The sequence below is a fragment of the Bartonella sp. AU16XJBT genome, from assembly GCF_028618665.1.
Lineage (GTDB): Bacteria > Pseudomonadota > Alphaproteobacteria > Rhizobiales > Rhizobiaceae > Bartonella.
On the sequence record NZ_JAQITF010000007.1, the window covers coordinates 57,672 to 115,342 of the forward strand.

General features: G+C 38.3%; 50 protein-coding genes and 1 other RNA gene (2 of these 51 cut by a window edge). 15 read left to right on the forward strand and 36 right to left on the reverse strand.

The genetic code is table 11. The features are described 5' to 3' along the window. The 3 genes from prfA to secA all read right to left on the reverse strand — a co-directional run. Positions 1–405, reverse strand: the 5' portion of a protein-coding gene (prfA, locus tag PVV66_RS05530) for a peptide chain release factor 1 (protein ID WP_273718185.1). Its footprint begins 672 nt before the window's first position; the window shows 405 of its 1,077 coding nt (coding positions 1–405); it begins with the start codon at positions 403–405; the stop codon falls past the left edge of the window. 223 nt (positions 406–628) lie between these two features. Continuing rightward, entirely contained in the window at positions 629–1,120 is a 492-nt protein-coding gene (locus PVV66_RS05535; RefSeq protein ID WP_273718187.1) for a Fur family transcriptional regulator, read from the reverse strand. Continuing rightward, positions 1,059–3,776, reverse strand: a complete 2,718-nt coding sequence (gene secA, locus PVV66_RS05540; RefSeq protein WP_273718188.1) for a preprotein translocase subunit SecA — start codon at positions 3,774–3,776, stop codon at positions 1,059–1,061. Before secA ends, PVV66_RS05535 begins: the two co-directional genes overlap by 62 nt. A 422-nt stretch (positions 3,777–4,198) precedes the next feature. On the opposite strand from secA, the gene PVV66_RS05545 reads away from it, so the two are divergent. The 3 genes from PVV66_RS05545 (at position 4,199) to mutT (ending at position 7,052) form a co-directional block, all read left to right on the forward strand. Next, on the forward strand, positions 4,199–5,152 hold the full coding sequence (locus PVV66_RS05545) for a peptidylprolyl isomerase (RefSeq protein ID WP_273718190.1): 954 nt from the start codon (positions 4,199–4,201) through the stop codon (positions 5,150–5,152). A 132-nt stretch (positions 5,153–5,284) separates the two neighbouring features. Next, positions 5,285–6,517, forward strand: coding sequence for a bifunctional glutamate N-acetyltransferase/amino-acid acetyltransferase ArgJ (gene argJ / locus PVV66_RS05550; protein WP_273718191.1), 1,233 nt, complete (start codon positions 5,285–5,287; stop codon positions 6,515–6,517). A 121-nt stretch (positions 6,518–6,638) separates the two neighbouring features. Continuing rightward, positions 6,639–7,052 (forward strand): 8-oxo-dGTP diphosphatase MutT, encoded by a 414-nt coding sequence (mutT, locus tag PVV66_RS05555; protein ID WP_273718192.1) that lies wholly within the window; start codon positions 6,639–6,641, stop codon positions 7,050–7,052. A 1,265-nt stretch (positions 7,053–8,317) separates the two neighbouring features. Here mutT and PVV66_RS05560 read toward each other — a convergent pair. The 4 genes from PVV66_RS05560 to PVV66_RS05575 all read right to left on the reverse strand — a co-directional run bounded on the left by PVV66_RS05560 (position 8,318) and on the right by PVV66_RS05575 (position 12,815). Next, a complete protein-coding gene (locus PVV66_RS05560) occupies positions 8,318–9,187 on the reverse strand; it encodes an NlpC/P60 family protein (protein ID WP_273718193.1) in 870 nt (289 codons plus the stop codon). Positions 9,188–9,324: 137 nt separating this feature from the next. Continuing rightward, positions 9,325–10,692 carry a M17 family metallopeptidase gene (locus PVV66_RS05565; RefSeq protein ID WP_273718195.1) on the reverse strand — a complete coding sequence of 456 codons (1,368 nt, stop codon included), beginning with the start codon at positions 10,690–10,692 and terminating at the stop codon, positions 9,325–9,327. Positions 10,693–10,705: 13 nt separating this feature from the next. Next, on the reverse strand, positions 10,706–11,650 hold the full coding sequence (coaA, locus tag PVV66_RS05570) for a type I pantothenate kinase (protein ID WP_273718288.1): 945 nt from the start codon (positions 11,648–11,650) through the stop codon (positions 10,706–10,708). Between the two features lie 175 nt (positions 11,651–11,825). Beyond that, positions 11,826–12,815 (reverse strand): asparaginase, encoded by a 990-nt coding sequence (locus PVV66_RS05575; protein ID WP_273718196.1) that lies wholly within the window; start codon positions 12,813–12,815, stop codon positions 11,826–11,828. Between the two features lie 214 nt (positions 12,816–13,029). On the opposite strand from PVV66_RS05575, the gene hslV reads away from it, so the two are divergent. Both hslV and hslU read left to right on the forward strand, forming a co-directional pair. Then, positions 13,030–13,611, forward strand: a complete 582-nt coding sequence (gene hslV, locus PVV66_RS05580; RefSeq protein WP_273718198.1) for an ATP-dependent protease subunit HslV — start codon at positions 13,030–13,032, stop codon at positions 13,609–13,611. Beyond that, on the forward strand, positions 13,612–14,922 hold the full coding sequence (gene hslU / locus PVV66_RS05585) for an ATP-dependent protease ATPase subunit HslU (RefSeq protein WP_273718201.1): 1,311 nt from the start codon (positions 13,612–13,614) through the stop codon (positions 14,920–14,922). An 18-nt stretch (positions 14,923–14,940) separates the two neighbouring features. Here hslU and PVV66_RS05590 read toward each other — a convergent pair whose 3' ends face one another. The 3 genes from PVV66_RS05590 to rpsO form a co-directional block, all read right to left on the reverse strand. Then, the gene (locus PVV66_RS05590) at positions 14,941–15,936 is read right to left on the reverse strand and encodes a class I SAM-dependent methyltransferase (protein WP_273718290.1); all 996 of its coding nucleotides are present in this window, start codon (positions 15,934–15,936) and stop codon (positions 14,941–14,943) included. Positions 15,937–16,009: 73 nt separating this feature from the next. Next, complete coding sequence (gene pnp, locus PVV66_RS05595; protein ID WP_273718203.1) at positions 16,010–18,205, reverse strand: polyribonucleotide nucleotidyltransferase; 2,196 nt, start codon at positions 18,203–18,205, stop codon at positions 16,010–16,012. Between the two features lie 250 nt (positions 18,206–18,455). After that, a complete protein-coding gene (gene rpsO / locus PVV66_RS05600) occupies positions 18,456–18,725 on the reverse strand; it encodes a 30S ribosomal protein S15 (protein ID WP_005774142.1) in 270 nt (89 codons plus the stop codon). 314 nt (positions 18,726–19,039) lie between these two features. Between rpsO and PVV66_RS05605 the strand changes: the two genes are divergently transcribed. Further along, positions 19,040–20,668 (forward strand): MFS transporter, encoded by a 1,629-nt coding sequence (locus PVV66_RS05605; RefSeq protein ID WP_273718208.1) that lies wholly within the window; start codon positions 19,040–19,042, stop codon positions 20,666–20,668. 459 nt (positions 20,669–21,127) lie between these two features. Here the strand turns inward: PVV66_RS05605 and truB are convergent, their stop codons facing one another. From truB to PVV66_RS05730, 25 genes are all read right to left on the reverse strand, one after another. Next, positions 21,128–22,090: a tRNA pseudouridine(55) synthase TruB gene (gene truB, locus PVV66_RS05610; protein ID WP_273718210.1), complete on the reverse strand. Its 963-nt coding sequence runs from the start codon at positions 22,088–22,090 to the stop codon at positions 21,128–21,130. A gap of 4 nt (positions 22,091–22,094) precedes the next feature. Continuing rightward, complete coding sequence (gene rbfA, locus PVV66_RS05615) at positions 22,095–22,499, reverse strand: 30S ribosome-binding factor RbfA (RefSeq protein WP_273718212.1); 405 nt, start codon at positions 22,497–22,499, stop codon at positions 22,095–22,097. A gap of 125 nt (positions 22,500–22,624) precedes the next feature. Continuing rightward, entirely contained in the window at positions 22,625–25,153 is a 2,529-nt protein-coding gene (infB, locus tag PVV66_RS05620) for a translation initiation factor IF-2 (RefSeq protein WP_273718214.1), read from the reverse strand. Then, a complete protein-coding gene (locus tag PVV66_RS05625; protein WP_273718215.1) occupies positions 25,150–25,785 on the reverse strand; it encodes an RNA-binding protein in 636 nt (211 codons plus the stop codon). The genes infB and PVV66_RS05625 overlap by 4 nt, the downstream gene beginning before the upstream one ends. Further along, positions 25,786–27,417, reverse strand: a complete 1,632-nt coding sequence (gene nusA / locus PVV66_RS05630; RefSeq protein ID WP_273718218.1) for a transcription termination factor NusA — start codon at positions 27,415–27,417, stop codon at positions 25,786–25,788. Positions 27,418–27,464: 47 nt separating this feature from the next. After that, complete coding sequence (rimP, locus tag PVV66_RS05635) at positions 27,465–28,091, reverse strand: ribosome maturation factor RimP (protein ID WP_273718219.1); 627 nt, start codon at positions 28,089–28,091, stop codon at positions 27,465–27,467. A gap of 151 nt (positions 28,092–28,242) precedes the next feature. Continuing rightward, positions 28,243–28,944: a tRNA (guanine(46)-N(7))-methyltransferase TrmB gene (locus PVV66_RS05640; protein ID WP_273718221.1), complete on the reverse strand. Its 702-nt coding sequence runs from the start codon at positions 28,942–28,944 to the stop codon at positions 28,243–28,245. Further along, positions 28,941–30,209 (reverse strand): methionine adenosyltransferase, encoded by a 1,269-nt coding sequence (gene metK / locus PVV66_RS05645; protein ID WP_273718223.1) that lies wholly within the window; start codon positions 30,207–30,209, stop codon positions 28,941–28,943. Before metK ends, PVV66_RS05640 begins: the two co-directional genes overlap by 4 nt. A gap of 125 nt (positions 30,210–30,334) precedes the next feature. Next, complete coding sequence (locus PVV66_RS05650) at positions 30,335–30,754, reverse strand: helix-turn-helix domain-containing protein (protein WP_012230643.1); 420 nt, start codon at positions 30,752–30,754, stop codon at positions 30,335–30,337. Between the two features lie 149 nt (positions 30,755–30,903). Beyond that, positions 30,904–32,538 (reverse strand): apolipoprotein N-acyltransferase, encoded by a 1,635-nt coding sequence (gene lnt, locus PVV66_RS05655; protein WP_273718225.1) that lies wholly within the window; start codon positions 32,536–32,538, stop codon positions 30,904–30,906. Further along, entirely contained in the window at positions 32,501–33,526 is a 1,026-nt protein-coding gene (locus tag PVV66_RS05660) for a hemolysin family protein (RefSeq protein WP_273718228.1), read from the reverse strand. The genes lnt and PVV66_RS05660 overlap by 38 nt, the downstream gene beginning before the upstream one ends. Before the next feature lie 84 nt (positions 33,527–33,610). Further along, positions 33,611–34,102 carry an rRNA maturation RNase YbeY gene (gene ybeY / locus PVV66_RS05665; protein WP_273718230.1) on the reverse strand — a complete coding sequence of 164 codons (492 nt, stop codon included), beginning with the start codon at positions 34,100–34,102 and terminating at the stop codon, positions 33,611–33,613. Positions 34,103–34,121: 19 nt separating this feature from the next. Continuing rightward, complete coding sequence (locus PVV66_RS05670) at positions 34,122–35,201, reverse strand: PhoH family protein (protein WP_404977272.1); 1,080 nt, start codon at positions 35,199–35,201, stop codon at positions 34,122–34,124. 163 nt (positions 35,202–35,364) lie between these two features. Beyond that, positions 35,365–36,741: a tRNA (N6-isopentenyl adenosine(37)-C2)-methylthiotransferase MiaB gene (gene miaB / locus PVV66_RS05675; protein ID WP_273718233.1), complete on the reverse strand. Its 1,377-nt coding sequence runs from the start codon at positions 36,739–36,741 to the stop codon at positions 35,365–35,367. A gap of 31 nt (positions 36,742–36,772) precedes the next feature. Then, a complete protein-coding gene (gene rimI, locus PVV66_RS05680) occupies positions 36,773–37,264 on the reverse strand; it encodes a ribosomal protein S18-alanine N-acetyltransferase (RefSeq protein WP_273718235.1) in 492 nt (163 codons plus the stop codon). Continuing rightward, positions 37,264–37,950, reverse strand: coding sequence for a tRNA (adenosine(37)-N6)-threonylcarbamoyltransferase complex dimerization subunit type 1 TsaB (tsaB, locus tag PVV66_RS05685; protein ID WP_273718236.1), 687 nt, complete (start codon positions 37,948–37,950; stop codon positions 37,264–37,266). Before tsaB ends, rimI begins: the two co-directional genes overlap by 1 nt. A gap of 891 nt (positions 37,951–38,841) precedes the next feature. After that, positions 38,842–39,870, reverse strand: coding sequence for a YeiH family protein (locus PVV66_RS05690; protein WP_273718238.1), 1,029 nt, complete (start codon positions 39,868–39,870; stop codon positions 38,842–38,844). A 49-nt stretch (positions 39,871–39,919) separates the two neighbouring features. Beyond that, a complete protein-coding gene (gene recR / locus PVV66_RS05695; protein ID WP_273718240.1) occupies positions 39,920–40,525 on the reverse strand; it encodes a recombination mediator RecR in 606 nt (201 codons plus the stop codon). A 17-nt stretch (positions 40,526–40,542) separates the two neighbouring features. Continuing rightward, complete coding sequence (locus PVV66_RS05700) at positions 40,543–40,866, reverse strand: YbaB/EbfC family nucleoid-associated protein (protein ID WP_273718242.1); 324 nt, start codon at positions 40,864–40,866, stop codon at positions 40,543–40,545. Between the two features lie 14 nt (positions 40,867–40,880). Next, entirely contained in the window at positions 40,881–42,821 is a 1,941-nt protein-coding gene (locus PVV66_RS05705) for a DNA polymerase III subunit gamma/tau (RefSeq protein WP_273718243.1), read from the reverse strand. Between the two features lie 223 nt (positions 42,822–43,044). Continuing rightward, positions 43,045–43,142, reverse strand: an RNA gene (ffs, locus tag PVV66_RS05710) — signal recognition particle sRNA small type. 193 nt (positions 43,143–43,335) lie between these two features. Then, positions 43,336–43,479, reverse strand: coding sequence for a hypothetical protein (locus PVV66_RS05715; protein ID WP_273718246.1), 144 nt, complete (start codon positions 43,477–43,479; stop codon positions 43,336–43,338). Positions 43,480–44,054: 575 nt separating this feature from the next. Next, positions 44,055–44,459, reverse strand: coding sequence for a hypothetical protein (locus tag PVV66_RS05720; RefSeq protein WP_273718247.1), 405 nt, complete (start codon positions 44,457–44,459; stop codon positions 44,055–44,057). Between the two features lie 463 nt (positions 44,460–44,922). Beyond that, positions 44,923–45,786, reverse strand: a complete 864-nt coding sequence (locus PVV66_RS05725; protein WP_273718249.1) for a prephenate dehydratase — start codon at positions 45,784–45,786, stop codon at positions 44,923–44,925. Then, on the reverse strand, positions 45,783–46,514 hold the full coding sequence (locus PVV66_RS05730; RefSeq protein ID WP_273718250.1) for a 3-deoxy-manno-octulosonate cytidylyltransferase: 732 nt from the start codon (positions 46,512–46,514) through the stop codon (positions 45,783–45,785). The genes PVV66_RS05725 and PVV66_RS05730 overlap by 4 nt, the downstream gene beginning before the upstream one ends. 104 nt (positions 46,515–46,618) lie before the next feature. On the opposite strand from PVV66_RS05730, the gene PVV66_RS05735 reads away from it, so the two are divergent. Further along, entirely contained in the window at positions 46,619–47,182 is a 564-nt protein-coding gene (locus tag PVV66_RS05735; RefSeq protein WP_273718252.1) for a cytochrome c family protein, read from the forward strand. An 862-nt stretch (positions 47,183–48,044) separates the two neighbouring features. Here PVV66_RS05735 and PVV66_RS05740 read toward each other — a convergent pair. Beyond that, the gene (locus tag PVV66_RS05740; RefSeq protein ID WP_273718253.1) at positions 48,045–48,839 is read right to left on the reverse strand and encodes a molybdopterin-synthase adenylyltransferase MoeB; all 795 of its coding nucleotides are present in this window, start codon (positions 48,837–48,839) and stop codon (positions 48,045–48,047) included. A gap of 87 nt (positions 48,840–48,926) precedes the next feature. Here PVV66_RS05740 and gshB point away from each other — a divergent pair, with 87 nt between their 5' ends. The 8 genes from gshB to PVV66_RS05780 all read left to right on the forward strand — a co-directional run. Further along, positions 48,927–49,865 carry a glutathione synthase gene (gene gshB / locus PVV66_RS05745; RefSeq protein ID WP_273718254.1) on the forward strand — a complete coding sequence of 313 codons (939 nt, stop codon included), beginning with the start codon at positions 48,927–48,929 and terminating at the stop codon, positions 49,863–49,865. Between the two features lie 140 nt (positions 49,866–50,005). Then, positions 50,006–51,052, forward strand: coding sequence for a substrate-binding domain-containing protein (locus PVV66_RS05750; protein WP_273718256.1), 1,047 nt, complete (start codon positions 50,006–50,008; stop codon positions 51,050–51,052). A gap of 77 nt (positions 51,053–51,129) precedes the next feature. Further along, positions 51,130–52,590 carry a phosphate ABC transporter permease subunit PstC gene (pstC, locus tag PVV66_RS05755; RefSeq protein WP_273718258.1) on the forward strand — a complete coding sequence of 487 codons (1,461 nt, stop codon included), beginning with the start codon at positions 51,130–51,132 and terminating at the stop codon, positions 52,588–52,590. Continuing rightward, positions 52,587–53,876 carry a phosphate ABC transporter permease PstA gene (pstA, locus tag PVV66_RS05760; protein WP_273718260.1) on the forward strand — a complete coding sequence of 430 codons (1,290 nt, stop codon included), beginning with the start codon at positions 52,587–52,589 and terminating at the stop codon, positions 53,874–53,876. Before pstC ends, pstA begins: the two co-directional genes overlap by 4 nt. A 50-nt stretch (positions 53,877–53,926) precedes the next feature. Then, a complete protein-coding gene (pstB, locus tag PVV66_RS05765) occupies positions 53,927–54,685 on the forward strand; it encodes a phosphate ABC transporter ATP-binding protein PstB (RefSeq protein WP_273718262.1) in 759 nt (252 codons plus the stop codon). Between the two features lie 21 nt (positions 54,686–54,706). Beyond that, on the forward strand, positions 54,707–55,429 hold the full coding sequence (gene phoU / locus PVV66_RS05770; protein ID WP_273718263.1) for a phosphate signaling complex protein PhoU: 723 nt from the start codon (positions 54,707–54,709) through the stop codon (positions 55,427–55,429). Between the two features lie 619 nt (positions 55,430–56,048). After that, positions 56,049–56,885 carry a cell wall hydrolase gene (locus tag PVV66_RS05775; protein ID WP_273718265.1) on the forward strand — a complete coding sequence of 279 codons (837 nt, stop codon included), beginning with the start codon at positions 56,049–56,051 and terminating at the stop codon, positions 56,883–56,885. A 176-nt stretch (positions 56,886–57,061) separates the two neighbouring features. Then, a protein-coding gene (locus PVV66_RS05780; RefSeq protein WP_273718267.1) for an aminopeptidase crosses the window boundary here: on the forward strand, positions 57,062–57,671 show its 5' end (the start). 638 nt of this gene lie beyond the right edge of the window; 610 of the gene's 1,248 nt are visible here — the first part of the coding sequence; its start codon is at positions 57,062–57,064; its stop codon lies off the right edge, out of view.

Below are 57,671 nucleotides of genomic sequence, written 5' to 3' on the forward strand. Positions count from 1 at the left end.
CATGCGAAAAAGATCACCGGAAAAAAGTGCCGCTTCTGATCCACCCGTTCCTGCTCGAATTTCAATAATAGCGCTTTTTTCATCAGCGACATCTTTAGGCAAAAGCAGAATCTGGAGTTCTTTTTCAAGTTGCTCTACTTTTTTATATAACGATGGTAGCTCTTCTTGGGCAAGACTACGCATCTCTATATCTGTTTGTTTATCGTTGATAATCGTTTCTAATTCTGTAATCTCTCCATAAAGAGCATTTAATGCACGTATAGAGGCAATAACGGGTTGTAGTTCTGCGTATTCAGAAGCTAATTTGACATATGTTTCAGCATTTGGATTGGTCGTCATTTGGCTTTCAATTATTTCAAAGCGCTTTTCAAGCTGTTTTATGCGATCTTGTGGCAAAGAAACCATGATAATATTAGCCTAATTTTTCATAATACAATTTTTATAATATTTTATTGCAATGTTTTTTTGTTACAACACTGGCAATGAATTACCGTACAGCATCATACAAAAAGGGGTAATAAAGCAGAAAAACTTTTTTGCCAATGAAAACTATTCTATTTTTAAGGTAAATTTTTATAAAATTCGATTTGTCTGAAATATCTTCATCTCATGGTATATAATCATCTCTTTAAAAGTTTTTTTTTCCATAAAGTTCAAGACGATGATGAATAATATCATAGCCAAGAGATTTTGCAATTTCTTCTTGCAATTTTTCAATAACATCAGAATGAAATTCGATAACTTGTCCTGTTTCTATATCAATGAGATGATCATGATGTTGGCCATCGGCTTGCTCAAAACGAGATGGACCACCACTAAAGGTATGACGGTGAATTGTTCCATTTCCTTCTAATGTTTTCATGGTTCGATAAACCGTTGAGAGCGAAATACTCGAATCTATTTTGTTTGCACGTTGAAAAATTTCAAATGCATTGGGATGATCATTTGTATCAGCTAAAATATCAAGAATAACACGCCGTTGGCGCGTTACTCTTAAACCAGCTGCGCGCAATTCTTGCTCATAGTTTCGCTTTTTATTCATTTTCATTGTTTGCTTTTCAAACAAAGGATCCATGACAATGTTTGTATTTTTTCTCTGAACCGCAAGGACAGCGTTCATTGCGTCCAACTTTTCCCCATGTGGTTACATCGTTGGGGTCACGGTCTTGTGGATTAACAAACCTATTTTCTTGTGATCGTGCCCATAAGGTGGGATCATTTTCTTGGTTCTGATCATTAAAGACAGAAGAATCAGAACTAGTTTGCTCAGGCATAGTCGGTTCGGTAGGTTGTTGAATAATTTCAAAGCGCATAAGTTTAGAAGTGACAATTCGGCGCAAATTTTTCAACATACTTTGAAAGAGTTCAAAAGATTCTGTTTTATACTCATTGAGTGGATCTCGCTGCGCATAACCACGAAAACCAACAACAGAACGCAAATGGTCTAAACTCACAAGATGTTCACGCCATAACGTGTCAATAGTTTCGAGCAACACTGCTTTGTGAAAATAAGCCATAACCTCTGGAGAGTAGCGTTCAGTGCGCTCATTTTCAAGTTTTGTAACAGCATCCAAGATACGCTCTAAAATTTGTTCTTCGGCAATTCCATCTTCTTTTGCCCATTCTTCCACAGGCAGCTCAAGATTAAAGAGTTGTTGAAGCTCTTCTTCGAGAGCTTTTACATCCCATTTTTCAGAATATGTCCCAGAAGGAATATAAGTCTCTACAAGATCTTCCACGACTTCATTGCGCATTTCATGAATCATTTCTGATAAATCATCTGAGTTCATGACCTCCATACGCTGTTCAAAAATAACCTTGCGTTGGTCATTCATGACATCATCATATTTTAGCAGATTTTTACGAATTTCAAAGTTCCGTGCTTCGACCTTTTTTTGTGCTTTCTCAAGGGCTTTATTAATCCACGGATGGATAATAGCTTCATTTTCTTTCAATCCAAGTTTTTGCAGCATGCTATCCATACGGTCGGAGCCGAAGATACGCATAAGATCATCTTGAAGAGAAAGAAAGAATTTTGAGCGACCAGGATCGCCTTGGCGACCAGAACGCCCACGAAGCTGGTTATCAATACGACGGCTTTCATGACGTTCAGTTGCGATAACGTAAAGTCCCCCAGCCGCTAAAGCTTTTTCTTTAAGTTGTTTGACATCTTTTTTGATTTCTTCAATTTTAGCCGTCCGCTCTGGTCCATCAGTGGTATCCTGTAATTCTTGTCGGATGCGCATTTCAACATTACCACCAAGCTGTATATCCGTACCGCGTCCTGCCATGTTGGTTGCAATGGTGAGAGCTCCAGGAACGCCTGCTTGCGCAATGATGTATGCTTCTTGCTCGTGATAGCGAGCATTTAAGACTCTAAAATCGGTAATGCCCTCTTTTCGCAAACGCTCTGCCAATTGTTCTGACTTTTCAATAGAGGTTGTTCCAACAAGAATAGGCTGTTTTTTTTCGTGTGCTTGACGGATATCACGCACAATTGCCCGATATTTCTCTTCTGCTGTTCGGTAAATTTCATCATCTTCGTCAAGACGTTGTACTGGCAAATTGGTAGGAACTTCGACAACGTCAAGACCATAAATATTTCTGAATTCTTCGGCCTCTGTTGTTGCAGTTCCAGTCATTCCAGATAATTTCCTATACATACGGAAATAATTTTGGAAAGTGATGGAAGCAAGTGTTTGATTTTCTGGTTGAATAGCAACATGCTCTTTAGCTTCTAACGCTTGATGAAGTCCTTCAGAATAACGCCGTCCAGGCATCATTCGGCCTGTAAATTCGTCAATGATAACAATTTCATCATTGCGAACAATGTAATCTTTGTCGCGAACGAACAGTTTATGGGCTTTTAGAGCATTATTAACATGATGAACGATAGCGACATTTTCTATGTCATAAAGACTTTCACCTTTAAGATACCCAGCTTGTTCGAGCATTTTTTCAATTTTTTCAGTACCAACTTCGGTAAAGGTCGTTGTTTTTTGTTTTTCATCTATTTCATAGTCTTCTGGAATTAAGGTAGGAATAAATGTATCAATAAGGTTATAAAAGTCAGTACGATCTTCTAGAGGACCAGAAATAATAAGGGGCGTACGCGCTTCATCAATGAGGATAGAATCCACTTCATCGACAATTGCGTAATGATGTCCTCGTTGAACCATTTGACTATGATCGAAAGCCATATTATCACGCAAATAATCAAAACCTAGTTCATTATTTGTCGCATAGGTGATATCACATGCATAGGCTGCTCTGCGGGCATCGCTATCAAGATCATGAAGAATCACACCCGTTGTAAGCCCTAGAAAACTAAAAATTTTTCCCATTGTTTCAGCATCACGACTGGCGAGATAATCGTTTACTGTCACAACATGAACGCCTTTACCTTCCAATGCATTGAGATAAATTGGTAGAGTTGCCATTAATGTTTTACCTTCACCGGTACGCATTTCAGCTATGCCACAGTCATGAAGAACCATCCCACCAATAAGTTGTACGTCAAAAGGACGCATATCATAAACACGTTTTGCGGCTTCACGAACCGTTGCGAATGCTTCCAGTAAGAGTAAATCAACACTTTCACCTTCACTAAGACGTTTACGAAAAGCATCTGTTTTTTGGCAAAGCTGCTCATCGCTTAATTTTACGAATTGTTCTTCTAAAGCATTAATTTGTGCAACTTTTTGGCGGAGTGCTTTGAGACGTCGCTCATGAGCTGAACCAAAAAATTTACGTGCAAAAACACCTAAATTGACCATCTCTGGTCCTTTCTTTTAATTGTTGTCACTCTTGTTGGGAAATTCATATGCTCTCCCCATGCTCCACATTTTCTTTAAGTTTTCTGATATCATGTAATGCAGATAGTACCATTATACTTGCTGGTGTGCAATTTTTCACTTTAATTGTAAAGTAGAGATAAGAGGCTAAGGTCGCTATGTCAACTTTAGGTATGCTGTTTAGATGATACAATACAAAGTAATTTAAGATACAATATGTCATTTTTCTCTATTATTATGTTTTTCATGTGCATTAGATAGGGTTGGAAAAACTGAGATAAAAGGACGATTTTATACTTTTTAAAATAAAATAACTAATTTATTTCTCTATGTTTAAAGATTAAAGTGTTATGGTAAAGAAAATTGGAATCTTGAACCTGCCTTCATTTTTAAGGAGTATATTTATGAAATTTAACTTTATCACGCTGCTTTTAGCATCAACTTTATTGGCAAGTACAAGTTTAGGGGTGAGAGCCCAAGAAAATTTGAATTCATCACCGAATGATTTAAAGACTTTGGAGAAAGCTTCTGAAAAAGCCGTTTCTCCTTCTCATGTTATGGCTGTTATTGATGGGAAAAATATTACAGCAGGCCAATTGGATGAGTTAGCGCTTGAAATAAATCCTAATTTAGCACGTTTTCCTGATGAACAACGCCGTATTATGGTCTTAAAAGCTTATTTGGATATGCAGGCACTTTCAAAAGAAGCAAAAAGCAAAGGACTTGATAAGACAGAAGCTTACGATAAACGTATGGCAGTTATGCGTGACAATGTGCTTCAACAGCTTTATTTTAAACAGGCGATTATTGACAAAATATCGGATACGGATTTGGAAGCTCTTTATAAACAAGAAATTGCTGCTTTACCTAAAGAGGATGAAGTTAAAGCCCGTCATATTTTGGTCAAAACCAGAAAAGAAGCAGAAGCTATCATTAAGCATTTAAATAAAGGCGAAAATTTTGAAGAGATTGCAAAGAAAAGTTCAACAGATGGTTCCGCTGCTGTTGGGGGTGATCTTGGTTATTTTAGCCATGGTCAAATGGTCAAGCCTTTTGAAGATGCAGCATTTGGTTTGAAAGTTGGTGAATACACGAAACAACCCGTTGAAAGTCCTTTTGGTTGGCATATTATTAAATTAGAAGATCGTCGTGTAAAACAACCTCCTGCATTTGATGATGTTAAAGAGATGTTGCGTACACAGTTGATAAAAAAGCGCTATCAAGAACTAATTGTTGATTTGCGTAGCAAGATAGATGTGAAATATCCTGATCCTAATGTTACAAAAATCATGGAATCGCTTAATCAAAATGGGACACTACTTCCCAATGAGACATCCGATGAAGAAGATACGGAATAGCGAGGAAAAATAAGTAGATAGCCTTTTTAATAGAGAGTTGCTAGGTTTGTTTTTTTCAAAAAAAACCTAGCAGTTTTCTATAAGAGGTTGTTAATCTGCAATCATTTTATTTGTTTTTAGAGAAAGCATATTGTGGTTTTTAAAATATCTCCTTTGCACCCCCAAAACATTCAAGAGCTTTCCCCATTATCTGGTGTACGGATAGCAACAGCTAAGGCTGGAATTAAATATAAAGATCGTACAGATCTCCTTTTTATTGTATTCGATAAGCCAGTGAGTGTGGCAGGTGTTTTTACACGTTCAAAATGTCCATCTGCCCCTGTAGAGCATTGTCGTGCATCGCTTCCCCATGGGGTGGCAAGGGGTGTTGTTGTGAATTCTGGAAATGCCAATGCTTTTACAGGAAGAAAAGGAAAGAACACAACCAATGAAATCATCTTTGCAGCAGCGAACACTTTAAAGGTTAGAGAAAATGAAGTTTTTATAGCTTCTACAGGTGTTATTGGTGAGCCAATGGATGCATCGGGTATTGTAAATCTTTTACCAAGTATGGCAGAAACAGCAGAAGAGGGAAATTGGTTGGAAGCTGCAAAAGCCATAATGACAACGGACACATTTCCAAAACTTGCTACGCGTACTTTTGATTGTGGGGGGATAAATGTTACCATTCATGGAATTGCAAAAGGTGCTGGTATGATTGCACCTGATATGGCGACAATGCTTTCGTTTGTGGTCAGTGATGCGACTATTTCTTCGGATATGCTTCAATCCATGTTATCAGAGGCTGTTGAGGGGTCTTTCAATTCGATTACTGTCGATAGCGATACCTCAACTTCAGATACGCTTATGTTGTTTGCGACAGGAAAAGAACATTTTCCATGCCTTACAAGTCAATCTGATCCACGTTATAGCGTTTTTGTGAAACAATTGGGTGCGCTTCTGCATGAACTTGCACTCCAAGTTGTGTGTGATGGAGAAGGTGCTCGCCATTTAATTGAAGTGAATGTGACTGGTGCAACAACAGACAATGCTGCGAAAACGATTGCTTTATCAATTGCAAATTCACCGCTTGTAAAAACGGCTATTGCCGGTGAAGATGCAAATTGGGGACGAGTCGTTATGGCGGTTGGGAAGGCCGGCGTTGAAGTTGATCGTGATCTGTTGACGATTTGGTTTGGTGAACATCGTGTGGCAGTGAATGGTGAACGAGATCCTGCGTATTGTGAAGAAACAATAGGTTCTTATATGCAAGGTAAACACATCACAATTCGCGTTGATATTGGTTTGGGTAAGAGCACAGCGACGGTTTGGTCTTGCGACTTAACAAAAGAGTACGTTATGATCAATAGCGATTACAGAAGTTAACGAATGCACTCTCTATATTTAACGGCCTATTATTTAAAAAAAAAGAGAATGAGATATGTGAATTCTTTTTGAGGTAAGGGAATATGATACAGAGACAATTATATTCTCATTGGAGAGCGATATGTGTATAAAAAGTCCCCTTCTTCTTGTTGTTGCTTGTGCATTGTTAGATCAAAATAATCGTATTTTGCTTACCAAGCGTCCTGAAGGAAAATCGCTGGCTGGTTTATGGGAGTTTCCTGGTGGAAAGGTTGAGCAAGGTGAAATTCCAGAAGCATCATTAATTCGTGAACTAGAAGAAGAGCTTGGTGTGTATGTTCAGGCAAATAATTTACACCCTTTAACATTTGCAAGCCATAGCTATGCAACATTTCACCTCTTAATGCCGTTGTATCTTTGTGACCATTATGAGGGAGTTGCGCAAGGACGGGAGGGGCAAAATTTAGAATGGGTTTTTATTAATGATCTTGATAAATATCCTATGCCTGATGCTGATAAACCATTGGTTCAGGTGTTAAAAAATCATCTTCTTTAATGGGTTTGTGAGAGAAAATACTGTGTACAGAGTAGTGTGTACTTGGTAAAACACCAATGATGGGGACGATCCAAAAGGATTTTTTTGCATAATAAATTGCTTACTCATTATGATGATGTATTTAAAATCAACGCATTCATTTATAATCATAAATTATCCTTTTCGTGTTAGACTATTTCCCTTAATACTGTACTGTTTCATTGTTTTAAACGCTCTTTCTCTAAATCAGAAAAAACTTTTCAATAACAAATTAATAGAGAAAGCAGTATATTCGTTTTGGAAAAAGCTAAAACCATAAAAGTAGAAGGTATTGCGTGGTTTATCCATTTCTTTTTTGTACAGCATTAAAGTTTTCAAAAGTATGCAAAGAAGTATTTTTTAATAATAAATATTATGCAGTACCTTATGGTTTTGTTTTTCGTATTTTATAATGGAAAATAATAATTTATAAATATATTCACACCACTATATTATTTATTCACGTATTTATTGAGAGAATTTTACTTTATAATTATTTTATTTATTAGTATTATCTATGAATGTATAATACAAAATAAAATGAGAATTGATATTTTTATATTTGTAAACTTATAAGTTAAATTTATCATAATTCCCTAAAATTAAAATTATAAATACCATTATAGTTTAACAGTTTATGAGTTGTTTATTTAATCTGTATTTCAACTACTTTTCAAATGATATGCAAATCCATTTACTAAGCTGTTATTGGACAATTTTTTAATTCAAAGTGAAGGATATGTGGAACAGTGAAAAATACGAATGGCAAGAGATCTCATTCGAGTTGCATAATGCTCCTTTATTTTTAAAATCATTACATTATATGCAAAAAACGATGGTTTTAAAAAAATTTATTCAAGAAGTTAGGTGACGAATTTTTGCAATATCCAAAAGACAGTGAATATTGATAAAAATTTTTGAAAAAATGCTCAATATTTTTCACAATATAACTTAGCAAAATTCAAAACATTCATAAAGAAAATTGGCAAAAGGAAATGTGCTTTGTAGAGCGCATGTTGGAAAATCTTGTCCCCTAACCTCTATTCACACATCCACCACTTTAAAAAAATACACAACAATCAATTTTATGTATAAAAAAGTACAATCCTCTTAAATATCGAAGTTTAGGAAATAACTAAGCAATGCATCCCATTTGATATAAATTCAATTTATAAAAGCCTTCTTACATCGATATGAAGCAAACTGCCGATAATGGCCCCATTATCATATTCATGTAAAAGAACGTACTATATTCCCAGTGTTGGACGGCGTTTTTCTACAGGATATCGTTGGCATTTTTGAGCAATACGTGTAACTGCCTTTTCCAGTGGTTCGACCGTAACATCCATAGAAGAACCATTTGCATGAATAATATTCTCATGATCAGTCATAATAGCGACATGACCTTTCCAAAAAATCAAATCACCTCGTTGAAGTTTATCACCATCTGATAATGACTTTCCTATAGTTTTTTGTTGCATGTCAGTATCACGTAAAACCACTTGACCAGTCATTGCCATAGAAATCTGGACCAATCCTGAGCAATCAACTCCAAAGCCACTGGCTCCACCCCAACGGTAAGGTGTGTGGACTAACTTTTCAGCAGCATCAACATAATTTTTATACACAACGCTGCCAATCGGACTGAGGTGATCGCTAACGATTGCGCCCCCATTTTCAAGTATAGAATATTTGGTTCCACGAACTTCAACTTCATTAAAAACGCTTACCTTACTTCCTATAGATAAAGGATATTCTACTGGTCCACGCAAATCAGCTTGCGAATATTGAAAAGTACGTGGCGCTGTAACAACATGCGTTTGTTCTACGGTTGATGCACAAAGCGCTTTTGTCTCAATATAGCCAACATAACCATCTTTGAGAGATTGTGCCCACGACATCTCTTCTCCATGCTCAAAGATGAGAAGTTCTTCTCCGAATAAGCACTCTGTCTGCATTTCACTTTTGTTATTATTCTCTTTAAACAATCCAGCAACAGGCGCATTAACACGTCTTTTTTCACCTTGCACAAAGCGCTGAGCTGTAATTTCGCCTTTAAGACGTTCGTCTGCTAGATCTTCTCTGAATGCATGTAATCTCGGATCTTTAGGAAACATTTATTTACCTTTCATCTGATAATTGGTAGTGGTAGGATTTTTATCCTCAAATAAATTACAGAACACAATTAAAAGTGAAGAACGATTGCTCTTAAGGTTCTAAAGTTGTCCGTTTTTATGTTTATTTTATGTCAAAATTAATTTTTAAGGAGATTATAAAGAGCACGAATAGTTTGTGCTGATCCCCCAATAGGGTATCCTGGTTTTTCTTTTGGGACCCATCCATAAAGGTCGAAATGTGCAAAATGTTCAGCTTTTTCAACAAAAGAATTAAGAAATAAAGCAGCCGTTATAGAGCCAGCAAAGCTATTTCCAGTTACATTGTTAAGGTCAGCAATTGGTGATGATAACATCTCTTGGTAAGGTTTCCAAAGGGGCATTTGCCAAAGAGGGTCGAAAACAGCGTGAGCAGATTCAGAAACTTGTTGTGCCCATATTGAATCATTACAATAAAATGCGGGAAGATCTGGTCCTAATGCTATCCGTGCTGCCCCCGTTAAAGTAGCCATGCAAAGCATGAATTTTGGACTTTCTTCATCACCATAGGCGAGTGCATCAGCAAGGACAAGTCGCCCTTCAGCATCTGTATTACCCACTTCAACGCTTAAACCTTTACGACTTTTGAGAATATCACCTGGTCGATAAGCATTCGCAGAAATTGCATTTTCTACAGCTGGAATTAAAACACGTAGACGGAAAGGCAATTTTGCATCCATGATAAGCTTAGCCAATCCCAAAACGTTTGCTCCACCTCCCATGTCTTTTTTCATAAGCAACATGTTATTGGCTGATTTAATATCCAGTCCCCCTGTATCAAAAGTTACGCCTTTGCCTACTAACGTTATTTTAGGGTGATGTTCTTGCCCCCAGTGTAACTCAATCAGTCGTGGTGCAGTGCTGCCTGCTCGCCCTACGGCATGAATCATCGGAAAGTTATTGGTTAAGAGATCATCTCCACAAATAGTTTGGACATGAGCACCGTATGTTTTCCCTAGTTGTCGTGCTTCTACTTCGAGAGTAGTAGGGGTCATATCATTGGCTGGGATATTGATGAGATCACGGACGAAGAAGACAGCTTCATAAATGCGTTGGAGTTCATTAAGATCAACAGCCTCATTGACATGGATGGATAATGATTTGAAAGAAGAATTTTGACGATAGCTATTAAATTGATAGCTTCCCAGTGCCAATCCAAGATAGACATTTATTTCATCAGAGGTCTCACCTTCTAAATGCCATTGACCAGAAGGAAGTTTTTGAGCAAGCAGTCCTGTGATAAAGGGATCGTTACCATTGCCAATTCCAAATAAAACTTTTTTTAAATGCCCCGTTTCATGAGGAACAAAGAGTATTTGTCCTGCTTTTCCAGTAAAATCATTAACTTTTATCCATGCTGTTGTTGAAGCATCAAGTGATAAGTTGGCAAGATTTCTTTGGTTTACCAAGATGATAGGGAAACTGTTATCGATAGGTGTTGAGGTAAAATGAATGGGGTGCTGCTGCATAGTTATGAGATCCTTATAATCGTCTAAGTGCGACATACTCGACCAAATGATTTTTTCCCTTTCGTAGAACGAGATTGGACCGTGGTCGTGTTGGCAATATATTTTCTTGTAAATTTTTTAAATTAATTGTTTGCCAAATATCCTCAGCGATTTTTGAGGCTTCTTTTTCATTCAGTAGGGCATAGCGATGAAAATAGGATTCAGGATTTTGAAAAGCTGTTTTACGTAAACGTTTAAAGCGCTCTAAATACCAGTGACGAATGACTTCTGTTTCGGCATCTACATAGATTGAAAAATCAAAAAAATCTGATACGAAAGGAATGGCCTTTCCATCTTTAGGAAGATCACTAACCTGTAATACATTAATCCCTTCAACAATTAAAATATCAGGACGGTCAATAGTAATTGTCTGATTTTCTAGAACATCATAGGTCATATGCGAATAAAGCGGAGCAGGGACATTCCCAACACCTGCTTTTATAGCCGAAAGAAAGCATAGCAATTTTTTAATGTCATAGGAATCAGGAAATCCTTTACGATTCAGACGATTTTTTTGCTGTAAGATTGCGTTAGGATAGAGAAAACCATCCGTTGTGATCAGATCAACTTTAAGATTAGATGTCCAACGTTTCAACAGTTCTTGAAGGATGCGAGCGGTGGTTGATTTTCCTACTGCTACAGAACCAGCAATTCCAATAATAAAGGGTGTTTTTTTAGTCTCTTCTTGATGGAGAAACTGCTGACGTTTGTGAAAAAGCTCCTGTACTGCTTCAACATGGCATGAGAGCAGACGCGATAAAGAAAGATAAATGCGTTGGACTTCTTCAAGATCGATAGGATCATCAATAGAGCGTAAACGTTTAATTTCATCAAAAGTCAAAGTGAGAGGTGTGTCCGCACGAAACTCTGACCATTCTTGTGCCGTAAAGACGCGATAGGGTGAATATCGGTCAGAAATGGATTTGACCAAATTATCTTTCTGATTAATTTTTTGTACAGTTGTATCAATCATTTGTATTTGTCGAGATTTTTTTTGCCACAGTAATCGATTAAGAGCGGACAGATGAGCTGCTTTATATTCAAATAAATTTTGTTTTGCATGCTCTCTTCCTTAAGATAATAGATCATTTTTATTAACTTATCGTCCAATCATTCCAATGAGCACGGATCTGTGCCAATGAGTGTCCTTGTGCCAAAAAAGCCCATAAAAGCAAACGCGCTTTTACGGCTGATAAATAACCGGACATGAGAACACCCGAAGCAATCATATCGATTTCTGAGCCTTTATAGCCATAAGTTATACGAGTTGTTGAGCCATTACAACAACGACTAGCAATAATAATGGGTATTTTTTGTGCATATTGTTGTACAAGGTCTGCTTCTTGAAAACTACAGTGTCCTGCACCAAAACCAGCGATAACAAGCCCGGCATAATATCCACTTTCAAGGCAGAGTTTCATTAATTGCGCATCAGACGATAGAGAGGAATAGAGGAGTGCAATTTGATGATCGTGGTTTTGAGGAAGATCAAACGTTGTCGGGGAAAATTTTCTATCATTGAAATAAATGAGTTTTCCTTCTAAAATAGTTCCTAAAATACCTACGAGTCCTGATTGAAATGTTTCAACTTTGACGGTATGACTTTTATAGAGCCAATAAGGTGAATGAATCGTATCGTTAATGACAACGAGAACGCCTCTGTTGCGACTTTGTGGGGACGTCGCGACACGGGTTGCTGCTAAAATATTAGCGGGTCCATCAGCGCCTGCTTCATAAGGAGTACGCATAGCACCGGTTATGATGAGTGGTTCAGCTTCCTTCCAATAAAGAGAAAGAAAAAAAGCTGTTTCTTCTAGAGTATCAGTCCCTTGCGTTAAAACAATCCCTTCTGCGCCAGCGTGTATTTGTTGTTTTGCCCACTCGAGTATTTCAAAAAGAATTTTAAAAGATAAAGATCCACTTGGTATTTGCATTAATGTTTGTGCGTGAATATCAGCCACCTTATTTAAATCAGGAACACTTTTTATGAGGTTATCTGAGGTTAAAGTCGGTTGCATGTGGCCAAAACGATCAGCAGTCATTGCAATTGTTCCACCTAAGGTTCCTATAGCTATTTTTTTCATAATTTTCCTCTATAAAGGCACAAACTGTTTACATAAAGCTATTTAGCAGTAATTTACATTGACAACAATAATATCATTTTTTCAATTTCAACAAATTGAATGATGCTGAATCATTGTGTTTTGCTATATATGTTCTTAAATAGGACAATAGTAATTGAGTTTTACATTGTATGAAAAGATAATATTAAAAGGAAAGTAATATAGGAGTCTCCTTATGACAGAACATAAGCCAGACATAATGTATGGTACAACGATTATTACAGTACGAAAAGGTGGCAAAGTCGTGATGGCTGGCGACGGTCAGGTATCTCTTGGACAGACGATTATGAAAGGCAATGCACGTAAAGTTCGTCGTCTTGGGAAGAGCGGAGTGGTTATTGCTGGTTTTGCAGGTGCTACGGCAGATGCGTTCACATTACTGGAAAGATTAGAAACAAAGCTTGAGCAATATCCTGATCAACTTATGCGCGCATGTGTAGAACTTGCAAAGGATTGGCGAACAGATCGCTATTTGCGTCGTCTTGAAGCAATGATGCTCGTGGCTGATAAAAAAGTAACTTTGGCTCTAACAGGGCTTGGTGATGTCTTAGAACCAGAAGATGGGGTTATGGCCATTGGCTCTGGAGGAAATTTTGCTCTTTCAGCAGCGCGGGCACTGATGGACTTGGATTTAGATGCCGAAACCATTGCCCGTAAAGCTATGGCTATTGCCGCTAAAATTTGTGTTTACACCAATGATCATTTTACGATTGAAACATTGGATACAGAATTATCTTCTTTAGAGAAAGCTATTTAAATGTGTGTTGTATTTTCCCCTCGTGAGACTGTTTCTGAACTTGATCGCTTTATTATTGGCCAAAATGATGCCAAACGTTCTGTAGCTATTGCACTGCGTAATCGGTGGCGTAGACAACAGCTTGATGGGCAGATGCGTGAAGAAGTGATGCCAAAAAATATTTTAATGATAGGACCAACAGGTGTTGGTAAAACAGGGATCGCACGTCGATTAGCAAAACTTTCTGGAGCACCCTTCGTGAAAGTAGAAGCAACTAAATTTACTGAAGTTGGTTATGTGGGGCGTGACGTTGAGCAAATTATTCGAGATCTTGTTGAAATTGCCATTTCTCTTGTGCGTGAAAAGAAACGGGATGAAATAAAAGAAAAGGCTCACGTGAATGCCGAAGAGCGCGTTTTAGACGCCCTTGTTGGTAAAACAGCAAGTCCCGCTACCCGTGATAATTTTCGCAAAAAATTGCGTGAAGGTGAATTGGATGAGAAAGAGATTGAAATTGAAGTAGCCGATAATAATAGCAATAGTGCTTCAACCTTTGATATTCCTGGTATGCCTGGGGCGCAAATGGGGATTATGAATTTATCCGATATTTTGGGTAAAATGGGCAGTCGTACAAAAGTCCGAAAAACAACAGTAAGGGATGCTTTTAAACCGCTTATTGATGATGAATCTGAAAAACTCCTTGATCAGGAACAAATTATTCAAGAAGCGCTTCGTGTTGCTGAAAATGACGGTATTGTTTTTATCGACGAGATTGATAAAATTGCAACGAGGGATGGTGGAGCTAGTGCTGCGGTTTCGCGTGAGGGCGTCCAACGTGATCTTTTGCCTTTGGTGGAAGGCACAACAATTGCTACAAAATATGGGCAAATCAAAACAGATCATATTCTTTTTATTGCCTCTGGTGCATTTCATGTTTCTAAGCCATCTGATTTATTACCGGAACTTCAAGGACGTTTGCCTATCCGCGTGGAGCTCAACCCTTTAACAAGGGAAGATTTACGGCGCATTCTAACAGAACCAGAAGCAAGTTTGATTAAACAATATATTGCTCTTATGGCAACAGAAGAGGTTCATTTGGAAATTACCGATGATGCGATTGATGCTTTAGCAGATATTGCTGTAGATTTAAATGCAAGGATTGAAAACATAGGGGCACGTCGTTTGCAAACCGTTATGGAGCGCGTTTTAGATGAGATTTCTTTCACGGCACCGGATAAAGCTGGAACATCGTTTAAAATTGATGCTGCTTATGTGAGAAAATCTATTGGCGAGCTTGCTGCTGATATCGATCTCTCCCGTTTTATTCTTTAGATGTATTGCTTGTTTTGTTTATCTGCGTGCTTCGATAATTTTGAAACCATGGGCTTGTTCATGTATAAACACTGTGCGGAAAATATCTTTTAACAATGTTTCATAAGGAAGGTGGCGGTTTGCAACAAGAAGTAGACTGCCACCTAGCCTTAGGCATTTTGCAGCATTTATAATAAAATGTTTTCCTAAGGAGACATCTGTCGTTTGTTGTGTGTGAAACGGTGGGTTTGAAATGATTGTGTCATACAGATTGGTGACAGGCTCATGCACAAGGTCATGCCAATAAAAATGAATTGGAAAAGGAGCTGTTATGGGTTTAAGGTGCTGTTTTGCTGCTTCCAAAGCGTTGTAGTCTGCTTCATAAAGATCAAGAGTCGTAAGTTTTACATCGCTTTCAAGTGCAACGTGAGAAAGATAGCCCCAGCCAGCTCCAAAATCAGCCGTTTTCCCAGAAATAACTTTGAGCATATAAGAGGCAAGCGCTGCAGATCCTGGATCAATACGCCCGTGTGAGAACATACCAGAAGTGGTTTGAAATTTATCAAAAGAAAGCGATTGTGAGCGCAATTGTGCAATATTTTCTCTCTCTATTTGTTGAGGAACTTGAAGCCAAAATACAAGACCATGATTTTTAGATAGTTTATTGGTTATGGGAACAATTGTTTTCACCCATTTCATCATTGAAGCAGCACCAGCCGTTTTATTCCCACTGATCACAATCCATCCACTGGGTTTTACGCATTCTAATAAATCAAGAAAACAATTTTGGTTAAAACCACGATATTTGCTTAAACGTAAAAATGCTCCATCATAGATGAAAGTTTTATCTATTTGAGGAGAGCAGTGAAATTGAGTATCGACAAATTTTAAAAAATCTGGTCGCCAAGGCGTGATAACTTTTAAATTTTTCGCCCATTCTGGAGGAGGGACCTCCGTTAAACCGAAACTTAGCCAGCATTGGTTTGGATCTGGATAAGGGAGTGCATAATTTTCAAAGGGTAAAAATGATAACACATGTGGTTCTTTCAAAGAAAAATGCCATTCCAATGTTGGGATGGCATTTCATGATTACGATAAGAAGAAAAGATTACTCTTCTTTTTTCTTCCGGCGGCGCTTATTTTCAGGTTGCTTTTTTTCATCCATGCACTTTTCTTCTTCTACCGATTTACCATCGATAATTTCCTTTCCGGTTTCTTGATCAACGACCTTCATTGATAACCGAACTTTTCCACGCTCATCAAAGCCCATGAGTTTAACCCAAACCTTATCACCTTCCTTAACAATATCAGTTGTTTTGGTGACGCGTTCTGATGCAAGTTGAGAGATATGCACAAGCCCATCACGAGAACCAAAAAAGTTTATAAAGGCACCAAAGTCCGCAGTTTTTACAACTGTACCTTGGTAGATAGCACCAACTTCAGGTTCATCGACAATAGAATGGATCCAGCGTTTTGCTGCTTCAATGGTTTTAGCATCAGCAGAAGCAATTTTAATGGTACCATCATCTTCAATATTAATTTTTGCTCCAGTTTGTTCCACAATTTCTCGAATAACTTTACCACCAGAGCCGATAACATCACGGATTTTATCAACAGAAATATTCATCACTTCGATTCGTGGAGAAAATTCACTCAGTTCAGCTCGTGCGCTGGTTAAAGCTTTCGCCATTTCGTTAAGAATATGGATTCGGCCACCTTTGGCTTGTTCAAGTGCGATTTTCATAATCTCTTCGGTAATACCGTCAATTTTGATATCCATTTGCAAAGCAGTAATACCATTTTCTGTTCCAGCAACTTTAAAATCCATATCGCCAAGATGATCTTCATCTCCTAAGATGTCAGACAGAACAGCAAAGCGTTCTCCTTCTTTAATCAAACCCATAGCAATACCTGCAACGGGGCGCGCGAGCGGAACACCAGCATCCATGAGAGCAAGTGATGTTCCACAAACCGTCGCCATGGAAGAAGATCCATTGGATTCAGTAATTTCTGAGACAGCACGAATGGTGTAAGGAAAAGATTCTTTCGTTGGTAACATGGGGTGAATTGCTCGCCATGCTAGTTTTCCATGTCCAATTTCACGACGACCAGGAGAACCAAGGCGTCCTGTTTCACCTACTGAAAATGGTGGAAAATTGTAATGGAGGAGGAATGTTTCCTTATACATGCCTGTTAAGGCATCAACATATTGTTCATCTTCACCAGTTCCCAATGTTGCAACGACAATCGCTTGTGTTTCTCCGCGGGTAAAGAGTGCTGATCCATGTGTGCGGGGCAAAATACTTACTTCTGATTGGATAGGGCGCACGGTAGAAAGATTGCGTCCATCAATCCGCTTTTCTGTATCAAGAATGTTTCCGCGAACAATTTTTGCTTGCAACTGTTTAAATACGGTTGCAATTTGATCTGTACTAAATTGACAGTTTTCTTCTGTTTCTGGCATAAATTTATTGATGACTTCTGTTTTCAGGGCATCAATTGCGGCATAACGTTCTTGCTTATCAGTGATTGTGTAGGCCTTTCGTATACCCTGTTCGGCCATTTCATGCATCGCTTTTTCAAGCTCAGAAAGATCTTCAGGAACAAAATCACGAGGATCTTTTGCAGCAACCTCAGCAAGCTTGATGATGGCATCAAGGACAGGTTGAAAGCCTTTGTGACCGAACATTACAGCACCCAACATGATATCTTCCGGCAATTCTTGTGCTTCTGATTCAACCATTAATACAGCACTTTCTGTTCCAGCAACCACCAGATCAAGTTTTGATTCAGGCATTTCATCCATATGAGGATTGAGAACATATTGTCCATTACAATAGCCAACGCGGGCACCCGCTATAGGCCCCATGAAAGGAACACCTGATAGGGTCAATGCGGCAGAGGAGGCAATCATCGCAAGGATATCGGGATTATTTTCGAGATCATGCTGTATAACGGAAACAATGACTTGTGTATCATTTTTATAACCCTCAACGAAGAGAGGACGAATTGGACGATCAATCAAACGTGAAACCAAAGTTTCATTTTCAGTTGGCCGACTTTCACGTTTTAAATAGCCTCCAGGTATTCGACCAACCGCATAGGATTTTTCTTGATAATTAACGGTGAGTGGAAAAAAGTCCTGGTCTGGTTTTGGGCTTTTAGCCGATACAACGGTTGCTAAGACAATCGTTTCTCCATAGGTAGCAATCACAGCACCATCAGCTTGACGCGCTATTTTCCCTGTTTCAAGGGTGAGCGGACGCCCGGCCCATTCAATTTCTATCTTGTGCGTTTTGAACATTTTTTATCCTTAATGACCAGTGTTTAAATCTTTGATTGCTCACATTCTGACTTTGCGTAGCATATTTTCAGGCTCTGGGGTGGACAACAAGTTACTTCCATCTTTGTTGGGAGAGGAGAGAGATAAATCGCCTTAAATGCGAAATGATGAACAGCCTTATCCCCTAATAACTTGTCAGTTTTTAAAATTTTCAACTAAAAGCAACATGTTGAAAAAATGGGTGGTTTTTTTACACCATCCCATTTTTCTTTTAGCGACGCAAACCTAACTTCTTAATAAGTGTCTGATAACGATTTTGGTCAACTCCTTTAAGATAATCAAGAAGGCGCCGGCGTTGAGACACCATCTTTAAGAGACCACGACGAGAATGGTTATCTTTTTTGTGAGATTTAAAGTGGTTTGTTAAATTAGAAATACGTTCAGAAAGTACAGCAATCTGTACTTCTGGTGATCCTGTATCACCAACTTTATTTGCGTATTCTGCAACAAGAGCTTGTTTACGTTCAGCTGTAATCGACATCGTATCATCCTTTCAAAAAACGAAGAAACATAAAGTCACCCATAGCCGAGATGTCGTTCAGCCAGGGTCTGCGAGGAAATAAGAAGAGTCAAAGACTCTCACCTATTCTCGCTCTTATATAGGAAAGAAGGTTAAAATACTAGTCCTTTACAGCATTTTGAAGTCTTTCTTTAAATAAAGGCTTTTGTTTTGAAATATTGATTTAAATAGGGTTTTATGAGAAGTTTTTTAAAGATTTATGCATCCTTTTGATACAAAGATTATGAGCGTGTGTGTGGTAACAAAAGTGATAAATACCGATTTGGAGGGAAAAGATGCAGAGCATTTCAACATTAAAACTTTTTCGTAATTCGGTATTTCGAAATTTATGGTCATCTACGCTTATTTCTAATTTAGGGGGGCTGATACAGGCTGTTGGAGCAGGGTGGTTAATGGCATTAATTAGTTCTTCGCATTCCATGGTTGGGCTTGTTCAGAGTGCGACAACATTACCACTTGTTATGTTTTCTTTAATGGCAGGGGCATTAGCGGACAATTTTAATCGGCGTCAAATTATGTTGTGTGCACAGATTATGATGATGGTCATATCCATGAGTTTATCTGTTTTAGCCTATATGGGATTTTTAACACCTTGGCTTTTGTTATGTTTTACGTTTTTGATTGGGTGTGGCACAGCCTTTTATAATCCTTCTTGGCAAGCAACGATAGGAGATATTGTGAGCAGAGAAAATATTCCTGCTGCTGTTAGTTTGAATAGTGTCGGCTTTAATTTAATGCGGAGTGTTGGTCCTGCTATTGGGGGGGCCATCATTGCAACTTTGGGGGCATCTGCTGCTTTTTTGTTTAATGCTATAAGCTATATCCCTCTTATTGGTGCATTATTTTTCTGGAAATCGAATGATAAAAACAACTCATTGCCAAGAGAAAGACTGTTAGGGGCTGTCTCAGATGGTTTGCGTTATGTTGCAATGTCACCTAATCTTCTGAGTATTATGGTTCGAGCGTTCCTTTTTGGTATAGGGGCGATTTCAATTTTAGCTCTTTTGCCAATTGTTGCGCATAAAGTTCTTGGAGGAAGTGCCCTTCTTTATGGGACATTGCTTGGTTGTTTTGGATTAGGGGCCATGACAGCAGGGATTATTAATGCATTTGTACGGCATCATTTTCGTTCAGAAACAATTATTTCAAGTGCATTTATTGGTTTTGCTTTTTCTTGCTTTTTATTGGGAATAAGCCGTTCAATGATTATAAGCCATATTGCTTTATTTCCTGCAGGCCTAAGTTGGGTTTTGGCATTATCATTGTTTAATACATCTGTACAACTCTCTACACCACGCTGGGTTGTTGCACGTTCTTTAGCACTTTATCAAACCGCATCTTATGGGGGGATGGCTATTGGTAGTGCAATCTGGGGAATTTTAGCTGATGGTTATTCTCCAACAATTGCTTTGAGTATTTGTTCTCTATTCTTGATTGTTGGAGCTCTTGCGGGGGTAAAATTTAGAATTCAAGAAATTCCTCAAATAGATTTGAATCCTCTTGATCATTTTAGAGAGCCAGAACTCTTACTCGACCTAAAAGCAAGAAGTGGTCCGATCATGATAATGATCGATTATCAAATTCATGAAAATGATCTGGAAGAGTTTCTCAAAGTGATGACGCGTCGACGCCATATTCGTTTACGTGATGGTGCGCGTCAATGGGTCCTTTTACGAGATCTTGAAAGACCTGAATATTGGACAGAGGCTTATCATATGCCAACTTGGGTAGATTATTTACGCCATAATCATCGTCGTACGAAAGCGGATGCTGAAGTTAATAAGCGTTTGCGTCATTTAAATTGTGCTCCTGATGGTATAAGAGTGCATCGTATGATTGAACGACAGACAATACCCCAAGCCAATGAGATGCTTTTAAAAGTCCCTTCTGATCATCTTCCTTAAGATTAGAACAGTTTTTTAATATGGTTGTTATATTCTTTAGATCAATTGGTTAGCATAAGCACAAAAAATGAGTATTTTAATGATTGGTGTATTTATTTATAATGGTATTTTATCATTTTTTTTAGTGTTGGTTCCAAAAATCTTTAAACTTCTCTCATTTTAAATCTATTGATCTTATGTATATTGAATCAATAAAATTATTTTCTTGTATGTACAAACGGGAGCTAATGTGGGGGTAAAAACGATTGAAAAGGGAATAAAAAAGCCTCTTGAAGCTTCTCAAATATGAGAGTTTTAAAATTAGGAAATGGCAAAGTGTATGATAGTGTTGGCTTGTAGTACGATCTTTAAGTTTTACTATGAATACGGGGAGCGTAGAGAAATGAAAAGCAACATATTTCTCTTAATTTGATAGAGAATAATATCTTTTAATAAGAGATGGTTAGAAGAAAGAAACGCTTAAATTGTGAAAATCCGCTTTGGTTTAAAGAGACCTTTGTCGAGAGTACCAATAGCAAGAAGTTGTTTCCTATAGAGGAGACAAACCTCCTCTTCATCAAGAAGTGTTTTATCAGCACATAAAGAAATAGAATGCCCCCTCATAACTCTCTGCGCTTGGGTTTCAGTAAGCGAATAATGAGGGAGACAATCTAATGCGGCTCCTGTTTCAATTAACAGTTTATCGAGTATTGAGAAGTTTTTTTCAAAAGAACCCTCATTTACATCTGTGGTGTTTTTATTTGGCGATATTGCTGCTTTTAGTTTTTCCCATGTAATGAGATCCTCTTCATCGAAAGGTGCGACGGCAATACGTCTTAAGTCAGCAATATGCCCATAGCAACCCAGATCACGTCCCATATCGCGTGCTAGCGAGCGCACATAAGTTCCTTTCCCGCAAGTTATTTCAAAGACAGCGTACTCTTTAGTAGGCATTTCTATTAACTCGAAAGTTTCTATTTCCACTTCACGGGGCGCAATTTCAAAGACTTCCCCTTCACGCGCTAGATCATAGGCGCGATTTCCAGCAATTTTGATTGCTGAAAATTGCGGAGGTGTTTGCAAAATAATACCTGTATATTGTGGAAGAAGAGAAAGTATTTCTTCTTGTGTTGGACGTTTGAGAGAAGTTTTCGTTATTTCTCCTTCTAGATCATCTGTTGCACGCTCTTGTCCCCAAGCGATATGAAAACGGTAAGTTTTTTTGCCTTGCATCACGTAAGGAACGGTTTTGGTTGCCTCACCTAAGGCAATGGGGAGGAGACCAGAAGCAAGAGGATCAAGCGTACCCGCATGCCCAGCTTTTTGTGCATGAAAAAGCCATTTTATTTGTGAGACAGCTTCTGTTGATTTCATTCCTTTTGGTTTATCAAATATGACCCAGCCAGAAACAGGACGCCCTTTTTTTTTGCGTTGCCGTGCCATATCTTTAATCCTCATCTTTATCGCTATGAAGATCGCGTGCAACCTCAGGTGATCGGAGGAGGGCATCAATTTTTGAAAAGTTATCAAAACTATTATCAAGTCGGAAACGCAGTTCTGGCATATATTTCATTTGTCGCAACGCATGACTGATTTCTCCACGGAGGAAACGACTATGTTTATTGAGGGTATCAACAACATCGGTATGGGAAGCATTTTTAAGCGTGCTGAGAGGGGATACAAAGCAAGTAGCAATTTTTAAATCCGGTGACATGCGTACTTCAGAGACAGAAATGACAATATCTTTCAAGACATCATCAAGCAAAATATTACGCTGTAGTATATGCGCTACTGCATGACGTACTTGCTCTGCTACTCTAAGTTGCCGTTGTGATGGCCCTGCATTTTTCATCAAAGTTTTATCCTTGCTCCAAAACCTCTTTTTTTGACCATCCAGATAAGGAAAAAAAGAGACATTGTGTATAGAATTCCAATAACTTCCCTCATTTCAAAACAGAGTAAAGTTATGGGATTATTTTATAATGTGCGATTAATATGTTCGATACGGAAGGTCTCAATGATGTCTCCTGCGCGCATATCTTCATAATTTTCAAAGGCTATTCCACATTCTTGTCCACTTTGCACTTCATTGACTTCATCTTTAAAGCGTTTGAGTGTTTTCAGTTTTCCTTCGTGAATAACAATATTATCGCGGATAAGGCGAACACCGGCTCCTCGTTCTATTTTACCTTCTGTAACACGACATCCAGCAACTTTTCCGATTTTTGTAATGTTAAAGACTTCTAGAATTTCAGCATTACCAAGGAAAGTTTCACGCTGTTCTGGTGAGAGTAATCCAGACATGGCAGCTTTGATGTCATCAACAAGATCATAAATGATGTTATAATAACGAATTTCAATTCCTTGTGTTTTAGCAAAATCACGCGCTTGTTTATTGGCTCGAACATTAAAACCAATCACAGCTGAATTAGAAGCTTCAGCAAGAGAAATATCACTTTCGGTAATTCCTCCAGCACCAGAATGTACAACACGCGCACGAACCTCATCGTTTCCTAGTTTCTCCAATGCTGAAGCGATTGCTTCAATTGATCCTTGCACATCCCCTTTGATAATAAGAGAAAATTCCTTAACACCAGTTGTTTGCAATTTTGACATCATCTGTTCGAGAGAACCACGCGAACCGGTTTGTCGCGCAACAGCTTTATCACGTGCTAAGCGTTGACGGTATTCAGAAATTTCGCGTGCTTTTGCTTCATGCGTGACAACAGCAAAACGATCTCCAGCTTGTGGTGTTCCTTGCATGCCTAAAATTTCAATCGGTGTAGAGGGAACGGCTTCTTTGACATGGCGACCATGGTCGTCAATCAAAGCACGCACACGCCCCCATTCATTTCCGGCAACAATAATATCAGAAGGATGTAATGTACCTTTTTGAACAAGAACGGTCGCAACAGATCCGCGTCCGCGATCCAATTTGGCTTCAATGACAACGCCCTCTGCAGTTCGCTGAGGATCTGATTTCAGATCAAGCATTTCAGCTTGAAGAAGGATAGCTTCGAGAAGTTTATCAAGGTTTTGACCAGTTTTAGCAGAAACTTCAACGTCCAAAGTCTCACCGCCCATCGTTTCAACAAACACTTCATGTTGTAAAAGTTCTGTACGCACTTTTTGTGCATTCGCAGCGGGTTTATCAATTTTGTTGATAGCAACAATAATAGGAACACCAGCAGCTTTGGCATGATTAATTGATTCAATCGTCTGCGGCATGACACTATCATCAGCAGCAACAACAAGAACAGCGATATCGGTAACACGGGCTCCACGAGCACGCATAGCGGTAAATGCAGCATGACCCGGTGTATCAATAAAGGTAATTTTTTGACCGTTTTGTTCTACTTGATAGGCCCCAATATGCTGCGTAATACCACCTGCTTCACCAGAAACAACATTTGCTTTGCGAATAGCATCCAGAAGAGAAGTTTTTCCGTGGTCAACATGGCCCATAATGGTTACAACAGGGGGACGCGGTTGCATATTTTGAGGATTATCTGTTATATTAAAGATACCTTCTTCTACATCAGATTCTAAAACACGCTTAACAGTATGACCAAATTCAACAGCGATGAGTTCAGCAACGTCTGCATCAATAACATCGCCAGGTTTCATCATTTGTCCTTGTTTCATCAAAAACTTAATCACATCAACAGAACGCTCAGTCATACGTTGAGCGAGCTCTTGAATGGTAATCGTTTCAGGAAGAACAACTTCGCGAGAAATTTTTTCTCTTGGTTCTTGGTTTTGTGCACGCTTAAACTTTTCCTGTCTGCGCCGCATTGCAGCCATTGAGCGCCCCCGCGCACTCCCTTCTTCGTCCAGTGCGCTATTAAGAGTCAGTTTTCCACGACGTCGCTCATCAGCTCCTTTGACAACTTTTGGTGCACGTATTTCTGATTTAGCAGGATTAGCACGTCGGCTATGCCGTTCTTCCTCTTTATCTTCATCTATTTTGCGTTTTTCAATGACAGTTGTGTTTTTAGGCGCAATAGGAATATCTGTCTTTTCGATGAGGGGAGACTCAGAGAGAACAAGTGGAATCTGTACCGGTGTTTCTTCTTCTTCTTGTTTTTGAAGTATTTCTTTTTCTTTAATTTCTTTCTTTAAAATTTCTTCACGCTCTTTAGTGCGTCTTGCTTCTTTTTCAGCTTGTTCTCGCGTTATTCTTTCTTGGATATGTGCCTCTTCTAACGCGCGAAGCCTCGCTTCCATTTCAGCCGATGAAAGATTGCTTTTGGCTACAGATTCTTGAGGCTTTTTTTCCTCAAAACGCGGTTTAGAGCGCTGGGGTGCCACATGCGGCTTTGTAATAGGCTGCAGGGTCTCAGCTTTTTCATCAGGTCGCGTAATTTTACGTCGTTTGGTTTCGACAACGACAGCTTTTGTGCGACCATGGCTAAAATTTTGTTTGACCGTACTCGTTTCCAAGACAGACCGCTTGAGAGTTAGTGTCTTTTTGCCTATTGTTTTGTCGTTGTTATTTTCACTCATTGTACTTCCTTCACGGCTTGTGCCGTCATCTCACCGTGCTTACTATGTTTGTCATCACGATAGCTGATCAATTTATATATTGTTTTGAGAAATCCCTCAGCAGCCTTTGTGTCCAATAAGGCTGCGTGCATGACAGGATTAGAGCCAAAAGCTATGCGCATTTCATCACTTGTAAATAAAGATATGGTTTTTATCGTCCGATTTGTTTGTTGTTGTATTGTATGGATGGCTTGTGCAATTTTTCGTTTTCCATCTTCTGTTGTTTCTTTAGCATGAAGTACAAGAATAACTTGACCAGAGCGGATAGCAGCGTCAACCTTCGTTGCTCCCATGACAACAGCTCCCGCTTTTCTTGCCATGGAAAGGCTTGAAAGAGCAGCTTTGAGTAAAAGCGCATCAACAATATGCACAAGATTTGGTGCAACCTCAACATCTGTTTTAAAATTTTTATGAAAGGCTTTCTGTTTGATCGCTTTCTCAACAACAGCGTGATGGGCAGAAATCCAAACGCCACGCCCTGGTAAATTCGCTTTAAGATCAGGAACAATTTTGTTATTGGGACCAATAACAAAACGGATCAGCGTTTGTGCTGAAGCATTTTGTCGGGTCACAATGCAAGTCCGTTCATTCATTTAAAGTGTATCCACATCCAAATCATCTGTTTTTTCATTTTCTGCAGAATTTTCATCTTCTACAGGATTTTCTGTAACAAGATCAGCTTGGTCTATCCAGCCTGCCTGTACACGCGCGGCTAAAACCATAGCTTCTGCATCTGCGCGTGTAATGTCAAAAGGGGTTAAAATACCAGAAAAATTCTTTGTTTGACCTTCTTTGCGTTCTCTCCAGCCAGCTAAATCATCAACGGCATAGCCAGCAAAATCTTCTATTGTTTTTACACCATCCTCACCCACAGCAACCAGCATAGCACTTGTCATTCCAGGAAGTGTTCGCAATTCGTCAGAAACTCCGAGCTTTTTGCGTTTCTCATCAAGTTCTTTTTCTTGATGATCGAGATATTCGCGGGCCCGACTCTGGATTTCAGCAGCGGTATCATGATCAAAACCATCAATAGAAGCGATTTCTTCAAGATCAATGTAGGCGATTTCTTCAATAGAAGAAAAACCCTCTGATGCCATAACCTGTCCGATCATTTCGTCAACCTCTAAGGCTTCCATAAACAATTTACTGCGTTCAGTAAATTCTTTTTGACGATTTTCAGATTCTTCCTTTTCCGTTAAAATATCAATGTTCCATCCTGTTAGTTGCGAAGCTAAGCGAACATTTTGTCCGCGTCGACCAATCGCAAGGCTGAGTTGGTCATCCGGCACAATAACTTCGATACGTTCAGCATCTTCATCAAGGATGATTTTAGAAACTTCAGCAGGTTGCAGTGCATTAACGACAAATGTTGCAGCATCAGGCGACCAGGGAATAATATCAATTTTTTCGCCTTGTAATTCTGCAACAACAGCTTGTACACGACTTCCTCGCATTCCCACACATGCTCCAACAGGATCAATGGAACCATCGCGTGAAACAACGGCAATTTTGGCTCGTGAACCTGGATCACGGGCAACCGATTTAATTTCTATAATACCATCATAAATTTCAGGAACTTCCATAGTAAAAAGTTTTACCATAAATTGGGGATGTGTGCGTGAAAGGAAAATTTGTGGTCCACGTGTTTCACGGTGTACATCATTGACAAAAGCACGAATACGGTCTCCATAGCGGAAGGATTCACGGGGAATTAATTCATCACGACGCACAATAGCTTCACCGCGTCCTAGATCAACGATAACATTGCCATATTCCACACGCTTGACTGTACCAGAAATAATTTCACCAACTTTATTTTTAAATTCTTCATATTGCTGATCACGCTCTGCATCGCGTACTTTTTGTACAATAACTTGTTTAGCAGATTGTGCTGCGATACGTCCAAAATCCATAGGAGGTAAAAGATCAGCAAAAAAATCACCAATTTTTGCATCTTCTTGGCGTTTGAGTGCATCGGACAAAGTAATTTCCGTTGTATAGTCTTCGACAACATCAACGATTTTAAGCAGGCGTTGTAATTTAATTTCACCTGTTTTGGAATTGATTTCAGCACGGATATTGGTTTCTTGACCATAACGAGAACGTGCTGCTTTCTGAATAGCATCAGCCATCGCAGAAATGACAATTTCACGGTCGATTGACTTTTCACGTGCAACAGCATCTGCAATTTGCAGAATCTCAAGCCTGTTAGCGCTTGTAGCCATCAATTTTCTCCTTCTTTGTGCCACACGATGGGTATTTCCCAGTGATATTATTTTTTGGAATTGAGCGTCTTTATTGAGTCGGTAGGATTATCTTCGGAAATGAATTGTTGACTTAAATCTTTATTTTTTTTCAATGCATCGCGAATAAGCTCATCGGTAAGCACTAAATGCGCGCCTATGATATCACAAAAAGAAATAGAGGAATACATGGCTTCTCCATAAGCAGCTTTATCAGTGTTTAAAATAAATCCATCTTGCGTGATATTGGTAAGTGTTCCACGAAATTTTCGGCGTCCATCAATGGTTATTTTGGTTTCAATTTTTGCAAGATGTCCTTGCCAATGAAAAAAATCAGATTTTCTTACCAATGGACGATCAATTCCAGGGGATGAGATTTCTAAATGATATTTGCGGTCAATAACATTTTCCACATCAAGGAGGGGGGAAACAGTCCGACTAACATTTTCACAATCTTCTACGGTCAGAGAACCATCAGCCCGTTCAACCATAATTTGAAGTGTTAAACCATTTTGTCCAAGAAGCTTCACACGAACCAAACGAAAACCTAAAGGTTTAAGCAGTGGTATGACAAGAGCAGCAACCCGTGCCTCGATACCATCTTCTTCAAACAGGCGTGGTTCGTCAAGATTGCTTATTTTTTCAGCTTCGTTCATACATTTTATCCAAGTTATTTTCGTCAGTTTTACGATATTAAAAAAGAGCAGGTCCAACGACCCACTCTTCATCATAAGACCAAGAATTTAGCTATTGATACTCTTAAATTCAAATTTTTTCAAGTTGTTTATGAGAAAAGCACTTGATCATTTATTTCTTGATAAAGGTAAGATAGGCAGGTGCTCGTCCTTCGCGTAAAGCTTTTGCTTCATAGCGGGTTCCTCTCCATAGTGGATAAGGGGTTTTCCAATCTTGAGGGCTTTCTGCTTTCCACTCAAAGTGATCATGGTGTGCACAATGATAGAGGGTCCAGTTTACATAACTGTCTATATCACTAGCAAAGCGAAATTTTTTTCCCATTTTAAGAACACGAGAAAAACGGTTAAGATTTTTTATATTGATGAAACGTCGTTTCCAGTGTTTCTTTTTCGGCCAAGGATCAGGATAGAAAAGATCTATGCCATCAAGTGAGTTATCAGGGAGCCAATCAAGCAGGCGTGTAGCATCATCATTATAGAGGCGAAGATGATTTTGATGGTGTGTATGCTGTTCAAGAGAAAATAATATTTTTGCCATGCCATTGATAAAGGGCTCGATGCCGATAAAACCTGTTTGTGGAAAATGTTCCATTTCATGGAGTAAATGTTCTCCTCCACCAAAGCCGATTTCAAGTCGAATTTCTTTTACTTTGCTTGAAAATAAGGATGTAAGGTTTGAGGGAGGAGGGACATTTAAATCAATATTAAAATTGGGGAGAAGCATTTTTACACGCGTAAGCTGACTGTTTCGCAGCCGCTTTCCTTGTCGGCGTCCAAAAAAGGCTTCACTCTTGCGTGTATTATGTTTAATCATGGAATTTCGATCATTGTTTGAAGCGTTTTCACGAGATCAGTTTTTTCCCATGAAAACGAACCATCATGCTCTGGTTTTCGCCCAAAATGACCGTAAGCAGCTGTTTTTGTGTAGATCGGTTTATTAAGGTCAAGATGTTTGCGAATTCCAGTGGGGGAAAGGTCTATTATTTTGCGAATGGCGGCTTCAATAACCTTTTCATCGACTTTTCCCGTTCCATGCAGATTAAGATAAATCGATAAAGGTTGTGCAATACCAATTGCATAGGAGAGTTGAATGGTGCATCGCTCTGCTAAATGAGCAGCAACAATATTCTTAGCCAGATAGCGCGCCGCATACGCTGCAGAACGATCAACTTTAGTCGTATCTTTTCCTGAAAAAGCACCTCCTCCATGGGGGGCTGCACCTCCGTAAGTGTCAACAATAATTTTGCGCCCCGTCAGTCCAGCATCGCTTTGAGGGCCACCAATGACAAATTTTCCTGTTGGGTTAATATACCAACTGCATTGAGCGGCAATGGGAATATCATGTAAAGCTTGACGAATATAAGGTTCAACGACTGTGCGAACTTTATTGGAATCCCAACTTTCGTCAAGATGCTGCGTTGAAAGAACGATGGATGTTACCTCTATAGGTTTTCCATCTTTATAGCGTATGGTGATTTGGCTTTTAGCATCTGGTCCTAATTTCCCAGTTTCTCCTTCTCCTTTATGGCGGGCTGCGGCAAGAAGTTTGAGAATCTTATGCGCATAATAAATTGGCGCAGGCATAAGGTCAGGTGTCTCACGGCAAGCATATCCAAACATGATGCCTTGATCACCTGCTCCTTCTTCACCATGCCGATCTGTTGCATTATCAACGCCTCTTGCAATGTCAGCGGATTGAGGGCGCAAAAGAACATCAATTTTAACAGTTTTCCAATGGAAACCTGCTTGTTCGTAGCCAATGGCGCGAATAGCACGGCGCGCTGCTGTACGAAAACGCGTGGGATTAATGAGTGGAAAGCCAGTTTCATCATAGATAAACTCTTTATTTTTATCTTTTTTTAAGAGCGTATCGGGAACACGGACTTCACCGGCGATAACAACACGGTTTACACTGACGAGAGTTTCACAAGCAACGCGCACTAACCACGGATCAGTCCCAGTCTTTTGTGCTTCTTTATAGATCATATCAACGATTTCATCGGAAATACGATCACAAATTTTATCAGGATGCCCTTCCGATACCGATTCGCTCGTAAAAAGATAATCTTGATGCGGCATAGGAACTCCTTCAAAAAAGAAAACCAACAATTCAATTAATTGCCTACTAAAATTGCTACGGTTTGCCAATTCCACAGCAAATCGTCAATGCGAATTTATATGAACAAAAAAGAAGAAATATAATTTTAATTTGATAGCTTATTTGTCAAATCTTCCTCAGAAAGTGCTTTTGCCAAATCAATGATTTTTCGACGCACTTTAGCATCAGATATATTCGTAAAAGCTCGCATGAGCTGGATACCTTCGCTGCTAGAACAAAAGTCCATAAAATTGTGATCACTTTCAGCAAAACCTTCTACTTGTTGAGAGGTAAGTCCTTTATCAAAAAAGTAAGAAACAGGAACATCCATAATTTCTGCTATCGCTTGAAGACGACTGGCACCAATACGGTTTGTTCCTTTTTCATATTTTTGAATTTGCTGAAAAGTAATGCCTAATTTTTCACCTAGTTTTTCTTGAGTAAGTCCTAAAATATTACGACGTAAACGGATACGAGTTCCAACATAGATATCTATAGGGTCAGGTTTTTTTCTAGTTTCGGTCATAATGCAACTCTTTAATTTCCAGCACTTTTCTTTTAAACCAACATCAGATTTACGCGAAGTTGATTTATCATATAATTAAAATAACAATGTAATATTTTTCCCAATATTACTGGTACACGCAACATAATACTGCTCAAGGAGCACTTGAATCATTTAAGCTGTTTTGTAGAACCAAAACCAATACGACACAATAGCATAAGGATGAATAAGATAAAAGTAGAGAAAGTTCTGTATTCATTGCTTCCTATAGGGGTAATGGATGATGGAATTTTTGAATCAATAATGCCCACAGCATTTTGTTGAAGAGCTACAACGATTCGTCCATAAGAATCAATAACAGCTGATATTCCATTATTGGCTGCTCGTATGAGGGGGATTCCCAGTTCAATGGCACGAAGCTGTGCTTGTTGAAGATGTTGATAGGGGCCTGGTGTTACACCAAACCATGCATCATTTGTAACATTAATGATTGCTTGAGGCGGTGAACCTTTAAAAGTCATTTCATGGGGAAATATTGCTTCATAACAAATCAAGGGCAGGTAAGAAAATCCGTTTGGCATTGTGACAGTTTTGCGCACATGTGCAGCGCTATATCCACCAATATTATCAGCAAGGGTACGTAATCCAATTTTTTTCAATAAATTTTGATAGGGAAGATACTCACCAAAAGGGACCAAGTGAAGTTTATCGGAAGTGTGTAAAATATTACCTTGAGCGTTAATGACTGCAATTGTATTAAAATATTGTGTTTGGGAATGAGAAAGATCATCACTGGCGCGTATTGCTCCGATAATAGCCCATTGTTTAGGTTTTAAAAGAGAGGCAATATGCATTGTGATAGAAGAGTTATCATAGAGAAGGTAAGGAACAGAAGCTTCAGGCCATACGATAAAATCGGGTTCTGGATTTTTACCAGTTATTGGTGTCGCACTCAGCTGCATATGCGCTTCCAGCATAGCTTCTCGTGTATTATCGCGCAATTTTATATTTTGTTGGATAGAAGGTTGAACAATGCGTACCCAATAATTGTTTTTTTGATCTTCAGCTGTGTTTTCTATCGTATGGAGACGATAAAATCCAAAACCACTGTGAATGAATATAAGTGATACGCAAAGAAAAAGTGCTGCTTTCTTTTTTTCATCTGTGAGTAAAACTGTTGGCAAACTGTAGGCTAAGACAACAAGAATATTCATTCCGTAAAGTCCCACGATTGCATCAGATTGCATGAACATTGGGGTTGGCATGGCTGTATAGCCAAGAGCATTCCATGGAAATCCTGTGAATAAGAACGCACGCAACCATTCGGCTAATCCTAAGGCAAAGGCTAAAACAAAAAAGCGTGCTATTCCTTTTGTCCATAATAAACCGACAATGAAACCAGAAAAAAACCAATAAAGAGAAAGGTAGAGAGGAGGAAATAAAATGGCGAGTGGGACTGCCCAACCAAAAGAATCTGGATCTGTCAACAAAGCATTGCAAAGCCACCAAAGGCTGCAAATAAAATAACTAAAACCAAAGGTTCCACAGCTTAAAGCATAGGTAAAAAAATGTTTTTTATTATTTGGGGAGGAGCTTATTGAGTCAAGCAAAACAATAAAAATAGGAAAAGTTAGAAAGCAAAGAGGTGTTAAATAAAAGGGTGGAAGTGCAAAGGAAGTAAGAGCGCCACATAGAAATATCCATACCTGCCTCTTCCAGCTGGTAACAGAGAACAAAAAAACGATGAAATTGTTTAAAAACGCTCGACTATTCTTTAGGGATAGCATTGTTTTCAAGATTCTCATTTTCTGGAATGCGAAAAATGCGTAACCGCTTAATTCGGCGTTTATCAGCTTCTAAAATACGGAATTTATAGCCAGGGATAGCTTCGACAACTTCACCTTTTGCAGGAATACGATCAAGAATGGAGACAATTAAACCACCAATAGTATCAACCTCATCACCATATTCCCCTACGATAAAATCAGGACCAAGAGCTTTTTCCACATCTTCTAGTTCGGTTCTTGCATCAACGAGCCATTTATTGTTGTGTTCGCGTACGATAGCATTGTCGACATGATCATGTTCATCTTCGATATCACCAACGACTAATTCAACAATATCCTCCATTGAAACGAGACCATCTGTTCCCCCATGTTCATCAATAACTAAAGCCATTTGTGTTCGTGTGGTTTGCATCCGTGTTAATAATTGGCTTGCAAGCATAGAACTGGGAACAAAGAGAACGGTTCGGATCAAATCCAATTCACCGATTGGGGTATGTAAATCTGTATGGTTTAATTGAAGCAAATCGGATTTATGTTCGTTTTTTGTAGGGCTGATAATAAAGCGAGTCATATAGTTAAGAATATCGCGGATATGGATCATGCCGCGCGGATCATCTAACGTTTCAGCATAAACAGGTATGCGAGAATGACCAATTTTTGCGAAACATTTAAGGGCTTCTCCAAGTGAGGTGTTTATTTCCAGTGCTTCAATTTCAGAACGTGGTATCATAACATCATCCACGCGTGCTTCACGCAAGCGTAAAATATTATGCAGCATAGTACGTTCTTCAGGTGAGAAGAGAGAGGTATCTTTTTCATTGTTAGTTGCAAGTGCAACGGTAAGATCATCGCGCAGTGACGTAGATGCACAATTACGCCCCCGTAAGAATGAAAACAAATGATTCATCAGGGAATATTTTTCTGTATGATTCGTTTGTTGAGAGGGATCTTTTTCATTATTAGAAGATGTTTGACTATTATTTTGTGCATTTATTTTGTTTGCCATGGTTTTAAAATCTTCTAAACTTTCTTTTTATAATAGGTGAATGAAAGGCTTTAAATTGTATGCTTGTCATATTGATGTTAAAAGTTAAATTTTATCATTTATAGATAACTCAGCGTAAGGATCTTTTATGGAGAGCTTTTGAAGAATTTCTCTTTCGAGTTTTTCCATTTGATGTGCTTCATCATCAGTTTCATGATCATAGCCAAGCAAATGCAAGATACCGTGAACGATCATATGCGTTAAATGGTCTTGAAATGTTTTTCCTTGTTTTTCTGCTTCGAGAACAACGGTTTCTCGCGCAATAATAATATCACCCAGCATGTGACCAGGAGGATTTCCAGCTTTAATTGGAAAAGCAGGAAAGGATAATACATTGGTGGATTTGTTTTTACCACGCCATTGTGCATTGATTTGTGCCATATGTTCATCATTCGTAAAAAGCAAGCTAATCTCGCTTACAACATTTTCCAATGAAACATGATGCATCGCCGTCGTTAATGCTTTTTCGGTGATATTATAAAGCATTTTCTCATCATTCCACCCTGCGCTTTTAACCATTATATCAATAATAATCATGATGAATCAAATTCATTTTTTAATGCATCGCACGCGAGTGATTTTTTTTATTTTGTATTTCAGAATCACGATCATAGGCATGAACGATAGCAGCAATAAGCGGGTGGCGTACAACATCTTTTTCATCAAAGCGCACAATTGCAATATTTTCTACGTTTGAAAGAATGCGGATTGCTTCAATGAGACCTGATTTTTGCCCTATAGGCAAATCAATTTGGCTTACATCACCGGTAATAATCATACGTGTTCCTTCTCCAAGACGTGTGAGGAACATTTTCATTTGCATGGGTGTCGTATTTTGTGCCTCATCAAGAATAACAGCAGCATGGGAAAGCGTTCGCCCGCGCATAAAGGCAAGAGGAGCAATTTCTATGACACCAGATGCTAAAATGCGTTCTATTTTTTCAGCGGGCATCATATCATAAAGAGCATCATAAAGTGGTCGTAAATAGGGGTCGACTTTTTCTTTTAGATCACCGGGAAGAAACCCCAGATGTTCTCCAGCTTCAACAGCAGGACGTGAGAGAATAATTCGTTCAATGATACCACGTTCTAAAAGCATTGCTGCATGAGCAACAGCAAGATACGTTTTTCCTGTGCCAGCTGGCCCTACACCAAACACAAGTTCAGTATGCTCCATAGCGCGTATGTAAGCATCTTGTGTTGGAGTCCGTGCATGAATTATTTTTTTATGGGTACTCAGCCGTGCTGGTATACGTTTCGTTGCAGATTTGTGTGTTATGGTGTCTTCTTTCTGCTTCTGAGCTATACTTGCCATAGTAATCGCTCCTTTTATATCTGATAAAGTGAGCTCTTGATGTGTTTTGACACGTTCATAAAGCTGTTGCAATACATATCGCGCACGTTTTATAACAGAAATATTTCCATGGATTAAGATTTCATTGCCACGCGGATGAATACTAAGTTTGAGTTTTTTTTCGATATAAGCAAGATTTTCATCAAATTTACCAAAAACTGCTTTTGCATATTTATTATTTTCGAAAATCAAAACAACCTGACTCGTATCTGAAGCGCTTTCTTGTTCCAAGGGATCAATTTTTTCAATGTCAGCATTTATTTTTTTAGTTGAAGCTTTCAGTCTATTCTCCTATCTACATCAATATTAAACATTTTTTTTTGAGTAAAATTTATAAAAGACAAATTTTCTTTCATAAAAATTCATGCTTTAGATGTAATCATTTTATTTGAAAATAAAAGAGTTTTCTAAAATCTTTATTATGAACAAGGTGGTAGAGGCATATTTATCTATTTGTCACTTCACCGACAAAACTATTTGAGCTTGCATTTTTAATATGAATTTCTACCACGCTTCCTGTAGAGGATTCTGTATCGACGACAACAGGTAAAAGCCAAGGGGAACGTCCCACCATTTGCCCTGAGTGACGCCCAGGTTTTTCGATAAGAACATCCGTTTTTTGACCAATTTTAGAACGTAAAAATGTATTTTGCTGTTCAAGGAGAAGAACTTGTAAATGTTGAAGTCGCGCATCTTTTACAGATTCATCAACATGATTTTTCATTGTGGCTCCCACTGTTCCAGGACGGGGGGAATATTTAAAAGAATAAGCTGAACTGTACTGTACTTGTTGAATGAGCTTAATGGTTTCTTCAAAGTCTTCATCTGTTTCTCCTGGAAAACCTACAATAAAATCACCTGAAAAGGCAATATCTGGCCGTGCAGCCCGAATTTTTTCGATAAGATGAAGATAATAAGAGCTTTTATGTTGGCGGTTCATGGCTTTTAAGATGCGATCTGAACCTGATTGAACAGGAAGATGGAGGTAAGGCATTAACATATCAAGATCTCGATGCGCGGCAATAAGGCTATCATCCATATCACGCGGGTGGCTGGTTGTGTAACGCAAACGCTTTAAACCATCCAGTTTGGCAAGATGATAAAGAAGATCACCAAGACGCCAAGTTTTGCCATCAGCACTTTTCCCATGCCAACCATTGACATTTTGTCCAAGCAGCGTAATTTCTTTAACACCCGCTTCAATGAGTTGACGGGCTTCCTCGGTAATTTGCTCGACGGAGCGCGATATTTCAGCGCCTCGTGTATAAGGAACAACACAAAAGGTACAAAATTTGTCGCAGCCTTCTTGTACTGTTAAAAACGCGCTAACCCCCCGCTTTCTTACGGCACGTTTATTATGAGGCGGCAAATGAGCAAATTTATCTTCAACAGCATAATCCGTTTCGATAATTTTTTTGCCTTGTTTGGCTTTTTCTAATAATTCTGGCAAACGATGATACATTTGCGGACCAATGACAAGATCCACTATTGGAGCACGGCGTAAGATTTCACTTCCCTCAGCTTGTGCAACACAACCCGTTACACCAACTGTCAAGGGTTTATCAGGTGTTCGCTCTTGACGCATAACGCGCAAACGCCCCAGATCAGAATAAAGTTTTTCTGCTGCTTTTTCACGAATATGACAGGTATTAACAAGAATAAGATCGGCATCATTTGGTGTTTGCGTTGTCACATAGCCTTGTGAACTGAGACTATCAGTCATCCGTTGGCTATCATAAACATTCATTTGACACCCATAAGTTTTGATAAAAACCTTTTTAGGAGCAACAGGAGATGTATTTTTAGGGGTTACTTTATTCATAGTGCTTGTCTAAATGTTTTTTACATAAATCTCAATCTATTTGCTTAAAAGTTTTTTGCATAATAATTGCATCACCACGACTATTTTTTGACGGGTAGTAGGCTAGACGTTCAGAAATTTTTTGAAATTTAAAGCGTTGATAAAGGTTTAAAGCAGAAAGATTTGTGGATTCTACTTCCAAGAATAATTTTATAGCGCGTTTATCGTGAAGATGGTGAATTGTATGATCGATAAGTAAGGTACCAATTCCTTGTTGACGATAATGAGGATGGACAGCAATTGTGATGATTTCTGCTTCATCAAGAATGAGACGGCATAGACAAAAGCCTAAAACTTGATCAGAGTGATCAATGAGGAAGACTTTGTACCCAAAGATAGAGTGATCTGTTAAAAAGGTATCAAAAGCTTGTTTTTCCCAAGAAGGGGTAAAACAATATTGATGAATTTGGTGAAGAGAAACACTATCATTAACGTGTAGTGGAGCAATTCCAAGAAGCTTTTTTGTCAATGAAAATTTAAACATTATTTTTTTCGTGGTAACGCGAAATTAGTTTGTTGTTTTGCATCAGCGTTGCGTAGATAGAGCGGGCGAGGCGAATTTTGTGGTTGTTTGTTTGCAGCAAGATAAGCATAGTTCACAATATCTGCTGCTTCACAAGGGATTTTTTCTAGGATAATTTTTTCGTTTATTTTATGGTTTTCAATATGCTGCATAACGATATCAGCTGCTGGGCCAGTCAGTAGGGTTTTTTGAGGCAAATCTTCGAGGATATTTTCAATTGTTTTGAATCCTGGTTCTCCCAAAGATGTGAGATCCTTATGGAAATTTTGATGGTAGAACATCTCTCTGCCTGCTTCAATGACAACAGTAATTGCTGATGCAAGATTTTTACGGGTTGTGACTTGTGCTGCTAAAGCTTCAAGAGCACTCACTCCAACAGCGGGTATTTCAAGTGCTAATGCCAAAGCGCGTGCTGTGGCAACACCAACACGCACACCAGTAAACGATCCAGGTCCAACATTAACCGCAATACGCTCAACTTGATCAAGCGTCATATTGGCTTGTGTCATTATTTGTGTAATCTGCCCAATAAGTCTTTCAGCATGTCCTTTATTCATGCGCTCATTAAGACGCGCAATCACAGACTTATGATGAATGAGCGCAACAGCACAATAAATTGAAGCAGTATCGATAGCAAGAATAAGCATAAAAATATTTTAATTGAATAAGACGATAGACAAAAGGTATCTAATGTATTTTTAATCTTTTTTATCATCGTATAGTTCATTTGTAAGAAAGTTGCTAGTGCCAATAAGCAACAATATCTTGTTATGAATAGGACGAGGTGTTGATTTGATTCCTATTTGTTTTAGTTATCATAAATTGATTGATCATGATAATTTATTGTTTCTATGTTCAATAAAATCCTAAAAAATTAAATCCTTGAACATTATAAGATTTTTTCATTTTAAGCTCATAAATCAAAACCATATTCTTATATGTCATAAGCAGAGTTGGTGTATGAATAAAATTACTTAAGAAAAGATCATTTTAATGCAAGAGCTATTCAACATTGGGAGCTAGAAAGAGTATGGTGCTACCGACTTGTTGCTTCTCAAACGTAAAGATTGGGCTGCGCAATAGATTTTATACACGTCATGGGGGATTTTTAATGATATTATTCACGGACACTATCGTGAAAGGGGGGCATGTGCCTTGAAAGGTATTTTTTTACACATACATGAATGTACAACATAAATATATTTTTGCTTTGGTCGTTCTGTTCTTCTTAAGAGGTGCGCTTTCATTAAAGAGTATATTCTATCAATTTTTTTTAAAAACTTTAGCTTCATAAGAGCAGAAATGAAAGAAATGGCATTGTTTTGATACTCTTCCATTGCAAATCATTATGGACTGAAAGGCCGATTGAAAAAGCCATTTTGATAGTTTTTACTGAATATCACAGCTCTTTCAATTCTTTGTATAAAATAATAAGGAAATTTTTAGAATTTTTGCTGATTTTATGAAAGAGCTGATTTTAATATCAGTAAGCCTTCGGATTGATTGCATGCTCCATTGAAAAAAGAAACAATAATATTTCAAAGTGTTATATGATTTAAATCGTTCAATTGTATCATGATAAGGCTACAAATACCGAGGATAATTATGGAGCAGGATGACGCCAAAATAACGCGCCATCCTGCTTTTTTTAATGAGCGAATATCAACGCCAAGTCCTAATGCGGCCATCGAAATGACCGTGAACAATTGAGCAATAAATTTGATAGAATTGAGAGCTGTTTCGGGGATAAGATTGCTTGAGCGCACCAGCATCATCATAATAAAACCAATAATAAACCATGGAACGAGAGTATGTAAGCGAAAGCGTGTTTCTGCTGAGCGGCGATAGATGATTGAGAGAGCAAAAATAAGAGGTCCTAACATGAGAACGCGTACCAATTTCACAACAGTTGCAATTTGAACACTGGTAAAAGAAACAGATGCGGTTGCTGCTAAAACCTGTGGTACGGCATAAACAACCATACCAGCAAGCACACCATATTGGTTGAATGACAAATTGAGAAGTGGCTGTGTAAAAGGGAGAAATAAAATAATAAGAACCCCTAAAAGAGCAGTAAAAGCAATTGATGCAGCTATTTCTTCATGTTTTGCTTGAATAACAGGAGCTACAGCAACAATGGCTGAGTTCCCACAAATAGCATTCCCGCAAGCAACAAGCATTGCCAAATGCATAGAAAGTCCGAACAATCGACCAATGATAAAGCTAAGAATAATTGTTACAAATATAACGAATACGATGCTCGCAAGCAAAACCCAACCAGCGGAAAGAACGGAATAAATACTAATGCTTGCTCCTAGAAGGACAATAGCAACTTCAAGAAGTGTTTTGGCACAAAAAGTTATACCTTTTTGAAAATATGTTGGCATCCTAAAACAACTACGGGTAACAGATCCTAAGAGAATTGCTAAAACAAGACTTTCAAGCCATGCTTGTCCCAAAAGCTGTTTTTCTAGAACTTCTAAACCATACGCTAAAGCTGATATGAGTAAACATACTAAAATACCAGGACCAAAGTTATTTAAAAGTGAGAGGTTTTTCTTTAGCATTTGAATATTCCCCCATCATTGAAGAGCTAAAGGTTAAGATGAAAAAGTTTTAAAGATTTGTTCTTGCTTGTACAGCCGCTGCTAAAGTTCCATCATCAAGATAATCGAGCTCGCCTCCTACAGGAACACCATGAGCAAGTCGCGTAATTTTAACTGAAAAATTGGAAAGCTGATCGGTGATGTAGTGGGCAGTTGTTTGTCCTTCGACAGTCGCATTGACAGCAAGGATAATTTCAGTAATTGGGTTTTGTACAACACGTTGTATTAAAGTGGCAATATTGAGTTCGTCAGGACCTATTCCATCTAAGGGTGAGAGTCGTCCACCCAATACATGATAACGTGCGGCTAAAGTTTTTGCGCGCTCAAGAGCCCACAGATCAGCAATGTCCTCAACAACAATGATCGTTGTATCATCACGTCGCGGATCTGTACAAATTGAACAAGGATCAATGGTATCGACATTACCACAAACAGAACAAATGCCGACTTTTTCTATCGCTGCTTGTATTGCTGTTCCTAAAGGCTCCAGCAAAGTTTCCTTTTTCTTAATAAGATGAAGCGCAGCACGACGCGCTGAACGCGGACCAAGACCTGGCAACCGTGCTAAAATCTGAATGAGACGCTCAATCTCAGGTCCTGCAATGTATTTAGACATATATTTTGTCCCATACATTAAAATGGAAGCTTGAAACCTGATGGGAGTGGTAGTCCTGCCGTCATGCTTTTGGTTTTTTCTTCTAATGCGTTGTCAATTTTTGCCCTTGCTTCATTATAAGCTGCCATAATGAGATCCTCAAGAATTTCAGCTTCTTCAGGTTTGAGTAGTGAGGGATCAATTTGAATTGCTGTGATAATATTTTTGCCATTTAAAGTGATACTGACGAGATCACCCCCTGCAGTGCCGGTCGCTTGCAGATTAACCATTTCCTCTTGAATTTTCTGCATTTTCTCTTGCATTTCTTTGGCTTTTTTCATCATGCTCATCATTTCACGCATAGGAATAGGTATCCTTATTCATCATTGCTATCATTTTCATTTTTAAAGAGATCAGTATTTTTAAAGGTATCGGGGGGGAAATCAAGATCATTTTCTTCTCTATTGAGTCGAATATCGACAATTTTTGCTTCTGGAAAATGGTTGAGAATTTTCGCGATATCAGGATCTGTCTCTGCATGGGAAAAAAGAGTCTTTTGAATCGCTACACTTTCTTCCTGTAAGGTTGGACCGCCTCCTTCCTTAACGAAAGTTATCACATAGCTTTTTTTAGCCCATTGAGAGATTTTTTTTTCGATTTCATGAGCAAGAAATTTGGGGGTATTTTCAGAAAGTCTTAAAGTAATACGTCCAGTTTCAAAAGAAACAGGGTGAACAAATTCTTTAACAAGGAGTTTGAAAGGCACATCATTATACTGTTCGGCTAATTTAACAATATCGTGTAAAGAATTAATCACGAGAGTTTTAGGTTCAGTCATATCTTCGGCTGGTTGTGTGACAGAATGCGATAAATTTGCAATATTTTCAGAAAAATCGGTAGATTGAGAAGTTTCAAGAGTTTCTGTTACTTCTTGGGGTTTTGTGTTATCGGGAGTTTGATTTTTAATGAAATTTTCTGGTTTTAAGGAGTGGTCTAATGGATCTTGCAAGGATGTTTTTAGGCCTAATTGATTTGGTAATGTATTTGAAACGCTTGAGGAAGCAGGAACATTAATTGTTGTTTCTTTTGTTATATTATTTGCACTTATCGATTCTTGATGAGAAAAGTTTGTAGCGAGCGTGAGAGGTGTTTTTTCTTGCGTAAGTTTTTTTAAAGCTTCATCAAGAGTGGGGAGATCAGCTGTGTGCGCCAGACGAATTAAAAGCATTTCAGTTGCTTGAAGTGGACGTGCAGTTTGATTAACTTCTTGTAAGCCTTTAAGTAACATTTGCCAATTTCGGGACAAAACAGGAACGGAAAGTTTTTTTGAAAAGTCTAAACTTCTTAAACGTTGTTCTTCAGTCAGTGAGAAATCTTCCATTATTTCTGGTGTGAAACGTAAACGTGTGACCAGATGATTAAAATCGGCTAATTCTGTTAATATCGTAAGAGGATCAGCGCCTGCATCATATTGACTGCGTAATTCATGTAATGCATGGATAACATCACCCTTCATGATAAGTTCAAAGAGATCAATAATACGTGCTTGATCAGCTAATCCTAACATCGTACGCACTGCAGCAGCATTAACATTGCCATTGCTATGGGCAATCGCTTGATCAAAAATGGATAATGCATCACGTGCAGAGCCTTCTGCAGCACGAACAATCATAGAGAGTGCTTGATCTTCTACTTCTACTTTTTCATATTGCGCAATTTTGCGCAAATGCGCACTCAAAGCTTTTGATTCAATTCGTCGCAAATCAAAACGTTGGCAACGCGAAAGAATTGTAATGGGAACTTTGCGAATTTCTGTTGTGGCAAAAATAAATTTTACATGGGATGGTGGTTCTTCAAGAGTTTTCAGCAAACCATTAAAGGCTTGCGTTGAGAGCATATGAACTTCATCGATAATATAAACCTTATAGCGTGCAGAAACAGGACGATAGCGTATTTGTTCAATAATTTCACGAATATCATCAATGCCCGTATGAGAAGCGGCGTCCATTTCTATAACGTCAATATGGCGTCCTTCGATAATTTGTGTGCAATGTTCACCAAGAGTTTCTAATACAGTTGTTGGTTGGTTAATATCTTTTGTTTTATAATTGAGCGCACGTGCCAAAATACGTGCCGTTGTCGTTTTACCTACACCACGAATCCCTGTTAACATCCACGCTTGTGCAATACGACCTTTTTCAAAGGCATTGGTGAGAGTACGCACCATAGCTTCTTGACCAATGAGGTCAGAAAAGTTTTGAGGTCGATATTTACGAGCAAGAACACGATAGGCTGTTTCTCCCGGTACATTTTCCATGAATGTTTCCAACTTCGAAGTTCTTTATGCGTACATTTTGATCATACACAAAGCATAGGTCAATACTGTACTCTCATATAAAAGGATTTTTTCTCAATCAATGTATTTTTTATGGGATATTTGCTTAAAAATAAACAAATCCCTTTACATGCTGCATAAAAATGCCACTCTGAAGATTAAATGCCTCGCTAAAACATAGCATAAAAATAACCTCTTCAGCAAAATAGGAGGCCGGCACGATGACCCGTACCAAAACTCGTTGGGGCTGCTTCTTTCCAGACCTGACCCGGTTGGCGAGTAGTTCGTCCACCACCAACCTCCCAAGTTCATATTGTCGATTTGGAATGAAAAATCAAGCTCAGAAACGAAAAATATCATAAGAACGAGAAAGAATTTTTCTTTTGCGTTTAATTTATTGAGATATAAACAATGAAGAGATTGAGGATTTATCCATTCATATGCTTTTTAAAGAAATGTTTTTCTATACTTCTAACGCTATTTCACACAGTCGCTTCTAATCTACTGCCCCTGAAGTATAAATCCATTTTGCACCACCATCTTTATGCTTAATATAAGGGATAGCCGGCCCCCTCATACTGTTAAAAGCCCCCAACACATATTGTGATCCTTTGCATTTAAGAAGATTCATAAGAGGCATTTTTATTCCTTTTTTCAATCGTTTTTACTCATATACCACTCCTTTAAATAATGAGATTTTTTATTAATGAGAGAAGAGCGAGATAAACTGTTTCATAAGCTTGAATGAATATGATTTAAACTAAAATTTAGTTTTTAGCGCTCATAGCACTAAAAAATGTAGTGCGGGTTATTCATATGGATATCCTTGCGCGATTATATATTGGAATAGCTCTATTCATTTTTCTGATTTATTATACTGAGCAAAATAAGAAACACATCTAAGACCTAAAAAATGTTACTTCTCTTCTTTAGCTAAGTGATTATATATAAGTGATTTGTGTAAATGTATTTTATAACGCTTTAAGCTGAATCTATTATGAAGGCAGAACTTGTTTTACTGATTTAAAAATGAGCCTGATGGCAGAGAATATAAAGAGCAATTTAAATTGCTGCAAAAATTCTTTAAATATTTATTTTCTATATCTGTAAAAAAGCCCTCCTACAAATCTAGCTTTAATCATTCATCATGCCATATTTTGAAAAAAGCAAAAAAGGATAAGTTTACTGAAACTTAGATGCTGATGAGAAATATTATTAAAAATCTCCTGCATCACAATCTATACCAATAACTTTTTCCTTAGTAATATTTTTAAAAGTATAATATCCTGCTGGAGGGAAACCTATATCGAGGGATTTTACATCTTTGAGCGTAAAAATCTTATGTTCTTTATCATGTGTTATTTTCTTTTCATCATCTGCAACAATGTGTAGTTTATCTACGTCAGAAGAAGATGAGTATGATAAAGTAAAAGATACTTTTTCAGGTTTAAATGCTTTGCACCCATATTCAGCACCTTGCTGTATTGTATCGGGTGCACCAATTGTGACACTTTCATCTGGCGCAAAATTCCATTCTCTCTCACCAAATCCAGCAAACGCAACACTAGAGTAGGCGAGAATATTTACAGCGAATAACCCTTGCGTGAAGATTTTTTTCATTATCTTCTCCTTGTTTTCTTAAAACGGGACGAATCATAAATCAGTTTTTATAAATAGGAAAGTTCAAACATAATACAAAAAATATGGTGAAGCAGCATCTTATAGTTTTATAAAAACACGTTGAAAATTACCTGAACTCAAGAGGCTTGAATGATCTGTTATCTCAAATATACTCTGATGATCAGTTAAATTGTTTTTAGTACTAATTGAGACGTTCGTTATTTTTGTTGGAATAAACTGCTATAGGAAATGATATTTTTCTTAAGAATCTTCCTTTTATATGAAGGAAAATGGATGGTACGAATGCTTTCGTTTTCGGTTATTTTTTACATAGATCTTTGTACACGTTGAATTGCTATTTATCATAATGTAATTTGTCAAAAAAACTTATCAAAGCAATTTAAATATTACATTTTTTCTGCTTTAGCATTATCAGTGAAAAATGATGATGGTTTTGTTGCTTTTATATATATGATGCGCGATCGTTTTGTGCTGGATAAGTACCGATAATACGCAATTCAGCAGAAAAGAAAGACAATTCTTCTAAGGCAAGTTTCATCATGGGATCTTCAGGATGTCCTTCAATGTCAACAAAGAATTGTGTTGCATTGAAATTTCCACCAATTTGATAACTTTCTAATTTTGTCATATTGATACCATTTGTTGCAAATCCTCCCATAGCCTTATAGAGAGCAGCGGGGACATTGCGTACTCGAAAAAGAAGACTGGTGATAATTTTTTCGCCATTTGTGGGTTTGAGGATATGTCGTTTGGATCGTGAAAGGATAACAAAACGGGTAATATTATGAGGGTTATCTTCAACATCTCTTTCAAGAATATCAAGCCCGTAGAGTTCTGCTGCGATCAGAGGTGCTAAGGCTGCTTGTGAACGTTGAGCACTTTTTTTAATAAATTTCGCAGCTCCAGCGGTGTCGGCAGAAACAACAGGTTTCCAACTGTTGTTTCGTATGATTTTTCGGCATTGAGCAAGGGCATGCGTATGACTGTGGACGGTTTTAATTTCGTCATGGGTAACACCGGGCAAAACCATTAATTGAAAATGAATAGGTAAAAAATATTCATCAATAATATAAAGCGATGATTGTGGTAAAAGATGATGAATGTCTGCAACGCGTCCAGCAAGAGTATTTTCAATCGGTATCATAGCAAGATCAGCTTTCCCATTTTCCACCAAATTAAGGGCGTCTTCAAAAGTAGCGGAAGGTACAGCATCCATATTGGGGAACATATTAGAACAAGCAATATGGGAATTAGCGCCATATTCTCCTTGGAAAGAGATTTTATTGGTTTTTTTGAGTGTTTTCATGCTAAAATCTTACGTACTCTATCGAGATCACGTTGTGTGTCTACACCTAAAGGAATTGTATCGACTATTTCCACATCGATACGCATATTATGCTCTAATGCGCGTAATTGTTCAAGTTTTTCACGCATCTCGAGTGGGGAGGGTTTAAGCGCAACAAATCTCTCAAGTGCTTCACGCCGATAGGCGTATATTCCAATATGATGATAGAGAGGACCATCTCCATAGGGTGCGGTGGCGCGCGTGAAATAAAGAGCACGAAGGCGATTTTGAGAAAGCGGTGTCCCAATGATTTTGACTACATTGGGATCTTTTTTTTCATTTTCTTCAATGATTTGAGAGCCCAAAGTTGCGATATCAGTAAAGCTATTTTCTAAAGGGCGTAGCGCATGGATGATTTCACGGGGCATTATCGTTGGGAGGTCACCTTGTATATTTAAAATAGTATCGTAGCGTTGTTCAGGATCAATACGCATTAAAGCTTCATAAATACGATCAGATCCAGACTTATGATCACCTCGTGTTATGATACATTCATGCCCATACTCTGCAACAACTTTGGCGATATCATTGTGATCTGTTGCAACGATCGTACGCCCTATTGCTGCTTTTTTGGCTTGTTCTACGACATGAACAATCATCGGCTTTCCACCGATTTCAGCAAGAGCTTTTTTAGGAAGGCGGGTTGAGCCTATACGGGCAGGAATAAGAATAATCGGTTCAAGAGTCATTGCAAGATTCCAAATGTCATCTGTGATGCATTTATGATGTTGTGTGTTATAAAGAAAAAGCTTATACTACAAATGGTAATGAAACCGTGAACATTTGAGTTTTTATGAATTACTCGAAAGTTATCTATTTTATTGGCGCTTGTTTATTTGTGATGGTTATTGTTGTAGGAATTTCCACACTCAGCGATATAGTTTACGATCATTCTACATCAGTCCAGTATTATCACAGAGTTACCAAGAATGATACATTGGAAGAAAAACAGAAAGAATCTAATACTTCCATATCACTAAATAGCCGCCTTCAACAAGGCGATTTTGAAAATGGGCGTAAAATTTTTCGTCAATGTGCCATATGCCATACTTCTGGACGCAATCAAGCAGGGCGCGTTGGTCCAGTTCTTTGGGAGATTGTTAATCGTCCTTTGGCATCAGCTGCAGGTTTCGCGTATTCACGGGCGTTGCGCGCACATTCTGATCAAAAATGGGATTTTGTAACGTTAGATCGTTATCTGCATTCTCCACGCAAAGCATTCCCGGGGACCACTATGTCTTTCCGTGGCATTAAAAATGACCAAGATCGTGCCGATCTTTTGCTTTATTTACGCAGTTTCTCCGATCATCCTGTTGCCATACCCATAGATAATAATAAAGCAAACGAGCCAAACTAACTTATACCATAGATGGTTCATTATTTTATCGAAAGAACTCTTATGGGTGTTTTGGTAGGGGAAACGCCTTCCCATGTAAAACAGAATATACTTAACGTTGCATATTTCTCCGTTTATTTTAAAGAGATCTTTTAAGAAAATACACTCTTTACGCTGTCATCTGTAGATTGGTTTTCAAGACCTGGTTGCTTCACTTTTTTCACATATATTTATCTGTGAAATTATTGCTGAAGGATTATCAATGCATGAACGACAATTTTCTGCTTCTGAATGCAATAATTGTTTGATTAAAGCTCTAAATGAGGTTTATCTTAACTCTTCTATGCACATCAATCTCCATGTGTTTTTCTTATGGATAGAGACAATTAATTGTTCTTATACATGCAATAATCCTAAGCTGCATTTTATAATGTTTGATGAATAGACGTTTTCTCTTGAGGTTAGAGGTTGTAGGTGCAGATCGTTGATCTTTTATCGTATCGATAACTAAAATATGAGTGAGATTATTTATGAGTTATGGTTTGAAGGAAGCACTTTTATGGGGAGCAATTTTTATGCGTGAAAAGCAAAATAGTTGAATAGAGTGTCTGCTGATTGTATTTTTATCCACCTCGAAAATTCTTTACATAAAAACACTGATGGCAGCTCCGTTTGCACGAGTATCTCATCATTTTAAAAGATGATATAAAATTATGCTAATAATCCATTATAGAGAAGGATTTTTTCCACAAAAGTTCTTCTAATATTTGTGATAAGTTTAATCGTTCCCCTTGTTTACAGCGTTTCAATGATTTGCGGTAAAGCATCAGTGTTCCAGTTTCAATACATATCGCGAGAGTTTTAAAAATGAGTAGGGATAAAATCATGATTCTCTAAGCTTATTAAGCGCTATGGTATTTTCTCTAGAATTTGATCGTTTATAGGTAATAATATTAAATTGCGCTGATAATCCATTATAGAGAAGAATCTTTCCTACTAATGGATCTCCGATGTTTGTGATCATTTTAATCGCTTCCATTGCTTGTAGGGTTCCAATAACACCGGGTAAAACACCAATGATTCCAGCTTGAGCACATGTTGGAATAATATCGGGAGCAGGAGGGGTGGGGAATAAATCGCGATAGTGAGGGTTATTGTCTTTATACGGCATAAGGACGGTTAATGAGCCATTAAAACGTTCTACAGCACCACTTATTAAAGGCTTTTTGCATTGGGCAGCGTGATCAGCAAGAAGATAGCGTGTGGTAAAATTATCACTTCCATCAACAATGATATGGTAGGCATTGAGCAGTTTATCCACATTACTTTTATCTAAGTGTAGGGTGTGTTTTTCAACCATAACATGGGGATTTATTGCCTTTATAGTGGTTTCAGCACTGTCTGTTTTGCTTTGGTTTATTGCATTTGTCTTATGAATAACTTGGCGTTGTAAATTGGAAAGTGAAACAGTGTCATTATCGACAATTCCAAGGGTTCCAACGCCTGCAGCAGCCAAATAAGTTAAGACGGGCGCTCCAAGACCACCAGCACCCACAACAAGAACACGCGCTTTTTTGAGCTTTTGTTGTCCCGCACCACCAATCTCAGGCAAAATGATGTGGCGTGCATAGCGTTCGATTTCTTCGTTATTGAATTTTGTATCTGTTTCTTGTGTCATGAATTTTCTCTTGTCATAGTTCTTTTATTGTTTACTAAGTTTATGGTGCATAGACCAGCCTGCTTTTAGGATAGGGAGAATTTATTTATGAAAATTGCCATTCAGATGGATCATATTTCAACAGTTCGAATTCAAGGAGATACGACATTTGCACTCGCTTTAGCAGCGCAAGAACGTGGACACTCTCTCTTTCATTATACACCAGATCGTTTATCTTTGTGCGATGGTTGTGTGATTGCACGACTAGAACCATTGACTGTCCATGATAAAGAGGGGAACCACTATCAGTTAGGAAATCCTGTTCGCACGGAATTAAGAGATATGGATGTGGTTCTTTTGCGCCAAGATCCCCCCTTTGATCTCAATTATATCACTACGACTCATTTATTAGAGCGTATTCATCCTAAAACACTTGTTGTGAATGATCCGGCATGGGTACGTAACAGTCCAGAAAAAATTTTTGTGACAGAATTTTCTGATTTGATGCCTGAAACATTAATTACCAAAGATATTGAAGAAATAACAGCTTTTAGAGAGACATTTGGCGATATTATTGTGAAACCACTTTATGGGAATGGGGGCGCTGGTGTTTTTTATTTAAAACAAGATGATCGTAATTTGGCATCGTTGTTGGAAATGTTTGCAGACATTTATCGCGAACCGTTTATTGTTCAGCGTTATTTAGAGGCAGTACGAAAAGGAGATAAACGGATTATTTTGCTTGATGGTATGCCTGTTGGAGCCATTAATCGAATTCCGACAAAAACAGATGTGCGTTCTAACATGCATGTTGGAGGTCGCGCGGAAAATGTTGAGTTAACAAAGCGTGATTATGAAATTTGTGAACGCATTGGTCCTGCCTTAAAGGAACGTGGTCTTCTTTTTGTGGGGATTGATGTTATTGGAGATTATATAACAGAAATTAATGTAACATCTCCTACGGGAATTCGTGAAATTAAACGCTTCTGCGGTACAGATATTGCACATCTGTTTTGGGATGTTGTTGAGTTCAAACGTTCAAATTAATTTACACAAGGCTCAACCATGGTTTTGTTAAAAAAATGATCCATGTTGTTTTTTATATTTGTTATGTTGTAAATGTGAACTAGAATGACCGTATAATATAAATTAAGAGGCTTTATCCTCAATTTTTAGGGAGTTTATAGATGAGCAGAGTATTATCAATTGGAGTGGGATTGGTTTTTGCGTTACTGCTGTCAGCAAATGTAGGCAGTGCGCGTGATCAAATACAGATTACTGGTTCATCTACAGTTTTACCTTATCAAAAGATTGTTGCTGAGACATTTGGAGAAATTTATCCCCATTTTAAGGTTCCTGTTATCGAATCAGGTGGAACAGGAGCAGGTATTAAGGAATTTTGTCGTGGTATTGGGGAGAATACCGTTGATATTGTTAATGCTTCACGAGCAATGAAATCGAGTGAATTACAGTCTTGTTTTGATGCTGGTGTGAAAGATATTGAGGAAATACGCATTGGGTATGATGGCATTGTTTTTGCAACAGATATTAAAGGTCCTGATTGGAAATTACAGCCGGTAGATGTTTATAAAGCCCTTGCAGCTCGAGTTATTATAGACGGGAAGTTGCTGCCCAATAATGTTTTGAAATGGAATGCCATCAATAGTGCTCTTCCTGATTGGACGATAGCAGCCTATATTCCTGGAGAAAAGCATGGAACGCGGGAAGTTTTTGAAGAAAAATTACTTGCTGTGGGCTGTAAAGAAAGTGGGGCAGTTGGGGCGATGAAGTCTTTGGGAATGGATGGTAAGGAGATACACGCTGCTTGTATCGCGGTCCGTAAGGATGGAAAAGCGGTTGATATTGATGGTGATTATTCTGAAACATTTGCGCGTCTAACTTCGAATAAAACAGGGGTTGGTATTTTTGGTTTATCTTTTTATCAAAATAATGCTGATAGGCTAAAGATTGCCGATATTAACGGTTTTGCGCCAACAGTTGAGACAATTTCTAGTGGACAATATCCGGTTTCTCGTCCACTTTTTTTCTATATTAAGAAAGCACATTTAGATATTGTTCCAGGTTTGCGAGAATATGTTGATTTTTTCCTTTCTGATCAAATGATTGGTCCAGAGGGACCTTTGGCTGAATATGGTTTGATTGTTGCTCCTGAAAAAGAGCGCCAAGCACAGCGTTCTGATTTTTCTTCTGGTCGGGTAATGGTGTTGAAATAATTTTCTGGGAATAATTTATTGTATTGCCGGAGTAGGCGTTTTCGGTTCTATTTTTGTTATAAAAACTGAAAGATAACATGCGCGTTCCCTTCATCGTTTTTTTGTTATTGCTTCTTGGATTTTGTGGCTTTTGTATTTCTTATATGCGAGCACGCAGTCTTGAATACAAACAACATAAAATGCATTCTCGTGCGTATTATTATGGCTGGTGGACATTTTTGATTACTGTTATTCCAGCTTTTATTTTTTTTATTTTGTGGGATGCTGGGAGTACAATTTATTTAGAATATAATGCCTCTCGAGAGCTTTTGGCGTATAGTGCGCATATAACAGAACCTGTCAATTATGATCTACTTTGGGAGACTCTTCGAAATCTTACCAAAACGATTCATCGCTTTGAAGGGGATCTTTCCACCGCTTCTTATAAGGAAGTGCAGGCACAATTACTTGCGAAAGGATTGATTTTATCTCATGAAGTATCGGATGATGTGTTCAAAATAGCACGGTCATGGGTGTTTTCTTCTAAAAAGCTTCAATTTATTGGTTATGGTTTCCTTTTTGCTATTGCCTCCTTTGGTTTTATCTGTGGAATAATACAAATTGCGCCTCATCAGCGTGCGCGCAATAAGGTTGAATCTTTAATTATTATTGGATTGGCTTGTGCTTCTATCGTTGCCGTTTTGACGACAATAGCCATTGCACTTTCTCTATTCTTTCAGACAATAAATTTTTTTCATTCTGTATCCTTTTCAAATTTCTTTTTGGGAACGGTTTGGGATCCGCGTTTTTCCGCGAGCGGTTCAAGTGATGAAGGTGGACAATTTGGTTTAATACCGCTCCTTGCTGGTACACTTTATATTGCATTTGTCGCCATGCTTTTTGCTGTACCTATAGGCTTATTTTCAGCTCTTTATATGGCAGAATATGCTTCTGCGCGATTGCGAGCAATTGTAAAACCATTATTGGAAGTTCTTGCTGGCATCCCAACCATTGTTTATGGTTTTTTTGCTTTGAAGGTTGTCGGACCATTTTTACGTGATCTGTCTGTTTCTCTCTCAGATGGAGGTGGTTTTATTATGGCGCAAAGTGTTCTAACTGCTGGCGTTGTGATGGGAATTATGTTGATTCCTTTTGTTTCCTCTTTGTCGGATGATGTTATTACGGCTGTTCCACGCATTTTACGTGAAGGTTCGTATGGTTTAGGGGCAACGCAATCTGAAACAATTAAAAAAGTCGTTATACCAGCAGCACTTCCAGGGATTATGGGGGCCATTTTGTTGACGGCATCGCGTGCAATTGGGGAAACAATGATTGTCGTTTTGGCCGCAGGTGTTGCAGCCAACTTAACTCTCAATCCGTTCGAATCAATGACCACGATGACTGTTAAGATTGTTAATCAATTGACCGGTGATTTTGAGTTTAATTCTCCGCAAACTCTGGTGGCTTTTGCCCTGGGTATGACACTCTTTGTGATGACACTCTTGATGAATATTCTCGCTCTTTATATTGTGCGTAAATATCGGGAACAATATGAATGAATGAAGATTTTTTTCCTCGTTGCAATATTAGCCTCAAGCGTCGGTATTGGGCTGAACGTCGTTTTCGTGCCTATGGTTTGATTGCTATTTTTATTGGTTTATTTTTTTTATTTGCGCTTTTATGGTCTATCATTAGTCAAGGCTATACAGCTTTTTTTCAAAGTGAAATGATATTATCGATTTATTTGGATGAAAAGATCATTGATCCAAGTGGTCAACGTCAAACAAAACCACAAGTCCTCATAACAGCGAATTATCCACTTCTCGTACGCAATGCTTTAGCAAAAAAACTTGATGTCAATCAAAATGATCGAGCCTCTCTGCGGGACATTAACCGTATGTTTTCAAATGGAGTTCGTGTTCAACTGCGTGAAATGGTGACAAAAAATCCAAAACTGATTGGCACAACGCAAAAAATCAAAGTTTTGGCAGCCGCAGATATTGATTCTGCTTATAAGGGACAGATTGATCTGCATGTAGCAGAAAAAAACCGTAAAGTTTCTAATCGACAAGTAGAATGGATAAAGCGTTTAGCCCATGATGGTACGCTTTATAAGACATTTAATATTGGTTTTTTTACATTTGGTGCTTCGAGTCGTCCTGAGATTGCGGGATTAGGTGTTGCGATAATCGGTTCTCTTTATATGATAGGCATCGTTTTATTGGTTTCACTCCCGATAGGCATAGCAACGGCTCTTTATTTAGAAGAATATGCACGCAAAAATAAATTTACAGATTTTATTGAGGTTAATATCAATAACCTTGCAGCTGTTCCTTCGATTGTGTTTGGTCTTTTAGGACTCTCTGTTTTTGTTAATTTTTTAGGATTACCACGTTCAGCCTCTTTTGTTGGTGGTCTTGTTTTAGCGCTTATGACTCTTCCCACGATTATTATTGCAACACGTTCTGCTTTGCGGGCTGTTCCTCTCTCTATTCGTGCAGCAGCTTTAGGGTTGGGCGCATCAAAAACACAAATGATTTTTCATCATGTTGTTCCTTTAGCAGCACCTGGTATTTTAACAGGTACAATTATCGGAGTAGCCCAAGCTTTGGGTGAAACCGCCCCTTTGCTTTTGATTGGAATGGTTGCTTTTGTTGTTAATATTCCTATGACTCCCATGGATCCAGCAACAGCTTTGCCTGTTCAAATTTTTATGTGGGCGGGTGAAGCAGAGCGCGCTTTTGTTGAAAAGACATCGGGGGCTATTATTGTATTAATGATTTTTCTTGCGATCATGAATATTTCTGCGGTTTTTTTACGTCGACGATTCGAACGTCGCCAGTAGTTTTAATAAATAACAACTTCGATAAGATTTTTGTAAGGTGAGTTTTTGTCATGAAAATTAAAATGCGAGGTCAGGATGTGAAGGTTTCTTATGGGGAAAAAGAAGCACTTCATGGTATTACCCTTGATATTCCTGAACATCAAGTCACTGCTTTGATTGGTCCATCAGGGTGTGGGAAGTCGACTTTTTTGCGTTGTTTCAACCGTATGAATGATACGATTGAAGGGGCTAAAATAACGGGTCTTATTACCTTAGATGGGGAAAATATTTATGACACACGGATTGATGTTGTAGAATTACGTGCTCGTGTTGGAATGGTTTTTCAAAAGCCTAGTCCTTTTCCAAAATCTATATTCGAGAATGTTGCCTATGGGCCGCGCATTCACGGTTTAGTTAAGACGCGCGCCGAATTACATGATGTGGTTGAAAAGAGCTTGAGGCAGGCCGGTTTATTTGAAGAAGTAAAAGATCGTCTTCATGATCTTGGAACAAGTTTATCAGGAGGACAACAACAGCGTTTGTGTATTGCGCGTGCTATTGCGGTTAGTCCCGAAGTTATTTTGATGGACGAACCTTGTTCAGCTCTTGACCCTATTGCGACGGCTCGGATTGAAGAGCTTATTGATGCGTTACGGCAAAATTATACAATTGTTATCGTAACACATTCCATGCAACAGGCGGCACGTGTTTCTCAATATACGGCCATGTTTCATTTAGGGCATTTGGTCGAAGTTGGTGCAACTGAAATGATCTTCACTTCACCAAAAGAACAACGGACGCAAGATTATATTACGGGGCGTTTTGGATAGGTGAATTGAGGAGTGTAAGATATGTCTATGAACCATACTGTTCGTTCTTATGATGCAGAACTAAAATATCTAAAAGCAAGGATTACAGAAATGGGGCGCCATGCGGAAAGAATGATTGAACGTTCTGTTGCATCGGTTGTATGTAGTGATCTTCAACTTGCAACGGCAGTGATTGCTGATGATGTTTTTTTAGATGAAGCAGAACGTGATATTGATGAAAAAGCGGTTGCCATTATTTGCAAGCGCCAACCGATGGCTGTAGATTTGCGTGAAATTATTGGCGCCATTCGTATTTCTTCTGATCTTGAGCGGATTGGGGATATGGCTAAAAACATTGCTAAGAGGACTGTTGCCCTTTCAGAAATACGTCAATCGGCCTCCTTTTATCATGGGCTTGAAACAATTACAGCCTTAGCGCTTAATCAATTAAAAGAAGTCTTAGATGCTTATACAAGTCGCCGATTAGAGCGTGTTGACGCTGTGCGTGAGCGGGATGAGAAGATTGATGCTTTGTATACTTCTCTTTTTCGTGAACTTTTGACATATATGATGGAAGATATGCGCAATATTACGGTTTGTACGCACTTACTGTTTTGTTTAAAGAATATTGAACGAATTGGTGATCATGTTACCAATATTGCTGAAATGTTGCATTATATCATAACAGGTTATCACATGTCTTCTGATCGTCCTCGCGATGACCTTACGTATAAAGTTGGCGTAGGTGAGAAGAAAATAAATTAAATTTTTCTTAAATGTCTAAAATAAGCTTGTAGATACATTGAGCATTTTCTTACAATACAGAACTCTAGAAAAAACATAAACAGAATACAATAACCATATTATGAAAAAGCATAAAGAAGCCACAAAGAGTTTTTTCAAGCTAAACATGGCAGATTATTAACTCTTGATTTGACATATTTGTAGATTGGATGATACCATCATCTGTATTGTGGCCGGAGGGGAATTTTCTTTAGGGGAATTTTCTTTCTGATCATTTTGTTAAAATTTTATATTAAAGGGGATATCTGTATTATTTTTTCAATATTGATGCAAAGAGTTTTGGTATCAAAACCTTTTTTGCCAAATCTTTTTCATCTATAGAATGAGTGGATAGTATTATTTTATTGCGATTGAAACGTGTGGGTTTTTATAGGTCTATATTGTGCCATGAGGAGTAACAATATTGATCTATAAATTAAGAGTTTTTTATTTTTTATTTCGCATAGATAGTTTTTGATTACCATTTGTATTAAAATTTTACTGAGTGGTAACAATTAGCTGTGTACTTTATTGAGAGATACACTTAAAGCTCATTTCAAAATTTGAATAGCTCAGAGATTATAGGAATGTGTTGCATAAGATGAAAAAAAATCGTTGGAATGTTTTTGTTACCTGTTGCGTAGCGCCGTTGGTTTTTGTGGGGTGTGCTGCAAATCATTTAGATGCTGGAAAAGTAAATAATAAGCAGACAAAAACAGTTGCGTATCCATTGACAGAGCGCCAATGCCTTATGCGTGCGATGTATTTTGAATCAAATCGCTCAAGTCGTGAAGGAATGATTGCCGTTGGGACTGTTGTGATGAATCGTGTTAATTCAAGCGCCTATCCCAAGACGATTTGTGGTGTTGTTGGTCAATATAAGCAATTTGCTCCTGGTGTTTTAACGCGTCCTATGACGGAGAAAGCATCTGTTGCTCGTGTAAGAGAGGCTGCTGATGCTGTTTTACGGGGTGAACGAGATAAGAAAGTTAAACACGCTAAGTTTTTTCATACCGCTGGTTTATCTTTTCCTTATAAAAACATGCACTATGTTCATGTTGCAGGGGGTAATGCTTTTTATGAAAAGCGATCCCGTGATGGGTCACTTCAAGTTCCTACGGATAATCGCCCTTATGATGTTGCTTATGCCTTTGCTCAGGAACGTTCTGGTTATGCGCCAAGCTTTATCGATGAAGGCTTAGAAAGTAAGGAAGTCAAAGCAGAGAAAAGTGCATCTCCTTCTACAGAAGTCGCACAGTCCAAGACGGTACAACCTACGTCTTTTGCTATGGTACAGCTTGATAAAGTTCCCATTCCAACTTATGCGCCTCAACATCTCGCTAAGAAAGAGGAAAATAAAACAATTATGGCGTTGCCTTCATCAGATCAGTTAAATGCAATTGTTGCAATGTTAGAAAAACGACACAGAAACTGGTAAGTTTTTGCACGACCAAAAAAGAGTTTTACACCCCATTACGGTTTATGAATTAAGTGAACTCTTTAGTAATGGTGATACGCAATAAATATACTTAAAGTAAGGTGAAAGGATCTGGAAAAACAATTTAGAATATGGCGACGTAAGGAACACATTTTATTTAAAGAAGGGTATGGGTAATGTACTTTGATATTCATGAGGCAATTTCGCCTGAAATGCTGAATCGTCTTGCAGAAGTTACGGTAAAAGTGGGGTTAAATTTACAAGAGGGACAGGATCTTGTTTTGACTGCTCCAGTTTCAGCACTCCCTTTTGTTCGGCGTATTGCGTATCATGCTTATAAGGTTGGCGCTGGTGTCATTACACCCATTTTTAGTGATGATATGTTATCGCTTACACGTTTTGAAAATGCCCATATCGATAGTTTTGATTGTGCCCCTTCTTGGCTTTATGAGGGAATGGCGAAGGCTTTTGAAAATGGAGCCGCACGTTTAGCGATTGTTGGTGATAATCCTTTGCTTCTTTCCAATCAGGATTTTGATAAGGTTTCACGTTTAAATAAAGCCACTTCAATAGCTTATCAGCCGGCACTCAAGCAAATATCGAACTTTGCTATGAATTGGTCGATCGTTGCTTATCCAACAGCAGGGTGGGCTGAGGCGATGTTTCCTTCTTTACCGCTCAATGAGGCGATTAAAAAATTAGCGGATGCAATTTTTTCTGCTTCACGTGTTACAGAAGAAGATCCAGTGCATGCTTGGACTATTCATAATGCAAATTTGAAGAAAC

Excerpts from the sequence above, each read along its gene's own strand:
- PVV66_RS05535 (WP_273718187.1), bottom strand. The coding sequence starts at position 1,120 with ATGAACGCTGTCCTTGCGGTTCAGAGAAAAAATACAAACATTGTCATG.
- secA (WP_273718188.1), bottom strand. The coding sequence starts at position 3,776 with ATGGTCAATTTAGGTGTTTTTGCACGTAAATTTTTTGGTTCAGCTCAT.
- PVV66_RS05545 (WP_273718190.1), top strand. The coding sequence starts at position 4,199 with ATGAAATTTAACTTTATCACGCTGCTTTTAGCATCAACTTTATTGGCA.
- mutT (WP_273718192.1), top strand. The coding sequence starts at position 6,639 with ATGTGTATAAAAAGTCCCCTTCTTCTTGTTGTTGCTTGTGCATTGTTA.
- PVV66_RS05560 (WP_273718193.1), bottom strand. The coding sequence starts at position 9,187 with ATGTTTCCTAAAGATCCGAGATTACATGCATTCAGAGAAGATCTAGCA.
- PVV66_RS05565 (WP_273718195.1), bottom strand. The coding sequence starts at position 10,692 with ATGCAGCAGCACCCCATTCATTTTACCTCAACACCTATCGATAACAGT.
- PVV66_RS05575 (WP_273718196.1), bottom strand. The coding sequence starts at position 12,815 with ATGAAAAAAATAGCTATAGGAACCTTAGGTGGAACAATTGCAATGACT.
- hslV (WP_273718198.1), top strand. The coding sequence starts at position 13,030 with ATGACAGAACATAAGCCAGACATAATGTATGGTACAACGATTATTACA.
- hslU (WP_273718201.1), top strand. The coding sequence starts at position 13,612 with ATGTGTGTTGTATTTTCCCCTCGTGAGACTGTTTCTGAACTTGATCGC.
- pnp (WP_273718203.1), bottom strand. The coding sequence starts at position 18,205 with ATGTTCAAAACGCACAAGATAGAAATTGAATGGGCCGGGCGTCCGCTC.
- rpsO (WP_005774142.1), bottom strand. The coding sequence starts at position 18,725 with ATGTCGATTACAGCTGAACGTAAACAAGCTCTTGTTGCAGAATACGCA.
- PVV66_RS05605 (WP_273718208.1), top strand. The coding sequence starts at position 19,040 with ATGCAGAGCATTTCAACATTAAAACTTTTTCGTAATTCGGTATTTCGA.
- truB (WP_273718210.1), bottom strand. The coding sequence starts at position 22,090 with ATGGCACGGCAACGCAAAAAAAAAGGGCGTCCTGTTTCTGGCTGGGTC.
- rbfA (WP_273718212.1), bottom strand. The coding sequence starts at position 22,499 with ATGAAAAATGCAGGGCCATCACAACGGCAACTTAGAGTAGCAGAGCAA.
- infB (WP_273718214.1), bottom strand. The coding sequence starts at position 25,153 with ATGAGTGAAAATAACAACGACAAAACAATAGGCAAAAAGACACTAACT.
- PVV66_RS05625 (WP_273718215.1), bottom strand. The coding sequence starts at position 25,785 with ATGAATGAACGGACTTGCATTGTGACCCGACAAAATGCTTCAGCACAA.
- nusA (WP_273718218.1), bottom strand. The coding sequence starts at position 27,417 with ATGGCTACAAGCGCTAACAGGCTTGAGATTCTGCAAATTGCAGATGCT.
- rimP (WP_273718219.1), bottom strand. The coding sequence starts at position 28,091 with ATGAACGAAGCTGAAAAAATAAGCAATCTTGACGAACCACGCCTGTTT.
- PVV66_RS05640 (WP_273718221.1), bottom strand. The coding sequence starts at position 28,944 with ATGATTAAACATAATACACGCAAGAGTGAAGCCTTTTTTGGACGCCGA.
- metK (WP_273718223.1), bottom strand. The coding sequence starts at position 30,209 with ATGCCGCATCAAGATTATCTTTTTACGAGCGAATCGGTATCGGAAGGG.
- PVV66_RS05650 (WP_012230643.1), bottom strand. The coding sequence starts at position 30,754 with ATGACCGAAACTAGAAAAAAACCTGACCCTATAGATATCTATGTTGGA.
- lnt (WP_273718225.1), bottom strand. The coding sequence starts at position 32,538 with ATGAGAATCTTGAAAACAATGCTATCCCTAAAGAATAGTCGAGCGTTT.
- PVV66_RS05660 (WP_273718228.1), bottom strand. The coding sequence starts at position 33,526 with ATGGCAAACAAAATAAATGCACAAAATAATAGTCAAACATCTTCTAAT.
- ybeY (WP_273718230.1), bottom strand. The coding sequence starts at position 34,102 with ATGATTATTATTGATATAATGGTTAAAAGCGCAGGGTGGAATGATGAG.
- miaB (WP_273718233.1), bottom strand. The coding sequence starts at position 36,741 with ATGAATAAAGTAACCCCTAAAAATACATCTCCTGTTGCTCCTAAAAAG.
- rimI (WP_273718235.1), bottom strand. The coding sequence starts at position 37,264 with ATGTTTAAATTTTCATTGACAAAAAAGCTTCTTGGAATTGCTCCACTA.
- tsaB (WP_273718236.1), bottom strand. The coding sequence starts at position 37,950 with ATGCTTATTCTTGCTATCGATACTGCTTCAATTTATTGTGCTGTTGCG.
- PVV66_RS05690 (WP_273718238.1), bottom strand. The coding sequence starts at position 39,870 with ATGCTAAAGAAAAACCTCTCACTTTTAAATAACTTTGGTCCTGGTATT.
- recR (WP_273718240.1), bottom strand. The coding sequence starts at position 40,525 with ATGTCTAAATACATTGCAGGACCTGAGATTGAGCGTCTCATTCAGATT.
- PVV66_RS05700 (WP_273718242.1), bottom strand. The coding sequence starts at position 40,866 with ATGCGTGAAATGATGAGCATGATGAAAAAAGCCAAAGAAATGCAAGAG.
- PVV66_RS05705 (WP_273718243.1), bottom strand. The coding sequence starts at position 42,821 with ATGGAAAATGTACCGGGAGAAACAGCCTATCGTGTTCTTGCTCGTAAA.
- PVV66_RS05715 (WP_273718246.1), bottom strand. The coding sequence starts at position 43,479 with ATGCCTCTTATGAATCTTCTTAAATGCAAAGGATCACAATATGTGTTG.
- PVV66_RS05720 (WP_273718247.1), bottom strand. The coding sequence starts at position 44,459 with ATGAAAAAAATCTTCACGCAAGGGTTATTCGCTGTAAATATTCTCGCC.
- PVV66_RS05725 (WP_273718249.1), bottom strand. The coding sequence starts at position 45,786 with ATGAAAACACTCAAAAAAACCAATAAAATCTCTTTCCAAGGAGAATAT.
- PVV66_RS05730 (WP_273718250.1), bottom strand. The coding sequence starts at position 46,514 with ATGACTCTTGAACCGATTATTCTTATTCCTGCCCGTATAGGCTCAACC.
- PVV66_RS05735 (WP_273718252.1), top strand. The coding sequence starts at position 46,619 with ATGAATTACTCGAAAGTTATCTATTTTATTGGCGCTTGTTTATTTGTG.
- PVV66_RS05740 (WP_273718253.1), bottom strand. The coding sequence starts at position 48,839 with ATGACACAAGAAACAGATACAAAATTCAATAACGAAGAAATCGAACGC.
- gshB (WP_273718254.1), top strand. The coding sequence starts at position 48,927 with ATGAAAATTGCCATTCAGATGGATCATATTTCAACAGTTCGAATTCAA.
- PVV66_RS05750 (WP_273718256.1), top strand. The coding sequence starts at position 50,006 with ATGAGCAGAGTATTATCAATTGGAGTGGGATTGGTTTTTGCGTTACTG.
- pstC (WP_273718258.1), top strand. The coding sequence starts at position 51,130 with ATGCGCGTTCCCTTCATCGTTTTTTTGTTATTGCTTCTTGGATTTTGT.
- pstA (WP_273718260.1), top strand. The coding sequence starts at position 52,587 with ATGAATGAAGATTTTTTTCCTCGTTGCAATATTAGCCTCAAGCGTCGG.
- pstB (WP_273718262.1), top strand. The coding sequence starts at position 53,927 with ATGAAAATTAAAATGCGAGGTCAGGATGTGAAGGTTTCTTATGGGGAA.
- phoU (WP_273718263.1), top strand. The coding sequence starts at position 54,707 with ATGTCTATGAACCATACTGTTCGTTCTTATGATGCAGAACTAAAATAT.
- PVV66_RS05775 (WP_273718265.1), top strand. The coding sequence starts at position 56,049 with ATGAAAAAAAATCGTTGGAATGTTTTTGTTACCTGTTGCGTAGCGCCG.